Below are 54,982 nucleotides of genomic sequence, written 5' to 3'. Positions count from 1 at the left end.
CAGGCCGAGATCCTCGACGCCGTCTGAGTGCGGTGATCTGGGAAAATATCCGGCCGGCCGCGCGACTCAGGCGCGGGCGGCGGCGGCCGTGGGGGCCAGCACTTCCAGCGCCGGCGGACCGATGCGGCTCATTTCCGCGAGGGTCATGTTGTCGAGAATATCGGCGATGGCATCGCGCACCTGCGACATCGACCGGCGCACCTGGCAGGTTTCCGGGTTGGTGCAGTCCTCGCAGGCCTCGTAGGCGGTGCGGCTGGCGCAGCGGATCGGCGCGAGCGGCCCGTCCAGCACCCGGATCACCTGGCCGATGCGGATCTCCTCGGCCGGCTTCGACAGCGCATAGCCGCCGCCGGGGCCCTTCTTCGAGCGCAGGATCCCGGCCTTGCGCAGGTCGAGCAGGATCGCGTCGAGGAACTTCTTCGGGATGTTGTTGCGCTGGGCGATGTCGGTGATGAAGGCCGTCTCGCCAGGGGGCAGCTTTGCAAGGTCGACCAGCGCCTTAAGCCCGTACTTGCCCTTCTTGGTCAGCATCGCGTCCCGTCTTCCGCCGGACCGCCACCCGGAGTGGGGCCGGCGCGTACTGTCTGGATCGTCGCCCCGATCAATTATGGGGTACCCGGCTCACGGACGAAAGCCGGCCGCGCCAACAAAACGCAGAAAAAGCACCGTCGCGGCGACCACGACGGTGCTTTTGGTGCGCTGGGTCCCGCGGACTGACGCGTCAGCGCCGGTCGAGCCGGCGTACGAGCGCGTCGCCGCTCCACTGCACGAGCGTCACGACGGCGATCAGCACCACGACGACCTGCGCCATTACCGCATCGTCGAATCGCTGGTAGCCGAAGCGCATGGCGAGGTCGCCGAGCCCGCCGGCCCCGACCGCGCCCGCCATCGCGGACGAGTTGATCATCGAGACGATGGTGATGGTGAAGCTGCCGACGATGCCCGGCAGCGCCTCGGGCAAAAGCACGTGACGCAGGATCTGCGCCCGCGTCGCCCCCATCGCCCGCGCCGCCTCGATCAGCCCCGGATGCACCTCGCGCAGCGCCACTTCGGCGAGGCGGGCGAAGAACGGCGCGGCGGCGATGCTGAGCGGCACGATCGCCGCCCAGAGCCCGATCGTCGTGCCGACGATCAGCCGGGTGAGCGGGATCATCGCGACGAGCAGGATGATGAAGGGCGTCGAGCGGATCGCGTTGACGAGGCCGCCGAGCGGCCAGTTGATCCACTTCGCCGGGAAGATCCCGCCCGGCGCGGTCGCGACGAGGATGAGCCCGATCGGCAGGCCGGCCGCCAGCGCGATGGCGCCGGAGATCCCGACCATCACCGCCGTTTCCCACATCGCGATCCAGAAGAGGTCGAGCAAGTTACCGGACATGGCTGACGATCTCCGCATGGGGGACGACGGCGCGCAGCCGGGCGAACGCCGCCTCGGCCGCATTCGGCAGCGCGGTGGCCTCGATCACGCTGCGCGGCAGGGTGACGTAGAGCCGGCCGCTCGGCCGCCCCTGCAGCCGCTCCACGTTGCCGTGCACCAGCCGGGCGCCCGGCCCGAGCGCCGAGGCGATCGCAAAGAGGTCGGGGCCGCGGACGTCCTCGCCGGTGACGCCGATCGAGAACACGAGGTCGTCGCCGGCGGCAATCCCCGGCGGCAGCGCCGGCGCGCCGTGGTCGAGCAGCGAGCGGGTGACGCCATGCTGCGGATTGCCGAACACCCGCCAGATCGGCCCGATCTCGACGATCCGGCCGCCCTCGATCACCGCCACGCGGTCGGCGATGTCGCGGATCACCTCCATCTCGTGGGTGATCAGGATGATGGTGAGCCCGAGCTTGGCGTTGATGTCGCGCAGCAGCGCGAGGATCGAGCGCGTCGTCTCCGGATCGAGCGCCGAGGTGGCCTCGTCGGAGAGTAGCAGCTTGGGCTTCTGCACCAGCGCCCGGGCGATGCCGGCGCGTTGCTTCTGCCCGCCCGAAAGCCGGCCCGGATAGGCGCGCGCCTTGTCGGAAAGGCCGACGAGCTCCAGCGCCTCCGCCGCCCGGCGCCGCGCCTCGCGCCGGCCGATGCCGGCAAGCCGCAGCGGCAGCGCCACATTGTCTTCGACCGTCGACGAGGCGAGCAGGTTGAAGCCCTGGAAGATCATGCCGATGCGTCGGCGCAGCGCCGTGAGGTCGCCCTCGCCGAGCGCGGCGACATCGGCGCCCTCGACGCGCACCCGCCCCGCTGTCGGCCGCTCGAGGCCGTTGACGAGCCGGATCAGCGACGACTTGCCGGCGCCGCTGCGGCCGATGATGCCGAACACCTCGCCCTCGCGCACGTCGAAGCCGACGTCGGCGAGCGCGTGCACCTCCTGGCCGCCGCGCGGCCGGTAGACCTTGCCGACGCCCTCGAAGACGACCTGCACCGGACGGGTATCGGCTTCCTCGACAAAATGCGGCGGCGCATAGTTCACGGTCATGCCTTCGTCCTCGCGGAGCTGCGCGGCCGCGGCGCCGGTCGGGCCGCGGCCGGACGGGGTCACCAGGCCGGGACGATCAGGTCGCCGAACCGCGTCGTGATCGCCTCGCGCACGGCGGGCGACGACTGGTAGATCGCGACGAACTTCTTCACGTCGTCGATGCGCGGGCTGTCGGATTTCACCACCCACTGCAGCGCGAAGCGCTGCTGGATCGGGTCGAACAACAGCGCGCTGTCCGGGTCGAGGCCGTAGTCCTTCAGGAAGTGGGCGTAGCCCTGCGCGAGGTCGACGTCGGCGAGGGTGCGCGGCAGCTGCTGCGCGACGACTTCGACGATCTTCAGGTTCTTCGGGTTCTCGGTGATGTCCGCCACGGTCGCCTTGTAGTCGAGGCCCGGCGTCAGCTTGATCAGCCCGGCCTTTTCCAGGAGCACCAGTCCGCGGCCGCCGTTGACCGGGTCGTTGGCGATCGCCACCGTGCCGCCCTCAGGGATCTCGTCGAACGACTTGTGCTTCGAGGAGTAGAGACCGAGCTTCGACGACGTCCCGACGCCGAGCGACTGGAACGTGTAGCCGCGAGCGGCCGAGGCGTTCTCGAGGAACGGCACATGCTGGTAGTAGTTGACGTCGATATCGCCGTTCTGCAGCGCCTCGTTCGGGGCGATCCAGTCGGTGAACTCGATGACCTCCACCTCGAGCCCCTGCGCCTTCGCCTCCTCGACGGCGACCTTGATGGGGTCTGCCAGCGGACCGGGCGATGCGAGGCCGAGCTTGATCGGCTCGGCGGAGGCAGCCGGCACGGCGACGAAGGCCGAGGCGGCAAGAAGGGCGGCGGTCAGGCCGGCGAGCAGCTGGCGGCGAAGGATCACGGAGCGTCTCCTGTTGCGATGCAATATGATCCTAATGTCGTGAATTTTGACCAATTTAGTCAGCTATAAAGCGGCGAAGTTTGCCGTTCCGGAAGAAATTCGTTCCAAAGGACGGCTCGGCGCGAGAAGCGGCGTCCGACCCTCGCGCAACTCGGTCAGGTGTAGCCCCAGTGCGGCGTGATGGTGCCGTTCAGCGCATGGTTGCCGACCTCGCGCGCCTTGTAGGCGACCGGGTCGTGCAGCGAATGGGTGCGCACGTCGCGCCAGTAGCGATCGAAGCCGAACCGGCGCGCCGTGGCGCGGGCGCCCATCAGGTCGAACACCTTGGCGGTGACCTCGAGCACCGTGTGCGTGGTGTTGACCTTGGCGGCGAACACCTCGGCGGCGGCGAGATTTCGTTCGTCGAGCGTCAGTCCCTGCCCGCGCGCCAGCGCCGCGTCGACGGCGACGGCCGCCCGGTCGGCGAGCGCCGCGGCCGCGGCGAGGTTGGCGTGCAGCAGGCCGTAGTGCTCGAGAATGTAGGGATCCTGCCGGGCCTCGCTGACCCCCGACGTCGGCCACGCCCGCGTCGTCGACCGGATGTAGTCGCGCGCCGAGGCGAGCGCGCCCTCGGCGACGCCGATGTAGAAGTTGACGAAGGCGAGTTGCAGCATCGGCACGCGCATGTTGAGCCAGACCGGCTGCTGTTCGAGCGGCGGGAGCTCGGCGACGAGTTCGTCCGGCTCCACCCGCACATCATCGAACAGGATCGTGCCGCTCGCGGTCTGCCGCTGGCCGAGGTGATCCCAGTCGTCGAGGAAGCCGATCCCCGCGCGCCGGCGCGGCAGCGCGAACACGACCGGCGCGTCGCCGAGCTTCGACGACAGCGTCAGCCAGTCGGCGAAGCGCGCGCCGGTGGCGAAGGTCTTGCGCCCGGACGCGCGCCATCCGTCGCCGTCCGGCGTCAGCACCAGCCCGGGATCGAGCGGATTGGCCGCCCCGGCCCAGTGCCAGCCCTCCGCCACCGACCGCCGCCGCAGCCGCTCGCCGTTGCCGCCCCGGCCGAACGGCGCCTGGCCGTAGAACCCCGGCGATTGCGACATCACGTAGTGATAGCCGAGCAACTGCCCGATCGAGCCGCTGCCGCGGGCGACGATCCTGACCAATGGCAGCGTCTCGGACCAGGCGAGTCCCCCTCCCCCGATCTCGTGCGGCTCCGCCGCGGCGAGGAACCCCGCTTCGCGCAGCAGCGCGATCTCGTCCACGGGATCGCGGCCCGCGGCGTCGCCCTCGTTGGCACGGATGGCGACGGCGGCGGCGATGTCTTCGGCCTTGCGGAGCCAGTCTGCGGGCGGCATGGGCTATCTCGGACAGGTGGATAGATGCTCGGTCGACGCGGGGCGCCACGGCCTCTCGGCCGTGGTCGGGGCGACGCAGGTGACGCGCGACGTGTGCGCCGCGCCGGTCAGAGCCGCGGGCGGCCGGGGTTGCGGTAGCGCCGCGACGCCTCGGCGTAGCCGAGCGGCGGCTTGCCGGTCAGCCGGAACGCGCCGACCTCGTGCCGGCGCCAGCGCACCGGGTCGTGCACCGAATGCGTGCGCACGTCGCGCCAGTAGCGATCGTTGCCGAGGTCGCGCCGCGTCGCGCTGGAGCCGGCGTGTTCGACGAGCTTGGTCGCGGCGCTGAGCCCGACTTCGGCGGCGAATACCTTCGCCTCGAACACCGCCGCCGTCGCCTCGGCCCAGGCCGTCTCCGACGGCGAGCGGTCGGCGACGTCGAGCACCCGCCCGGCCCGCTCGATCAGCGCCTCGGCGGCGGCGAGCCGCATCGAGAGGTCGCCGACGTCGGCCAGCGTATGCGGATCGTCGGTCGCGGCGGCAAGGCCGGTTTCGTGCCAGGGCCGCGCCGAATGGCGCACGTAGTCGAGCAGTTCTTCATAGGCGCGCCGGCCAATGCCGGCGTCGATCGCCGCGTGCATGATGTGGGCGACCGGCAGCGACAGCGTATAGCCCGCGGCCGAATGGGTCGGCACCACGAGCTCCGGCTCGACCACGACATCGGTGAACCGCGAGGTGCCGCTCGCCGTGGTGCGCTGGCCGAAGCCGTTCCAGTCGTCGACGACCTCGACCCCGGCCCGGCCGCGCGGCACGAAGACATAGGCGCGGCGGTCGTCCTCGTCGAACACGGACGGCACCACCCAGTCGGCGAACAGCGCGCCGGTGGAGTAGTATTTTTCGCCGCTGAGGCGGTAGCGGCCGCCGTCGGGCACGATCCGCGTCGCCCAGCTTTTCGCCGTGCGGGTGCCCCGTTCGGCGAGCGCATTGCCGAAGCGGTCACCCGCCAGCACCCGCTCGAAGAAGAACGCCTGCTGCGCCGGGCTCGCCGACCATTTCAGAATCTCGACCAGGAAATGATGGTTCTGCGACAGCTGGCCGAGGCTGCCGTCGGCGGTGGCGATCAGGCCGATCACCCGACCGAGCGTCGCATAGGAGACGCCGGCGCCGCCGAAGGCCGTCGGCACCAGGATGCCCCAGAGCCCGCTTGCGGAGAAGGCGTCGATCTCGGCGATCGGCAGCGCCCGGTCGCGGTCGCGCGCGGCACTGCCCTCGCGAAACCGCTCGGCGAGCGCGGCGGCCACCTCGATCGCCTCGTCATCCGAGCGGATCAGCCGGGCCGGCGCGCGGGCGGCGGGCGCGGCCGCCAGGTCGTGCACGGCGGCGCTCATGCGACGCTCCGCGCGGCGGCGCCGTCCGCGACCCGGGCGGCATCCCTGAGCCGCGCGCCGTAGTGCGGCGCGGCAAGACGCGGATGGCCGAACAGCTTCTGGCGCAGCGGCCCGGGCGCATATTCCCGCTTGAACCGGCCACGCTCCTGCAGGATCGGCACGACGAGGTCGACGAAGTCCTCGAGACACTCCGGCGTCACCGTCCGCGGCAGGTTGAAGCCGTCGACGTCGGCATCGTCCACCCATGATTCGAGATGGTCGGCGACCTCCTCGGCCGAGCCGACGAACGGCGGCACCCGGCTGCCGAGCACGATGGAGTCGATGATCTTGCGAACGGTCCAGACCTGCGCCGACCGCGTGGTGATCGCCTCCACCGCGGAATTGTTGGCGTCGTTCTTGACGTAGGGGATCGGCTCGTCGAGATCGAATTTCGCAAAGTCGATGCCGGTCGAGCTCGAGAAATGCGCCAGCGCGCCTTCGATGCTGGCATGCGCCCGGTAGTCGGCGAGCTTCTCCTCCGCCTCCTTGCGGGTGCGGCCGACGACAAGGCTCTGGCTGACGATCACGCGGATGTCGTAGGGGTCGCGCCCCGCCCGCACCGCCTCCTCGCGGATCTCGCGCACGACGGAGCGGTTCGCCGCCGGCGTCGGACCGAAAGTGAACACGCATTCGGCGTGACGGGCGGCGAAGCGGCGTCCGCGCGTCGACGAGCCGGCCTGGAACAGCACCGGCGTGCGCTGCGGCGACGGCGCGCACATGTGGATCGCGTCGACCCGGTAGTGCTCGCCCTGATGCCGCACCGGCCGCACCTTGTCGGGATCGGCGAAGATGCGGCGCTCGCGGTCGACGAGCAGCGCATCGTCGTCCCAGCTCGTCTCCCACAGCTTGTAGGCGACGTCGAGAAACTCGTCGGCGATGTCGTAGCGGGTGTCGTGGTCGATCTGCGCATCGCGGCCGACGCCGCGGGCGGCGCTGTCGACGTAGCCGGTGACGATGTTCCAGCCGACCCGCCCGCCGGTCAGGTGGTCGAGCGTCGAAAGGCGCCGGGCGAGGATGTAGGGGTGCTCGTAGCTCGTCGAGACCGTGACACCGAAGCCGATGTTCTGCGTCGCGTAGGCCATCGTCGGCACGACCAGCAGCGGATCGTTGACCGGCACCTGCGCCCCGGTCAGCAGCGACGGCGCGGGGCTGCCCTTATAGACGTCGTAGACCCCCGCGATGTCGGCGATGAAGATGGCGTCGAACAGGCCGCGCTCGGCGACGCGGGCGAGGTTCACCCAGTAGTCGAGCGACCCGAATTCCGCCGAGCGATCGCGCGGGTGGCTCCAGAGGCCGTGATTGATGTGCCCGGCGCAGTTCATGTCAAAGGCGTTCAGGATCATCTGGCGGGGTTTTGACATCGGCGACGGGCCTCGACATGGCGGCGCTCGGTCGCAGCGACCGATGGGAGACGCGACCCTAGCCCCGGATGCTGCACCGCATCCAACAAACTCTATCTATTTAATTCCCCTGACGCGGAACGGCGTTCCCCCGAATGCGCCCGCGGCCCCGCCGGGGTCGCGGCGCGCGGCGACGCCGCGCGAGCTGTCCTGCTGGCGCGGCGAAGTCGATTGTCGGGACCGCAGGCAGCCGGTCGTTCAATTCGCGTAGCGACGGGCGAGGTTGTCGGCGACCCCGGCCGCCTGGGCCCGGATCTCCGGCACGGCGGTGATTTCCCAGAACGTGCCGGCGGTGAGCGGTCCGACCGCGTAGAGGCCGCGCAGGCGCCGGCCGTCGGCCGCGATCACCGCGCTGTCGCGGTCGACCGCAATGCCGAGCCCGGTCGGATCGGGCGTCACCACCCCCCGCGCCGCAAGGTCGACGAGCAGCGGGCTCGACTGCAGCGACGGACAGCGGTCCGGGCCACAGCAGTTGACGACGACGTCGGCCGTGAGCGTCTCGAGGCCGTGGGTGCCGCGGGGGCGGAACGAGACGCGCGCCCGGCCGCCGGCGTCGGTGATGCTCTCCAGCCAGCCGGCGCGGATATGCACCCGCCCGGTGCGGCGCAGCGCTTCCACCTCGGCGTTGACCGCCGGCGCGACCCGGTGGCGATGCGCGTTCCAGTAGGGCAGCAGGTGGCGCATGAACTGGCGTCGCTGCGCCGGGGCGAGCCCGTCCCACAGCCGCTGCGTCGAGGGGCGCAGCCCGTCCATCAGCGCGCGCCAGTCGTCGATGCGGCCGGCGGCCCGCCGCAGTTCGCTGAGCGCGGCCGCGAGACCGTCGCGCGCCGGGTCGAGGTCGAGCGCAACCGCCGGCGGGCGCGGCTCGCGATGCGGATGCGGCAGCAGGCCACGGCGGGACATGGCGTGGATCGGCCCGCGGTGACCGCGCCCGACCAGCGAGACCAGCTGGTCGATCATGGTGAGGCCGGTGCCGACGAACAGCACCGTTGCGTCCGGCTCGATCGCGCCGATCCAGTCGGCCTTCCAGGGATCGGCAACCAGCCGGTCGGCAACGGCCGGGTCGACGGCCCCGGCCGGCAGCGGCAGGCCGGCGGGAGCACCGCCGACGCACAGCACCGCCGACTGGCCGGCGACGACGTCGCCGTTGGAGAGGCGGAAGGGATAGCCACCTTCGTCGGTGGCGGCAAAGCCCGTCGCCTCGGCATCGAAGAAGGACACCGCCGAGCGGTTGCCGGTGCGGCGGATCGCGCTCGCGAGGCTGTCGCGGACGTAGTCACCGTAGATGCGGCGCGGCACGAAGTCGTGCGGACCGTACCCGGCCGCCTTCTGGCGCAGCCAGCGCACGAAATGGTCGGGATCGGTGCTGAACAGGCTCATCCGTCCGGCCGGGACGTTGAGGAGGTGGCGATCGTCGGTCGTGCCGTAGGCGACACCGCGGCCGCGGCGCCCCTTGGGCGCGACGACGCCGATCGTGGTGGACGGGGGCAGGCGGTCGACCAGCTCGGCGATGACGGCAGAGGCCGAAAGGCCACCGCCGATGACGGCGATATCGGTGCGGGTGAGGGTCGCCATGATCATGTCCTCCTCTCGTGTCCCGGCGGCTGCCGGATGTTCTCCGTTCGTACGCTTACTCCGTAAAGTCCACTAGCTTTATGGGGATTAGGATGGCCTTCGATGTTTCCGCGGTCAACGACAAACTGATTGCTTCACGCGGCCGTGTTTGATGGCGGCGGTTGCGACGCGAGAGGACCGAAACGCGAACAGGGGGATGCGATGGCAGACCGTCCGGTCGGTGCTTGGGCCGGGACAGAATGAAGCGCGATCAAGCTTGGTCGACCGAGTGGGCACCACGTGCAATGTCAGAAAAAACGGCCCGGGACCCTGATATCGCCCCCTCGCCCCCTGCCCCCGGCGCAATCGGGCGGGCGAAAACGCTCCGGGAAGACCCTGCGCAGGAATGAAATTCCAGCCGGGCCACAATAAAGACCATAGCTTTGGTAGACTGATTGCGCCGGAGGTGTGACCTTTGCGTCGTCCGCATCGTCCCGATGCCGCGCCTGACCGGAGCCCGTCCATGTCCTTCGCCCGCCGCCTGTTCCTGAAACTCGCCGCCGCCACCGCACTTGGCGTCGGCGTGATCGCCGCGGGCGGCCCGGCCTTCGCCGATAACCCGTCCGAGATCCGCATCGACTGGGCGACCTACAACCCGGTGTCGCTGGTGCTGAAGCAGCAGGGCATTCTCGAGAAGGCGCTCGAGGCCGACGGGATCGCGGTGCGCTGGGTGCAGTCGGCCGGCTCCAACAAGGCGCTGGAGTTCCTGAACTCGGGCTCCATCGACTTCGGCTCCACCGCCGGCGCCGCGGCGCTGATCGGCCGCATCAACGGCAATCCGGTGAAGTCGATCTACGTCTACTCGCGCCCCGAGTGGACCGCCCTCGTCACGGGCAAGGACAGCCCGATCGCCAGCGTCGCCGATCTCGCCGGCAAGTCGATCGCCGTCACCCGCGGCACCGATCCGCACATCTTCCTCGTCCGCGCGCTCGCCGAGACGGGGCTGTCCGAAAAGGACGTCACCCTCGTCCTGCTGCAGCACGCCGACGGCAAGCTCGCGCTGCTGCGCGGCGACGTCGACGCCTGGGCCGGGCTCGACCCGCTGATGGCCTCGGCGGAAGTCGAGGACGGCGCGAAGCTGTTCTACCGCAAGCCCGAGGCGAACAGCTGGGGCGTGCTCAACACCAGCGAAGCCTTCGCCGAGGCGCACCCGGACCTCGTCGAGCGCGTCATCGCCGCCTACGAGGAGGCTCGCGCCTGGGCGATCGCCAACCCGGACGGCCTGAAGCAGCTTCTCGTCGAGGCGACCAAGCTGCCCGACGTGGTGATCGAGAAGCAGCTCGAGCGCACCGAGCTCACCCACTCGACGATCGGCGCGGCGCAGAAGGAGACCATCCTCGCCGCCGGTCTCGCGCTGCAGGACGCCGGCGTCGTCAAGCCGGAGGTCGACGTCGCCGCCACGGTCGATGCGCTGATCGACACGCGCTTCCCCGCGGCCAGCCAGTGACGCAAGGCGAGGCGCCGGTGACCACGCTCGATCATCCGGACGAAACCGGCCTCGCCGGCGCGGCATCGCGTGATGCCGGCGCCCGCGGGCTGCCCGGCTGGCTGTCCGGCGTCGGCGTCGGCCTCGTCCTGCCCGTCGCGCTCGCGGCGGGCTGGGAACTCGCCGTCGCCTCGGGCCTCGCGGGCGGACGGCTGATGCCGCCCCCCTCGCGCATCTTCGCGACCCTCGTCGACCTCTCCGGCTCGGGCGAACTCGCCCGCCACATCACGGCGACCGTCTGGCGCGTGCTGGTCGGCTTTGCCATCGGCGTCGTCGCCGGCACCGCCGCCGGCGCCCTCGCCGGCTATTCGGCGATCGTGCGCCGCCTCGTCGACCCGACGCTGCAGGGCCTGCGCGCGATTCCCTCGATCGCCTGGGTGCCGCTGTTCATCCTCTGGCTCGGCATTTTCGAGGAATCGAAGATCGCGCTGATCGCGGTCGGCGTGTTCTTTCCGGTCTACCTCGGCGTGATGGCGGCGATCGCCTCGGTCGACCGCAAGATCGTCGAGGTCGGCCGCGTCTTCCGCCTCTCCGGCCCGGCGCTGGTGCGCCGCATCCTGCTGCCGGCGATCCTGCCGTCCTACGTCGTCGCCCTGCGCTCCGGCCTCGGCCTCGGCTGGATGTTCGTCGTCGCCGCCGAATTCATGGGCGCCTCCGAGGGCCTCGGCTATCTCCTCGTCGACGGCCAGCAGCTCGGCAAGCCCGACCAGATCGTCGCCGCCATCCTCGTCTTCGCCGTGCTCGGCAAGCTGACCGACGCGCTGCTCGCCGCCGCGACAGCCCCGTTCCTGCGCTGGCAGGACACCGTGGAGACCGCGCGATGAGCGCCGCCGCCGTCACCATCGCCGCCCTCGGCAAGACCTATCCGAACGGCACCCGTGCGCTCGACGCCGTGTCGCTGACGCTGGCGCCCGGCGAGATCGTCGCCGTCGTCGGCGGCTCGGGCTGCGGCAAGAGCACCTTGCTGCGCGTCCTCGCCGGGCTCGACCGCGCCAGCGACGGCCGCGTCAGCGTCGGCGGGACGCCCGTCGAGGGCCCGCACCCGGCCGTCGGCATCGTCTTCCAGGAGCCGCGGCTGCTGCCCTGGCTCAACGTCGCCGACAACGTCGGCTTCGGCCTCGTCACCCTGCCCCCCGCCGAGCGCCGCGCGCGCGTCGCCGAAACGCTCTCCCGCGTCGGCCTCGTCGGCTACGGCCGGCGCTGGCCGCGCGAGCTCTCCGGCGGCCAGGCGCAGCGCGTCGCGATCGCCCGGGCGCTGGTGACGCGGCCGTCGGTGCTCCTCCTCGACGAGCCGTTCTCCGCCCTCGACGCCTTCACCCGCGCCGACCTGCAGGACCACCTGCTCGACCTCTGGGCCGAGAGCCGGCCGACGCTGCTGCTCGTCACCCACGACATCGAGGAGGCGCTGGTGCTCGCCGACCGCGTCGTGGTGCTGAAGCCGCGGCCGGGGCGGATCGCCGCCTTGCACGACGTCGCGGTGCCGCGCCCGCGCGACCGCGTCTCGCCCGAGTTCGAAGTCGAGAAGCGGGCGCTGCTCGCGACCCTCGGCCGCTCCCTCGCCCGCACGCCGGGGGAGGAAGCCTTTCCGGCCGCCGCAATCTGACGGCGGCCGGCGTTCCGCGACCAGGACCCGAAACCAACCGGCTGCCGACGCGCAGCACACTGGAAGGAGCTCGCCGATGCGGACCATCTCGACCTTCATCGCCGGCCTGATCGCCGCCGTCCTGCCGAACGCGGCAGTGGCCGCCCCCGACGACCGCCGCGCCGCCGCCGACACCGCCCGCGACGAGCTCGGCCGCAACGAGTCCGGCGTGCCGACGGAAGTCTGGATGCGCTGCTGGTGGCTCGGTATCTGACACCGCCGCCGAGTGCCCTCCATCGCGCGGGACGTCGCGTACCTGTTGCTCGAGTATGACGCCCCCGCGTGGTCACCGCCGCGCGGGGGCGTCAACAGGTCTGCCACGACCGATCCCGGCTGAAGGCGGGGCTGTGGCTGCGCAGACAAGCCGACGCCGCCTCAGAAGCCGAACCGCCGGCGCAGCGCCAGCGTCGCGGCCGCGCCTGCGGTGACGAAGACGAGGAAGACCCAGCCCGAAACCGCGCCGGCATGGATGCCGGACAGCAGCACGCCGACCGTGCAGCCGAGGCCGATCATCGCGCCCCAGCCCATCAGCACGCCGCCGCCGAGCGCCCGGACGATCTCCGCCCCGCTCGGCCGGCGCGGGCGAAACTGCCCGGCGGCGAGCGCCGCGGCGAAGCTGCCGGCGACCAGCGCCGCGACGAAGGCGCCGTTCGGCGACAGCAGCGCCGTCTTCACCACCGTGGCGCAGCCGCGCAGGGCGTCCAGCCCGTGCAGCGTCTCGGGCAGCAGCCCGGCACCGGCGCCCGCCGTCCGGGCGAGGCTGCCGAGCTCGGCCGTGACGCCGAGCGGCGCGACGCGCAGGAAGTAAAGCCCCGACAGCACGCCCACCGCCGCGCCGCCGAGCGCCGCCGGCCAGCGCTCGAGCAGCGCCTGCCGGGCGACGGATCCGAGCGACAGCGGCGCGGCCGCCCTCCCCGCGGGCGACCGGCCGAGCTTGATGACGACGGCCGCGAGGATCGCCAGCACCACGAGCGCACCGACGAGCGCGCCGCCATAGCCGACGAGATGCGGCAGCCACAGCACGCGGCCCTCGCTGATCAGCGCGAGATAGAGCGGATTCCAGGTGGCGAAGCCGAGCCCGAAGCCCGCGAGTGCGCCGAGCAGCGCAAAGGGCGACGCGAGCGAGCCTTCGCCGATTCGGTAGAGATGCGCCGAGAGGCACGAGCCCGACAGCGCCATGCCGATGCCGAACACGGCGGCGGCCAGCGCCAGCGCCGGGCTGACCGGGCCGATGTGCGCATTGGGCGGCAGCGCCCCCGGCCGCACCACCGGCACCCAGGCCGAGATCACCACCTGGTAGACCAGCAGGCCGACGGCGAGCGCGGTCAGGATCGCGAGCACGCCGCGCGGATCGCGTCGGTCCTGGAAGTCGCGCCAGTGGCAGAGGAAGCAGAAGCGCGAGCGCTGCAGCACGATGCCGAACACCGCGCCGAGCAGCACCGAGAAGCCGATCGCCCGGCCCTCGCCGGTCGGCTCCGCAAAAAAGGCGGGCGCGGCGAAGGTGGCCGCGAGCACGGCCGCGGCCGCGACGAGACGCAGCGGCGACAACGACGAAACCGGCGGCGCTTCCGCACCGCCGGCCACCGCCACGGATCCGGAGGCGACGGGCGCCTCCGGCCGGGAAAGCTCGATCGTCACTTGCCGGTCCACACCGTTCCGGCGAGGTTCGCGACCGGGACGCCGACCGAATTGCCGTACTCGGTCCACGAGCCGTCGTAGTTGCGCACCTCGTAGCCGAGCAGGCGCTTCAGGGCGAACCAGGTATGGCTGGAGCGCTCGCCGATGCGGCAGTAGACGATGACCGGCTTCGAGCCGTCGACGCCGACGTCGGCATAGAGCTGGCGCAGTTCGTCGACCGACTTGAAGCGCCCATCCTCGGCAACCGCCTTGCCCCACGGCACGTTCACCGCGCCCGGGACGTGGCCGGCGCGCACTGCGAGTTCCTTGACGCCTTCGGGTGCGAACACCTTGCCGGTGAATTCGTCGTTGGAGCGGATGTCGATCAGCGCGTGGTCGCTCGACTTCTCGGCGACGGCGACGACGTCGGCGAGGCGGGCGCGCAGCGCCGTGTTGCGCTCCGGCAGGTCGATCGCGCTCGCGGTATAGGCCGGCACCGCGGTGTCGACCGGCAGGCCCTGCGCCTCCCAGTACTTGCGGCCGCCATCGAGCAGCTTCACGCGGTCGCCGAAGCCGTAGACGTCGAACACCCAGGCGCCCCACGCCGCGAACCAGTTGTTGTTGTCGCCATAGAGCACGACGGTGGTGTCGTCCTCGACGCCCGCCGCGCGCAGCGTCGCCTCGAAGGCCTCGCGCGTGGCGATGTCACGGCTCACCGGATCGACGAGTTCGGTGTGCCAGTCGAGATCGACGGCGCCGGGAATGTGGCCGCGCTCGTAGACGCCGGTATCGACGCTGACCTCGAACACGCGCACCTTCGGGTTCTCGAGGTTTTCCGACAGCCACTCGGCCGTCACCAGCGGCCCCTCGACCGCCGCAGCCGGCAGCGCGAACCCGATCAGGGCCACGGCGCCGACCACCAGTTTCCGTAACAGCATCTTGAGCCTCCCATTTCCATGTGGATGCCCATGATTGGCTGGCCGCGCGGACGACTGAAGGCTGCAGAGGCTAAAATCGAGTTATTCGATAGAATATTTTTTGTCGGACGTGCGACCCTGGAGCGAGCTTCAGGCGAGTTCATCCTGCTGCATTTCCGTGGCAGAACCGGCCTTGAAGGCAGCGCCGCGCACCGAGATCGTCAAGATCGGCTGCCCGATCGAAGAGTTCGTCGACCGTCGTCGAATCTGAGAACACCGCGGCCATTCGCGCCCACGAGCAGCGTCTTGCCAAGCTGGAGCTTGAGAAGCTCGTCACCGCCGAAAGACTGGCAACCGACGCGGCTATCTGCCGACCCTTCGACGAAATGTTCGAACTCGCCCTGAGCTTTCCATCAACCCCTTCGAAAATCTGGGATCCGAGCGTCTCGAAAACAAACGAACGGTGCTGAAACACGCCTTCGCCGACAGGCGGGCATATCGCCGCGGAACCGGATTTCGAACCGCGGAAATAACCAGACCATTCAATACTTTAGGAGACGATACTAAACTGGAGAGAGGAATGGCGCACCCGACAGGATTCGAACCTGTGACCTCTGCCTTCGGAGGGCAGCACTCTATCCAGCTGAGCTACGGGTGCAGAGCCGTCGGTCGCAGTGAGGCTGCGGCCGGAGTGGGTTTCGTATAGCCCATTCGCGGCGCGGCGCAAAGGGGGATGCGCGGGGTGGGTGCGCGGGGACCCGGAGGGTTTGCATACTCTCGGTCGATCGACGTCACGGCGGTGCGTCGGCGTGCGAACAGCCGCCGGCTTCGGGGGGAAATGGCGGGGCGGCTCGGCCGCTCGTCCGAGTCCCCTTCCCCTTACGCCACCGCGTCGCCGCGTTCGCGCAGGCGGGCGGCGTCGCGGGCCGGGGGGATGCCGAACAGGCGGGCGTATTCGCGGCTGAACTGCGAGGCGCTCTCGTAGCCGACGGCATAGGCCGCGCGGGCCGCTTCCTCGTTGGCGATCAGTAGCGTGCGCGCGTGCTGCAGGCGCAGCGTCTTTTGGTAGCGCAGCGGGCTCAGCGCCGTCACGGCCTTGAAATGGCGGTGGAACGAGGCCGGGCTCATCCCGGCGCGGCGGGCGAGGTCCTCGACGCGCAGCGGCTGGTCGAAGTCGGCGCGGATCTCGCCGATCGCCCGGCGGATCCGCGACAGCCGGCTGTCGGCGCGGGCGAACTGGCGCAGCACGCCGCCCTGCGGTCCGCGCAGCAGGCGGTAGAGCAGCTCCTGCTCGGCGAGCGGCGCCAGCGCGGCGATATCCTCCGGCGTCTCGAACAGCCGCACGATGCGGAGCCAGACCTCGAGCAGGTCGCGCGTGATCGGGCTGACGCCGAAGCCGGGCGTTTCCGGCTCGGGCGCGGCGGGGGCTTCCGGAATCAACGCCGACAGCCGCGCGGGATCGATGCTGAGGGCGAGCACGAGATAGGGCCGCTCGGGCGACGCCTCGATGACGCAGCTCGTCACCGGCAGGTCGACCGAAGCGACGAAGTAGCTCGCCTGGTCGTAGTGCAGCGTGCGGTCGCCGATGGTGACGCGCTTTCGGCCCTGCAGCACGAAGCAGTGCATCGGCTCGTAGAGGCCCGGCTGCGGCGGCGTCGGGCCGTGCTGCCGGCCGATGGCGACGCGCGGCACCGCCGTCTCGAAGATCGGCGCCCCGGTGTGGCGCAGCACGCGCGTTCGGATGTCGGCAAGGAGATCGTCCATGCCCCTGATGTCGTGCCTGCCGGCGACGATGGCAAGCCGGCCCGGCGGCCGATCGGCCCGCGCCGGCGCCTCACTGAGAGGAATAGGCAAGGCTTTGCGAGGATCGGGCGCCCGCGGCGAGGCGGCCGCCCCCAGATCAGGGCCGCGGCGGGAACGCCTTTTCCGCCGCAGAAGATGGAGATCCCTGATGACCGCATCCTTCGGCGCAACATCCACCACCGACGACGTGCTGGCCGGCGTCGACCTCTCGGGCCGGCGCGTCCTCGTCACCGGCGTTTCGGCCGGCCTCGGCGTCGAGACGGCGCGAGCGCTGGCCGCCCGCGGCGCCCGGGTCGTCGGCGCCGCCCGCGACCTCGGCAAGGCGCACCGCGCGACCGAGGTCGTCCGCCGCGACGCGGCGAACGGCGGCGCGCTCGAGCTCGTCGAGCTCGACCTCGCCTCGCTCGCCAGCGTCCGCGCCTGCGCCGACGCGCTCAATACGGCCGGCGAGACGTTCGACCTCGTCATCGCCAACGCCGGCGTCATGGCCTGCCCGAAGGGCACGACGGCGGACGGCTTCGAGACCCAGTTCGGAACCAATCATCTCGGCCACTTCGCCCTGGTCAACCGCATCGCCGGGCTGATGACGCCCAGGGCGCGGCTGGTGAACCTCGCCTCGGCCGGGCACCGCTTCGCCGACGTCGACCTCGACGACCCGAACTTCGAGCGCACGCCCTACGAGGAGTTCATCGCCTACGGCCGCTCGAAGACCGCCAACGTGCTGTTCGCGGTCGAGTTCGACCGCCGCCATGCCTCGCGCGGCGTGCGCGCCGTGGCCGTCCACCCGGGCGGCATCCACACCGAACTCGCCCGGCACATGGACCCCGCGGAACTCGACCGCCTGATCGCGACGCTCGAGGCCGCGCCGCCGGCAGGATCGGCACCGTTCTTCATGAAGACCATCCCGCAGGGCGCCGCGACGACGGTCTGGGCGGGCGTTGTCGCCGACGCCGATGCGGTCGGCGGGCGCTACTGCGAGGATTGCCACCTCGCCGAGATCACCGAGGGCGACGCCCTGCGCGACGGCGTGCGCGCCTATGCGCTCGATCCGGACAACGCCCGGGCCTTGTGGGCAAAGAGCGAGGAGATGATCGGCGAGCGTTTCTGAGCGAAAACGGGCCCGGGCGGCCGGGCCGGGCCCCGGTGGCGGGGTGGGCCGCCACGCGCGGCGCGGGTGGCGGTTCACCTGCCCGGCCGGGCCAGGTTGCGGCGCCATCGCCGGCGCTGGCATCGCGCGTTGAGTTTCCCGCGACGGCTGCGTATGGTGCGACGGCATCAACACCTGTCTTCGACGAATCGGCCTGAAGTATTAGATTCCCACTATATTCGAATGTTCTCGGACGCCTTGAGTGGAAGGCACGGTATCGCTGCCCTGCCCGGCGTATCCGCGACCGAGCCTGCAGCAAGACCGGCTCGGCGGCGCGCTCGATGCACCCGGGTTGTTGACGTGCGTTCAGGGAACAAGGCGAGATGCTCGACCCGAAGTCTGCTGCGGACGACCTTGGGCCGGATCGCGGCGATGAACTCCTCGCAGAGGCCGCAGCTGCACCGGCTGAGGGCCGCAACCTGGACTGCATTCGCCTGCTCGATGAAACGGCGCCCGGCGATGCGCCGCCGCAGCGCACGCGGCTGCGGATCGAGGCGACAGCGGCGGAAAACGCCGGCCTGCCACAGCGGGCGGTTGCAACCTGGGACGCATTGGCGGCGCTGGACGCGCTGGCGCCAGAGGACCGGGTGACCGTCGCCCGCGCGCGGATCAAGGCCGGCGCGGTGGCGCGCGGCTTTGCCGAGTTCGCCGCGCTGCTGCGCGATCCCGGTGCCGGCTTTCGTGCCGCCACCGTAGCGGCGCCGCTGCACGAGAAGCTCCGGAACTACGCCGCCGCGCTGGAGGTTTGGCAGCAGGCGTACAAGTTCCACCCGGGCTTCGTCGCGAAGTTCGACCGGATCCTGAAGGAGCGGCAGCACGCGATGGCCTCGCAGCAATACACCCACTACAAGACCCTCACCGAACGGCTGGACGAGCGCCTGCCGGACGACGATAGCCTCGTCTTCGCCGGCAGCGATACGCTGGTCGGCGCCGGCATCTGCAACGCGCCGGCGGCCTGGCAGAACTTCGCCTGACGCCGGCGACATGGAGAAGAAACCTCGGATGAGCGAGCAGACGACAGACGAGACGCCCGCGGCACCGGCCAAGCAGAAGAAGCCGATCGTCTGGCTGCACTGGGCGACCGACGCCCTGATCGGCCGCAACTGGGGCGACAAGCTCAATCCGGCATTGGTGCGCTTCCTGTCCGGCCGCAAGGTGCGCCACGGCAACGACCTGCCGACCGACCGGGAAGACCGCACCGTCTATTCCGTCATCGGCAGCCACATCGCGCGCTCCGAGGCGCACTGGGTCGTCTGGGGCACCGGCTTCATCAGCCTCGACCAGAAGATGCGCGCCACGCCGAAACAGATCTGCGCCGTGCGCGGCCCGCTGACCCGGAAGAAGCTCAACGGCATGGGCATCGCCTGCCCGCAGACCTACGGCGACGCGGCGCTGCTCTACCCGGCGATGCACGCCGCCCCGCGCGACATCAAGTACGACCTCGGCATCATCCAGCACATCCGCGAGGCCGGCGAGATCCCCCTGCCCCCGATGGACGACGGCATCAGCGTCAAGGTGATCGACATCACCGGCGGCCTCACCGAGGTGATCGACGAAATCGTCAGCTGCCGCCGCATCGTGTCGAGTTCGCTGCACGGCCAGATCGCGTCGCACGCCTATGGCGTTCCCGCCTCCTGGGTCAGCTTCTCCGACCGGCCGAAGGGCGACGGCTTCAAGTTCCGCGACTACTGGGCGACCGCCGGCAACGCCGAGGTGCAGCCGACCCCCGTGACGGCCGAGACGACGATGCGCGACCTCGCCGCGCTGCGCACGCCGGTGACGGAGGTGCTCGACCTCGACGCCCTGATCGACTGCTGCCCGTTCATGGACGACGACCGCAAGCACAAGGTCAGCCGCCTCGTGCGCAAGAACTTCAGGATGCACGACCTGCTCGGCGAATAGGCCCGGCAACCCGGTCGGCCCGCGCCTGCGCTGGCTCGCCCGGAAAGGCGAGTCCCTGCCCGACGAAGGTCTTCCCGTCTCCCGTCTCCCGAAAGAGCCTCTATGTCCAGCTGATGTTCCGGTCGCTCGGCGGCCGCTGTGAGCCGGTCTTCCGCGAGGAAGCCGGGCGCCGGCCGTGGTGCCGCGCGAGATAGGCCATCGGGCTGAGCCAGATCGCCGAATCGCCGGGATTGCGGATGTCGGGGAGGTCGACGATCGCGAACGGTCCGTCCGGCACCTCGTCGCGGAGGCACTCGTGGATCAGGCCCTGCAGCCGCGCGATCAGGTCGGCGGGGGTCTCCGTCGTCGGAATCTGCGCTGAGCTTGCCACGGGCGTCCTGCCTGCCCGCCGATCCGCGCGGGTTCCGATGGCAAAACCGCCACGATCCAAGGACGTTCCCGCTTGCTCCACCGGACCTGCGCTGCGGTCAGTCCGCCTTGCGGTAGCGGCGAGCGACGTAGATCACGCTGCCGTCGCCGAGCCCCTTGTACAGCATCGACCCTCGCGCCCCGGAAAACTCGGTCACGAAGCGCCGCATCAGCCGCAGGTTGCCGAGGCGGATGCGCTTGCGGGCCTCGACGACATTGAGGGCGGTCACCACGCCCTTCGAGAGGTTCTGCTCGGAGACCAAATCGAGACCCGGCGCGGCGAGCTCCTGATCGAGGGTGAACGCACTCGCCTGGCCGCGCATGTCGGCGAAGGTGAACCAGCCGCCCGGCGCCAGCACCCGCGCCACCTCGCGGGCGAACGCGGGCACATCGGCGTAGCAGTGCGACGATTCGATGTTGACGACGACGTCGAACGCCCCGTCGGCGAACGGCATCCGTTCGGCGTCGCCGACTTCGAACGACAGCCCGGGCGTCTCCGCGTTGAGCCGGCGGGCGCGCATCACGGTCTCGGGCGAGTAATCGAGGCCGACGATCGACGCCGGCCCATGATAGCGGGCGATGTAGCGCGCGCCGCCGCCACGCCCCGAGCCGACTTCCAGCACCCGCGCCCCGGCGATCGGCAGCCCGGCGACGGCCTGCTCGTAGAGGCCGATGAAGGCCCGCTCGGGCTCGTCCTCGGCCCGGAGCGGAAACGGCGCCCCCTCCGGCACGAAGCCGAAGTTCATGAAGCGCCATTCGTCGTCACGCCAGCGGCGCGACAGCATGTTGTAGAGAATGCGCCACGCCCATTTTCGCGTCCGCGGGAAGGCGCCGCGCTCGATCGCGTCGAGAACGCGGGCAAAAACCGGGCTGCTCATGACTGGACGCCCGCTTCAGGTCGCAAGACCGGCCGGATTGCCGTCCGGGGCCGGCCCCGACCCACCCCCGGGGGCGGCCCGGCCACCCGGCATGTCGGCGGCGAGCCAGGCCCGGCCCTTGCGGATCAGCTCGTCGTCGTCCGCGTTGCGCGGGTCGAAGCCCGGCAGGTAGTAGCGCAGGAACTGCAGCATGCAGAGCCGCCAGAAGCCGGGGCTGACGGTGACGATCCAGAAAAAGCGCAGCCAGAACCGCACACCGGTCTTCACGCCGTCGGCACGGGCATAGATCGGCACGTTGCGCAGGAAGATGATCAGGAACGGGATGATGGTGCCGTTCATCGCCGTGACGCGCGTGATGTAGCGTTCCCAGCGCGAGTGATCCTTCATCGCCTCGTTGAAGACGTCGATCGCCACCGCCTTGTGCTCGAGCTCCTCGAGCGCATGCCACATCCAGAGCCGACGATAGGCCGGGGCGGCGTCGGCGAGCAGGTCCGGATGGCGCAGCGTCATCGAGGAGAAGGTCGCGGTCAGGTGCTCAATCGCGCAGGTGATCGCCAGCCGGTGCACCGGCTTCGTCACCTTGCCGAGGATGAAGCGGACCGGCTTCTCCATCTCGTCGACGTCATAGCCGAGCCCGGCCATCGCCTTGTTGTACTCTTCGTGCTCGCGGGTGTGGAACGCCTCCTGCACGGCGTAGCCGTTGATTTCCTTGGCGAGTTCCCGGTCCTGCAGCTTCGAGGCATAATGCTTCAGCGAGCGGATGAAGAAGCGTTCGCCCTCGGGCAGGAAGATCGACAGCCCGTCGACCAGCACCGTCTTGATGAGGTCGCCGCCAAACCAGTGCCGCCGGGCGTTGCCGGCGATGTCGAAATGCAGGTCACGCGGGATGATGTCGTCGGAACCGTGCAGGTGGCTGTGACCATGCCCCTGGCCGCTGCCGCTGGGGGTCGCTCCAGAACCGGACCTGTGCTGCTCGGACATTCGTGCACTCCACCGATCGAACCGGCCAAGCCCCGGCGTTGTCGAGATCCTGACCAAGCTCCCGCGGATGTAGCACACCTTCGGCCGCATGGGAAAACCGCCGGCAGCGAACCAGCCCGAGCCATGCGCGCTGCGCAGAGCCGATGACCGGCGGTGCGTACGCAAATCGGCCGGTCGCGGCACAAAGTACCGAGACCGGCCGACAAGCCGTCATATCGATCCGACACCGGGTCGTGACCGATCTATGGGACGCGCCACCTCAGCGGGTGGCGCTGCCCGTCAGATGAGCACCGGGCGCGCCCAGTAGTCGTCGACCGAACCACGCCACGTGTCCGTCGCCTCATCGCGTGCATAGCGCGGGGCGCCGTCGAGGCGATTGCGGTCGATATCGACCACGTAGCCGCCGACCGAGGTGTCGTAGGACAGCTGGTTCCACGGCAGCGGGAAGTAATCCTCGCCGATGCCGAGGAAACCGCCGAACGAGATCACCGCATAGGCGGCCTGTCCGGACACCTTGTCGACCATGAAGTTGTGGACTTCACCGATGCGCTCGCCGGCGCGATCGTAGACGCTGGTACCTTCGACCTTGTTCGAAGCGATCAGGTCGTAGGTTTCCTTGCGAGCGACGGTGCCGTCAGCGGTGGTGTGCATGGACGTTCCCATGTTCTACATCCTCCGTAAGAGTTCAGAGCCTCCCAGCTCTGTGGGATAAACAGCTCCCCTCCCCCGGATGTTCCATCGATCGGTCGCTTCACGGTTGGCAATCGGACCCGTCGAATCGAATTGCGCCCGCCGTTGGGGGGGCCGTCGCCGGATCGGGCAGACGCTGGTGCCGGGGATATCGGGCAAGGCCCCGCCGCCGCTGCCGTGACGGGGAATCAGGCACGGCGCGTCGTCGCGGAACCATCGGTCCCGGGCACGCATCCTTGATCTCGATCGGGAAAAGAGCCTCGGAACGTGCCGAGCGCGACCGCGCATCGACACGTTTCCGAAGAACACCAATAGCGATGCTATTGAGAAAGAATGGCGGGAGTGACGGGGCTCGAACCCGCGACCTCCGGCGTGACAGGCCGGCACTCTAACCGACTGAGCTACACCCCCGCTCACCGCCGGCGGCTCGTCACCGCCGGGGTGGCGCTTGAGTATGACAGGTGAGCCGCCTAGTCAAGCGCCGTTTTTCACCCTTCGGCCGCATCGCGAAAAGGCGGGCGTTGCCCCGCTTTGCCCAAGCCGGCGGCGCCATCTGCAGCCTCTTTCGGCAGCGCCGACAGGGCATAGGCCGTCTCTCGCCCCCGAGCGCAGTCGGCGGTCCACAAAAAATCATTCGTGAAAATAAAGAGTTGGAGCCCCCGGCCCGGAGTTCTACCGGGCCGCGAACACCCATTGGCACGCATATTGAAGATGAACCCTTGCATACAAGGCTGATGGGCAGGTGGGCAACGTGGTCGTGGACATCGAACAGGCGGTGATCGAGGCGATCCTCGGCGGGCGCATGCGTCCGGGCACGCGGCTCGGCGAATCCGACCTCGCCGAGCTGTTCGACGTCTCGCGCACCCGGGTGCGCGAGGCGATGATGCGGCTCGAAACCCGCGGCATCGTGCAGGTGCTGCCGCGCCGCGGCTGGTTCGTGGTCGAGCCCTCCGCCGACGAAGCCCGCGCCGCCTTCCACGCCCGCCGCGTCATCGAGACCGGCCTGCTGCACATGGTCAGCGCCATGCCGGCATCGGCGCTGGCGGGCCTGCGGCGGCACGTCGAGATCGAGCGCGCGGCGATCGCCGGCGGCGACATCGGCTCCAGCGCCTGCCTGCTCGGCGACTTTCACATCCATCTCGCCGAGGTCTGCGGCAACCCGCTGCTGACCGAGATCCTGCGCGACCTGACCGCCCGCACGGTGCTGGTCTCGATGCTCTATCAGTCGCGCGACGATGCGGCGGCCTCCAACGACGACCACGTCGCGATTCTCGACGCGCTGGAGGCGCAGGACTTCCCGCGCGCCGCCGCGCTGATGGCCGAGCACATCGACCACGTCGAGGCCGGCCTCGACCTCACCCTGCAGCCGGACCGGCTCGCCGGCCTGCGGGAACTCTTCATCACCGACGCCGCCGGCCCCGCCGGCGCGCCGCCGCACGGGGCAACCGACGTTGCCGCCGCGCTCCGCCCCCATCCGCCCGCGGCGACCCCGCCGGGCGCGATCCTCTCCCAGCAACCGAAGGACGACTGACCCATGACCCTCGTTCGCCGTTCCCTGCTCGCGCTCGCCGCCTGCGCCTTCGCCGCCGGCCTCGCCGGCACCGCGCCGGCCAGCGCCGACGCCCTCGCCGACATCACCGCCCGCGGCACGCTGCGCGTCGCCGTCCCGCAGGATTTCCCGCCGTTCGGCAGCGTCGGCATCGACATGGCGCCGCAGGGCTACGACATCGACGTGGCGAACCTGATCGGCGAGAAGCTCGGCGTCGCGGTGGAGCTGGTGCCGGTAACCAGCGCCAACCGCATCCCGTACCTGCAGACCAACAAGGTCGACCTCGTCATCTCCAGCCTCGGCAAGAACGCCGAGCGCGAGCTGGTGATCGACTTCTCCACCGCCTACGCACCGTTCTTCAACGGCATCTTCGCACCCGACGACGTCGAGGTCGCGGATATCGCCGGGCTGTCGGGCAAGACCGTCGGCGTCACCCGCGGCGCCGTCGAGGATCTGGAGCTCACCAAGGTCGCGCCGGCCGACGCCGACATCAAGCGCTACGAGGACAACAACGGCACCATCTCGGCCTTCCTGTCGGGCCAGGTCGACGTTGTCGCCACCGGCAACGTGGTCGCGGCCGCGATCCTCGCCCGCAACCCGCCGAAGCGCCCCGAGCTGAAGTTCCTGATCAAGAACTCGCCCTGCTACATCGGCCTCAACAAGAACGAGCCGGCGCTGCTCGCCAAGGTCGACGAGATCATCGCCGCCGCCAAGGCCGACGGCAGCCTCAACGCCATCGCCCAGAAGTGGCTCGCCGCCGACCTGCCCACCGACCTCTGATCGACCTCAGACCGGCCGCCGGCCGCTGCGGCGGCCGGCGGTTCCCTCCCCCCGTTCCGACGCCCCGTCCCGCAGCACGTCACGCCAAGGACCGCGCATGACCTACGTCTTCGATTTCAGCTGGCTCGGCGAGTACATGCCTGTCCTACTCAAGGGCATCGGCATCACGCTGCAGCTCATCGCCGTCGGCGCCGTGCTCGGCATCAGCCTCGGCATCGCCTGCGCCTGGGCGCGCGCGCTCGGCCCGAAATGGCTCGGCGGCATCGTCGCGGTCTATGTCGAGCTGATCCGCAACACCCCGTTCCTGATCCAGCTCTTCTTCATCTTCTTCGGCCTGCCCTCGCTCGGCCTGCAGCTAGGCGAGCTGACGGCGGCCAACATCGCCATGGTGGTCAACCTCGGCGCCTATAGCTGCGAGATCGTCCGCGCCGGCATCCAGGCGACGCCGCGCGGCCAGTTCGAGGCCGGCGCCAGCCTCGCCATGTCGCCGTTCGAGACCTTCTGGCATGTCGTGCTGGTGCCGGCGCTGCAGCGGATCTGGCCGGCACTGTCCTCCCAAGTCGTCATCGTCATGCTCGGCTCGGCCGTCGTGTCGCAGATCGCCGCCGAGGACCTCACCTTCGCCGCCAACTTCATCCAGTCGCGCAACTTCCGCGCCTTCGAAACCTACATCGTCTCGACGCTGATCTATCTCGCCCTCGCCATCCTGCTGCGTCAGCTGCTGCGCGGCGTCGGCTGGACGCTGTTCCCGAAACGCGCAACCCGGTGAGGCCGACGCCATGATGGAATTTTCCACCTGGGACATCCTGCGCAACCTGCTGCTCGCCGCGCGCTGGACCGTCCTGCTCTCGCTGGTCTCGTTCATCGGCGGCGGCCTCGTCGGGCTGCTAATCCTCTTTATGCGCATCGGCAAGCTGAAGGCCGGCCGCATCTTCGCCCGCGGCTACATCGAGCTGTTCCAGGGCACGCCGCTGCTGATGCAGCTGTTCCTCGCCTTCTTCGGCCTCGGCCTCTTCGGCATCAACGTGCCGGCCTGGCTCGCCGCCGGTCTGGCGCTGATCCTGTGGACCGCCTCGTTCCTCGCCGAGATCTGGCGCGGCTGCGTCGAGGCGGTCGCCAAGGGCCAGTGGGAAGCCTCCTCCAGCCTCGGCATGGGCTACGTGCAACAGATGCGCTGGGTGATCCTGCCGCAGGCGCTGAAGGTCGCCGTGCCGCCCACCGTCGGCTTCTCGGTGCAGGTCGTGAAGGGCACCGCCCTCACCTCGATCATCGGCTTCGTCGAACTGTCGAAGGCCGGCACCATGGTCACCAACGCCACCTTCCTGCCGTTCACCGTCTACGGCTTCGTCGCCCTCATCTATTTCGCGCTGTGCTGGCCCCTCTCGAAGAGCAGCCAGATCCTCGAAAGGAAGCTCAATGTCGCTCATCGCAATCACTGAGGTGAAGAAGCGCTTCGGAGACAACGAGGTGCTGAAGGGGATCAACATCGACGTCGATCCCGGCGAGGTCATCGCGATCATCGGCAAGTCCGGCTCGGGCAAGTCGACGCTGCTCCGCTGCATCAATGGCCTCGAATCCATCGACGACGGCTCGATCCTCGTCGCTGGCGCCCAGCTCCTGCCCGACGAACTGCACCTCAAGGCACTGCGGCTCAAGGTCGGCATGATCTTCCAGCAGTTCAACCTGTTCCCGCACCTCTCCGCCGGGCGCAACGTGATGCTGTCGCAGATGGTGGTGAAGAAGACGCCGAAGGCCGAAGCCGAGGTGATGGCGCGCAAGATGCTCGACCGCGTCGGCCTGCTGCACAAGTTCGACGCCTATCCCGACCAGCTCTCCGGCGGCCAGCAGCAGCGCGTCGCCATCGCCCGCGCGCTCGCCATGCAGCCGATCGCCCTGCTCTGCGACGAGATCACCTCGGCGCTCGACCCCGAGCTCGTCAACGAGGTGCTGGCCGTGGTGAAGGAACTCGCCGCCGAGGGCATGACGCTGATGATGGTGACGCACGAAATGCGCTTCGCCCGCGACGTCTGCTCCCGCGTCGTCTTCATGCACCAGGGCCGCGTGCACGAGATCGGCCCGCCGGGCGAGGTGTTCGGCAACCCGAAGACGCCGGAGCTGAAGCAGTTCCTGGGGGTGCACTGAGGCGGCGGGGGCCTTCCCTGCCGGCCGGCCGCGGGCGAGCAGACGCCAAGCGTCCGCGAGTGTCTGGTGGGCGGTGAGGGATTCGAACCCCCGACCCTCTGGGTGTAAACCAGATGCTCTAACCAGCTGAGCTAACCGCCCCCGCGTGCCGTGTCGAATGCACGCTTCGATTTACGGCGCGGCACGGCGAATGGCAAGTTCGGGCTGCGGACGCCGCAGGCCGGCTTCCGCCCGTCTCGCCCCCGGCACCCCCGACAACGAAAAAAGGGCCGGCTGCGCCCCGCGCAGCCGGCCCCTTTACGGCCAGATGGATCGATCAGGTCGATCTCAGCTGTTGACCGAGTCCTTGAGGCCCTTGCCAGCGCGGAACTTCGGCTGCTTGGAGGCGGGGATCTTGATCGTCGCGCCGGTCTGCGGGTTGCGGCCCTCGCCGGCGGCGCGCTGCGTCACCACGAAATTGCCGAAGCCGACGATGCGCACTTCGTCGCCCGACTTCAGCGTGTCGGTGATCACGTCAAACACCGCATCGACCGCCTGACCGGCCTGTGCCTTGGTCAGCGCCGACTTCTCGGCGACCTGGGCGATCAATTCGTTCTTGTTCATCCTGAGTGTCCTTCAAGAAACGTTATGGGCACCGGCAGACCCCCCGCCAACCGGCGCCTCGGGGACGGACACTCATCAGAATTGACCTCGAATGCAAGAGGCAAAATCTGGATTTTTCCCGGATTTCCGCTGTTTCGAACGAAAATCGGCCCCGATGCGGTGCACCGGGGCCGATGTGTTTCGTCTCGCTGAACGATGCGGCCGCATCGTTGGGCACGGCCGCCGATGCGTCAGTGCGCCGTGATGGCGGAGGCGTCGTCGTCGGCGACCACCGCCTTGGCGGGCGTCACCGGCTCCGTCCAGGTGATCGCCTCGGGCATCCGCAGCAGGGCGTGCCGCAGCACTTCCTCCATCCGCGACACCGGCACGATCTCGAGCCCGCTCTTCACGTTCTCGGGGATGTCGGCGAGGTCCTTGGCGTTCTCCTCGGGGATCAGCACCTTCTTGATGCCGCCGCGGTGGGCCGCGAGCAGCTTCTCCTTCAGCCCGCCGATCGGCAGCACCCGGCCGCGCAGCGTGATCTCGCCGGTCATGGCGATATCCTTGCTGATCGGGATGCCGGTCATCACCGAGACGATCGTCGTCACCATCGCGATGCCCGCCGACGGCCCGTCCTTCGGGGTCGCCCCTTCCGGCACGTGGACGTGGATGTCACGCCGGTCGAACAGCGGCGGCTCGATGCCGAAGTCGACCGCGCGGCTGCGGACATAGGATGCCGCCGCCGAGATAGACTCCTTCATCACGTCGCGCAGGTTGCCCGTCACCGTCATGCGGCCCTTGCCGGGCATCATGACGCCTTCGATCGTCAGCAGTTCGCCGCCGACCTCGGTCCAGGCGAGACCCGTCGCCACGCCCACCTGGTCCTCGCCCTCGGCTTCGCCGTAGCGGAACCGCGGCACGCCGAGATACTCCTCGACGTTGTCGGCGGTGATCGTGATCGACTTCTTCTCGCTGGTCAGCAGCTCCTTGATGACCTTGCGGGCCAGTGATGCCGTCTCGCGCTTCAGGTTACGCACGCCCGCTTCACGGGTGTAGCGGCGGATCAGGGTCCGGATCGCCGAATCCTCGACGGTCAGTTCCCCGGCGCGCAGGCCGTGGTCCTTCACCGCCTCGGGCATCAGGTGCGTCTTGGCGATCTCGACCTTCTCGTCCTCGGTGTAACCGGCGATCCGGATGATCTCCATCCGGTCCATCAGCGGCGCCGGGATGTTGAGCGTGTTGGCCGTGGTCACGAACATCACGTCCGAAAGGTCGTATTCGACCTCCAGGTAGTGGTCCATGAACGTGCCGTTCTGCTCCGGATCCAGCACCTCGAGGAGCGCCGAGGACGGGTCGCCGCGGAAGTCCATGCCCATCTTGTCGATCTCGTCGAGCAGGAAGAGCGGGTTGGACTTCTTCGCCTTCTTCATCGACTGGATGACCTTGCCGGGCATCGAGCCGATGTAGGTGCGCCGGTGACCGCGGATCTCGGCCTCGTCGCGCACGCCGCCGAGCGACATGCGGACGTATTCACGCCCCGTCGCCTTGGCGATGGATTTCGCGAGCGAGGTCTTGCCGACGCCGGGCGGGCCGACGAGGCAGATGATCGGACCCTTCAGCTTGTTCGCACGGCTCTGCACCGCGAGATACTCGACGATCCGCTCCTTGACCTTCTCGAGGCCGTAGTGATCGGCGGCTAGCACCTGCTCGGCGAACTCGAGGTTGATCTTGCTGCGCGAGCGGTTCTTCCACGGGATGCCGAGCAGCCAGTCGAGGTAGTTGCGCACCACCGTCGCCTCGGCCGACATCGGGCTCATCTGGCGCAGCTTCTTCAGCTCGCCATTGGCCTTGTCGCGGGCTTCCTTCGACAGCTTGGTCTTGCGGATACGCTCCTCGAGTTCGGCGAGCTCGTCCTTGCCGTCCTCGGAATCGCCGAGCTCCTTCTGGATCGCCTTCATCTGCTCGTTGAGGTAGTACTCGCGCTGCGTCTTCTCCATCTGCCGCTTGACGCGGCTGCGGATGCGCTTTTCCACCTGCAGCACGGAGATCTCGCTCTCCATGAAGCCGAGCACGCGCTCGAGCCGCTCGGAGACGGACACCGTGGCGAGGATTTCCTGCTTCTCGCTGATCTTGATGGCGAGATGCGAGGCGATCGTGTCGGCGAGCTTGGACTGGTCGTCGATCTGCGTGATCGTGCCCAGCACCTCGGGCGAGACCTTCTTGTTCAGCTTCACGTAGTTGTCGAACTCGGACAGCACCGAGCGGCCGAGCGCTTCGATCTCGACGGGGTCGGAGACCTCCTCGTCGAGGCGGCGCGCTTCGGCTTCGAAGAACTCCTCGCGGTCGAGGTAGCGCACGACTTCGGCGCGCGAGCCGCCTTCGACCAGCACCTTCACGGTGCCGTCGGGCAGCTTCAAGAGTTGCAGGACGGTGGCGAGCGTGCCGACCCCATAGATCGCCGTGGGCGCGGGGTCGTCTTCCGCCGCGTTCATCTGGGTGGCGAGCAGGATCTGCTTGTCCGCACCCATCACTTCCTCGAGCGCGCGGATCGACTTCTCGCGGCCGACGAACAGCGGCACGACCATGTGCGGGAAGACGACGATGTCGCGGAGCGGGAGGACGGGATAGACGTCCTTCTCAAGACCGGAAACGGCGGATTTGTCGGTCATCGTGACAGGTTCCTTTCCTGGCCCGCCGCATGGGAGATCCGGCGACTGGTCCCCGACCGGGAGGGAGGATCACGGTCGAAGCCCAGAGCCGACATGCGACGGCCGACGCGGGAGCAACCGCGGGTTCGCGGACAGCGAACACCGGTGCTGCGCCGGCACTGACGGGATACGCACCGCGTACGCGTCCGACTGGCTCGGACTCTTCGCTGAGGCTGGCGCCGGACGCCCGATGGGCACGTCCCTCGCCACCTTTGTCGCTCTCCCGCGGTGCACGGCCCGCTTCTGAACCAAGTGTGCAGCAGGAAAGGACTTTTCAAGACCAGAGCCGGGGCGCCAGGCGCCCGCGGCCCCGCTTCACCAACTTCTGATCACCCGAATCCCGGCCGGCGATGCCGACAGGGACGCCCGGTTGATCAGGCCGTCGCTTCCGTCTCGCCGACGCGGTCGGCGTAAATGTAGAGCGGACGGGCCTTGCCATCGACCACTTCGGCGCTGATCGCGACTTCGCGCACGCCGTCGAGGCCGGGCAGCTCGTACATCGTGTCGAGCAGGATCGCTTCCATAATCGAGCGCAGGCCGCGCGCACCGGTCTTGCGCTCGATGGCGCGGCGGGCGATCGCCTTCAGCGCATCGTCGTGGAAGGTGAGCTCGACGTCTTCCATCTCGAACAGGCGGGCGTACTGCTTGACCAGCGCGTTCTTCGGCTCCGACAGGATCGTCACCAGCGCCGCCTCGTCGAGATCCTCCAGCGTCGCCAGCACCGGCAGGCGGCCGACGAACTCAGGGATCAGGCCAAACTTCAGCAGATCCTCGGGCTCGACCTTGGCGAAGATCTCGCCAGTGCGCCGGTCTTCCGGCGCGCTCACCGTGGCGCTGAAGCCGATCGAGGTCGACCGGCCGCGCTGCGAGATGATCTTTTCCAGGCCGGCGAAGGCGCCGCCGCAGATGAACAGGATGTTGGTGGTGTCGACCTGCAGGAATTCCTGCTGCGGATGCTTGCGCCCGCCCTGCGGCGGCACGGAGGCGACGGTGCCTTCCATGATCTTCAGCAGCGCCTGCTGCACGCCCTCGCCCGACACGTCGCGCGTGATCGACGGGTTGTCGGACTTGCGGCTGATCTTGTCGACCTCGTCGATGTAGACGATGCCACGCTGCGCCCGCTCGACGTTGTAGTCGGCCGACTGCAGCAGCTTCAGGATGATGTTCTCGACGTCCTCGCCGACATAGCCGGCCTCGGTCAGCGTCGTCGCGTCGGCCATGGTGAACGGCACGTCGATGATGCGGGCAAGCGTCTGCGCGAGCAGCGTCTTGCCGCAGCCGGTCGGGCCGATCAGCATGATGTTCGACTTCGCCAGCTCCACGTCGTTGTTCTTCGCGGCGTGGTTCAGGCGCTTGTAGTGATTGTGCACCGCGACCGAGAGAACCTTCTTGGCCTGCTGCTGCCCGATCACGTAGTCGTCCAGCACCTTGCGAATGTCGGACGGCGTCGGAACGCCGTCGCGCGACTTCACGAGGTTGGACTTCGACTCTTCACGGATGATGTCCATGCAGAGCTCGACGCATTCGTCGCAGATGAACACGGTGGGTCCGGCAATGAGCTTGCGGACTTCGTGCTGGCTCTTGCCGCAGAACGAACAATAGAGCGTGTTCTTCGACTCGCCGCCGCTGACTTTGGTCATCCAATCAGTTCCTGCTCGGTTGTCGGGCGGTCACCGCCCGGCCGCCTCCCTGGGCACGGATGACGACGGAGATATCCGCCGACAGTCAGCTAAGCACCCTGAGGAGACGATTCCAACCCTATACGCCATGCAAATCACCTTGGGGGGTGATGTGAGCATGCTGCGGGCATAGGGATCAACATATACTTAACAGCCCGTTTTCCATGTTCGCCGGAACCGGACCGCGGCTTTCGCCGCGACCTTTCCCGCGCCGCCCCGGCGGGGCGGCCCCGAAGGACCGCCGGGCAGGCCTCGCGGCCCACGCCCTTCGCCGACGTCCGGGCCCTCGGGCCGGGCAAGTTCGGCCCGCCGTTGCGGCACCCGCAGCAGAGGCCCGGGCCGCCGAAACTCAGGCGGCCGCGCCTTCGAGGGCGAGACGGTTCTCGATCACCTGGTCGATCAGGCCGAACGTCTTCGCCTGCTCCGCTGTCATGAAGTTGTCGCGTTCGAGCGCCGATTCAATCGCGTCGAGCGCAAGGCCGGTATGCTTCACGTAGATGTCGTTCAGCCGGCGCTTCAGCTTCAGGATTTCCTGGGCGTGCAGCATGATGTCGCTGGCCTGGCCGCGGAAGCCGCCCGAGGGCTGATGCACCATGATGCGCGCGTTCGGCAGGGCGAAGCGCATGCCCTTGTCGCCGGCGGCGAGCAGCAGCGAGCCCATCGAGGCCGCCTGGCCGATGCAGAGCGTCGAGATCTGCGGCCGGATGAACTGCATCGTGTCGTAGATCGCGAGGCCGGAGGTGACGATGCCACCCGGCGAATTGATGTAGACGGCGATTTCCTTGTTCGGATTCTCCGCCTCGAGGAACAAGAGCTGCGCGCAAACCAGCGTCGCCACCGTGTCCTCGATCGGACCGGTGATGAAGATGATGCGCTCTTTCAGCAGCCGCGAGAAGATGTCGTAGGCCCGCTCGCCGCGGTTCGTCTGCTCGACGACCATCGGAACCAGCGTGCTCATGTAGGTTTCGACCGGATCCTGCATTCTGTCCTCGAAGTATCTTCGCCGCCCGTCCCGCCCGGAGCGTCAGTCGCTCCGCACGGGGGTCCGGTCTGGCGGTCTTCCTGAATCGCCGGATCGTTACATTTCCGACCCGGCATGGCTATCCCAGAGCCCTAAATATTGCGTGCAGGCGCCCGGCGAAAGGGGGAACCCGCGTCGCTGGTCGCAACGCGCTGTTGCGCCGCTGCAATAGGCAGCACAGTTTTTCGGCAGCGCCCCTTTCCGGATCGGTCCGTCGTGCTACCTTCACAGATACGGCGGGCGCGACAGGCTCGCGCTGCGTCGGCCGGTATCGCACTCTCCCCCGCAACTCGGGCCGGTGCGCCGGATCCTCGGGTGTCGGGCCGCGAGGCGGACCCGGCCCCTCAGCAGGAGGGGTACGATGGCGTCGCTGTACTCTCGTCTCTCGGTGTCCGCCTTCGGGCAGCCGTTTCACCGTGCCGCCCGTCAGGCGGCCGGTGCCCTGATCGCCGGCACGATCGTCGCGGGCATGCTGCTTGCGTCCCCGGCCGCGGCGGACGAGGCCGCGGCCCCGGACGCCGGCGACTTCACGGCGATCCAGGCGGTGATCGGCGAGCAGATCGCCGCCTTCAAGGCCGACGACAGCGCCCGCGCCTACTCCTTCGCGGCCCCGCAGCTGCAGCAGGTGCTCGGCAATGCCGACACGTTCATGAGCATGGTGAAGCAGGGCTACCAGCCGGTGTATCGCCCGAAGGCCGTGACCTTCGGCCAGCTCCGCGACACGGCGAAGGGGCTGGTGCAGGAGGTCTTCCTCGTCGGCCCCGACGGCGCCGACTGGACCGCGCTCTACATGGTCGAACGCCAGCCGGACGGCACCTGGCGGATCGCCGGCTGCAAGCTCGCGAAGCAGGAGCGGGTCGCGGCGTGAAATTTTTGGGCGGGGCTGCGCGCTTTGCCGCGCGGCCTCCCCCCTCCCTGTCCCTCCCCCGCTTCGCAGGAGAGGGGACGATGGGCGATGGGGCTTTCGCGAAACGACGGTCACGCCGGACCGAAGTGCTGGTGAGGCGAACGCTCTAACCTCCTGCGTCCCCTCTCCTGCAAAGCGGGGGAGGGACAGGGAGGGGGGCCGCCCCACGACGGGCGCTGACAACAGGCCCGCCCCAGCAGGCTCCTGCCTTACTGCCAGCTCATCGGCGCCGTGCGCTGCGGGATCGAGCTCGTCGGCACGTCGACCTGCGAATCCTTCAGGAACTTCATGAACTCGCGCTGGTTGCCGTCGAAGGTGTTGCGGTCGACGTTGCCCTTGATGCCCGGCACGCGGCCGGTCGCCGTGTACTGCCAGAACGTCCAGTCGCGATCGCCGTAGCGGATCACCGGGTGCCCGGCGACGCTGCGCACCCAGATCGGGTAGTCGGTGAAGGCCCCGACCAGCCGGTCGCGGTGGAAGTCGACGGTGACGTAGATCACCGGCCGCTTGCCGTAGTAGCGCTCGACGATGTTGAGGAACGTCCGCATTTCCTGATGGATTTCCGCCCGGGTCGGAATGCGCTTGCAGTTCTTGGAGTCGTGGTACCACTCCATGTCCAGCACCGGCGGCAGCGCCTGCGGATCATAGGGCACGTTCTGGATGAACCAGGCCGCCTGCTCTTCCGGCGTGCGGCAGAAATAATAGAAATGATAGGCACCGCGGCGGACGCCGGCGGCCTGCGCCGCGTACCAGTTCTGGGTGAACTTGCTGTCGGAGTGGTCGCCGCCTTCGGTCGCCTTGATCCAGGCGAACTGGATGTTCGCCTGCTTCACCGTGTTCCAGTCGATCTCGCCCTGGTACTTGGAGACGTCGATGCCCTGCACCGGATAGTCCTCCGGCCCCGGCGGCTCGAATTCGCCGAACAGCGCGCAGCCCGCCACCGTCAGCGCCGCGGCGATGGCCGCGATCCGGGACGCGGCGCGCAGCGCGCCGCGCACGAAGCCACCCTCCAGGGTTGCAGCCATTCCGGCCCGTCGCCGCGGCGAGGCCGTGCGCGTGCTGGTCTTGCGCGCTGGTGTCCGGTGGGCGGTCAGCCGATCAGAAGCCATGTTGCGAGTCCCAGGAAAGCGAAGAAACCGACGACATCCGTCACGGTCGTCACGAAGACGCTCGACGCAACGGCCGGATCGACCCTGAGCCGGTTGAGCGTCAGCGGGATCAGGATCCCTGCCAGACCTGCCACAACAAGGTTAACAATAAGTGCCGCTCCCATCACCAGGCCCAATCCGAGATTGCGGAACCAGAGCCCGGAGATCGTTCCGATCAGGATCGCGAGCAGCACGCCGTTGACGAGGCCGACCACCGCCTCGCGCCGGATCGTGCGCAGCGCGTTGCGCTTGTCGATGTCGCCGGTGGCGAGCGCGCGCACCGCCACGGTCATCGACTGCGCGCCGGCGTTGCCGCCCATCGAGGCGACGATCGGCATCAGCGCGGCGAGCGCCACCATCTCGCCGATGGAGTACTCGAAGGACGAAATCACCGCCGCGGCGGCAAAGGCGGTGAAGATGTTGAAGAACAGCCAGACGAAGCGGCCGCGCACCGTCTCGAGCACGCTGTCGGAGATCTCCTCGTCGCCGACGCCGGCGAGCGCGCGCAGATCCTCCTCCGCCTCCTGCTGGATGACGTCGACGATGTCGTCGATGGTGATCACGCCGACGAGGCGGTCCGCCTCGTCGATGACGGCGGCGGAGAGCAGGTTGTAGCGCTCGAAGATCCGCGCCACGACCTCCTGGTCCTCGGTCGCTTTGACGAGGTGCCGCGCCTCGTTCATCACCTCGCCGATGCGCACGTGCCGCTGCGTGCGCAGCATCCGGTCGAGCGACACGGTGCCGAGCAGCCGGTAGCGCGGGTCGATCACGAAGATCTCGTAGAAATCGTCCGGCAGGTCCTTTTCGTTGCGCAGGTAGTCGATCGTCTGGCCGACGGTCCAGAACGGCGCGACCGCGATGAAATCCGTCTGCATCCGCCGTCCGGCGGATTCCTCCGGATAGTCGAGGCTGCGCTGCAGCGCCGTGCGTTCGGGCAGCGGCAACTGCGATAGGATCTCGAACTTCTGCGCCTCGTCGAGATCCTCGAGGATGTAGACCGCGTCGTCCGATTCGAGCTCGCGCAGGCCGTCCGCCACGACATTGCTCGGCAGGGCTTCGAGAATCTCGATGCGGACGGATTGGTCGACCTCGGTCAGCGCCGTGAAATCGAAGCGCGCGCCGAGCAGCAAAACGAACAGCGATCGATCGCCCGGCGGCAGCGCCATCAGCACGTCGGCGAGATCCACCTCGTGCAGGTTGCCGGCCAGCGCCGTCGCCGTCGCCGCATCGGCGGCCTCGATCGCGGTGACGATCGCGGCCACGAAGGCGGGCGACAACTCGCCGGTTTCGTCCCGCAGCGGCGGAATGGCGCCGGGAACGTCGTCTCGCGGCGCGTCGGGCGTCTCGTCGGCCATGCGCTTCCTCGGGGCGGTCGGGAATCGGGGGGAGACCACCGCGGTGCGGTGGGCAGGCGTCAAGCTCTAGACCGCCCGGCCGGGCTGCTCAAAGGAAAACCGCGGCAGCGGCGCAGCGTTCCGGCCGCGCCCGGCCGGACCTTGCCCGGGCGGCACCGGCGAACGCCGGGTGACATTCGCCCGCGCCGGTTGTTAGCTAGGGTCAAAGACCGGATGGACCAGACCCGATGCGCGCAGGGACATATCGTCCGCAAAGGACCCGAAGCGACGCCGGCCGCGGCGGCCGGGCGGGACCGGGCGGCCCCCAGGCCACCCTCCCCGCCCTTCGCCGCGGCCTCGGCGACCGCTTTCTCGTCCTCGTCGGCATGATGGGCTCGGGCAAGAGCAGCGTCGGCCGGCGGCTCGGCCGCGCCCTCGATCTCGGCTTCGTCGACACCGACGCCGAGATCGAGAAGGCGGCGCGCATGACGGTGCGCGAGATCTTCGAAACCTATGGCGAGCCGCATTTCCGGGCGCTGGAGGAACGGGTGGTGGCGCGGGTGATGGCGGGCCCGCCGAGCGTGATCGCGCTGGGCGGCGGCGCCTGGCTCAGCGACGCGACGCGCCGCCTCGTCCGCGAGCGCGGCCTCTCCGTCTGGCTCGACGTCGATATCGAGACCCTGGTGGCGCGTGTCGGGCGACGGACCTCGCGCCCGCTCGCCGACGGCGACGCCCGCGGCAAGCTCGCCGCCCTCGACGCCGTCCGGCGCAGCGTCTACGCCGAGGCCGACGTCTCCGTCCGCGCCGGCGACCTGCCGCAGGAGGCGATGCTCGCCCGCGTCACGGCGGCGCTCGCCACGCACCTCGGCGGCCCGGCCGGCCGGACACCGCCCGCCTGACCGCGCCGCGGCCGGTCAGGCGCCGGCGATCAGCGCCTCGAGCGCGAGGTCGTAGGACATCGGGCCGAAGCCGACGATGACGCCGCGCGCAACCGGGCTGAGGTACGAGTGGTGCCGGAAGTCCTCGCGGGCGTGGACGTTGGAGAGGTGCACCTCGATCACCTTGGCCTTGGAGCCGGCGATCGCGTCGCGCAGCGCGATCGAGGTGTGCGTATAGGCGCCGGCGTTGAAGATCACCGCGACGCCGTCGCGCCCCGATTCCTGCAGCGCGGTGACGAGGTCACCCTCGTGATTCGACTGTAGGAACCGCAGCCGGGCGCGGTCGCCGGCGCGGGCGATCAGGTCGGCTTCGATGTCGGCGAGCGTTTTCGCGCCATAGACGCCGGGCTCGCGCGTGCCGAGCAGGTTCAGGTTGGGGCCGTTGAGAACGAGGATGTCGAGCATGATCCGGTCCTGGTGCGAGAACGTCCGTCCCTAACGAAAAAGGCGCCGGTCGAACCGGCGCCTCTTTCAAGGTCTCCTCCCCCGGCAAACCGGAAGGGAGATGGTGCGGTCGAGAAGACTCGAACTTCCACGGGTTGCCCCACAGCGACCTCAACGCTGCGCGTCTACCAATTCCGCCACGACCGCAAATCGTGGCCGGTGTCGCCACCGGCGCGAGCGATGTAACAAAAGCCCGGAGCCGGCACAAGGGTCTTTGTGCGGCCGCCTCCCCCGCTTCCCCGCGGATCGCGACCGGCCGCCACCCCACGCCGCCCGGCGCAATCGGCGCCGGTTCAGACCGCCTTTTCCTTCTCGATCTGCACGAACTGCAGCGGCAGCGCCGTCGTGTACTTGATCTGCTCCATCGCGAAGGACGACGACACGTCGGCGATGTCGATCTTGGTGATCAGGCGCTTGTAGAAGGCGTCGTAGGCCTCGATGTCGGGCACCACGACGCGCAGCAGGTAATCGACCTGGCCGCTCATCCGGTAGAACTCGATCACCTCGGGAAAATCGCGGATCACCTCGGCGAACCGCCGCAGCCATTCCTCGGAATGCTGGCTGGTGGTGATCGAGACGAAGACGGTCACCTTGGCGTTGACGAGCTTCGGATCGAGCACCGCAACCCGGCGCTGGATCACGCCGTCTTCCTCCAGCTTCTGGATCCGCCGCCAGCACGGCGTGGTCGACAAGCCGACCCGGCGGCCGATTTCGGCCACGGGAATGGTGGCGTCCTCCTGCAGGATGGACAGGATCTTGCGGTCGAGACGATCGATCATGCTGTTGGTCCGTGACTTGCGCAGGCGCCGTCGTCCCGGCGGGACCAAAGGCGCCTCAGTAGAATGAATTTACCCAAATCACGACCAAGAGCAACATAACCCGGAAAAAAATTCTACCGAATCTCCCGATTCAGCCGACGAGGGCGGCGACGCGTCCGCGAAGCTCCGGCACCACCTCGGCCTCGAACCACGGATTGCGGCGCAGCCAGGCCGTGTTGCGCCACGAGGGATGCGGCAGCGGCAGCACCGCCGGGCGCGCCGGCCGGTCGAGAATCGCCCGCCAGTTCGCGACCGTCGCCCCGAGCGTCGGTCCGGCATCGGGGCCGAGGTGCCAGCGCTGGGCGTGGAGGCCGATCGCCAGCACCAGCTCGAGTTGCGGCATCGCCGCCATCAGGCGGAAGCGCCAGTGCGGCGCGCATTCCCGCCGCGGCGGCAGGTCGCCGCCGTGCGCGTCCTGGCCGGGAAAGCAGAACCCCATCGCGGCGATCGCCACGCGGCGCGAATCGTAAAAGACCTCGCGCTCGATCCCCAGCCAGTCGCGCAGACGATCGCCGGAGGCGTCGGTGAACGAGAGGCCGCTGGCGTGCACCCGGGTGCCCGGCGCCTGCCCGGCGACCAGCAGCCGCGCCGTCGCCGACAGCGTCGCCACGGGGCGCGGCGCATGCGGCAGCGGCCGCCCCAGCGGCTGCTCGGCGCAGAGCCGGCAGGCAGCGATCTCGCGGCCGAGCGCATGCGGATCCTCGCCCCCGGCGGGCGCCGCCGCCGCGGTCGGAGCCGGGTGAAAAAATTCTGCTTTAACCATCTCGTTGAGCCGGAAGTTAACGAAGCCATCCTAGCATCGCCCCTCGGAGGCGTCCTATCCGGGGGGGCGCAGGCCCCTTCGCGCGGGAAATCCTAGGGACCATGACGGAAGCAACGGTCGGGCAGACGACGGAGAGAACCGAGCGCAATCGCCAGAAGGCGATCAAGCGCCGCGAGGTCGCGCAGGCGGTCCGCGACGTGCGTGAGCGGCTGTCGTCCAGCACCGGCACCCGCCCCGCCTTCGACTACGAACTCGCCCTCGGCTACGCCCGCAATCGGCTGTCCGGCTGGCTCGCGATCACCCTGCTGATCGCGACGCTCACCGCCGTCGCCAGCAACTGGTTCGCGATCGAGCACGTCGTCGGCTGGGGCGCCGTGGTCTTCGCCATCCACATCGTGCACGGCATCAGCTGCCGCCGATTCGCCGCGCTGCAGAGCGCCGAGGCGATCCACAAGCCGTGGACCCGGCAGTTCCATCTCGGCGAGGCGATGTTCGGCCTCGCGTTTGCCGCGCTGTTCGTGCTGCCGTCGGCCGATCCGACGGCAACCGTGTTCAAGTTCGGCGCGCTCCTCGTCATGGTCGCCATCCAGGCGATGGTCACCAGCAACCTGCCGCGGGCGGTGATCGTCGGCACGCTGCCGATGACGGTGATCGGCGCGGTCATGTTCGCCATGGAGGGCAGCCTGCTCGGCGGCGTCCTCGCCGGCTTCGTCGTCGTCGCCGAAGCCTTCTTCATCACGCTGGCGCAGCGGCTGCATTCCGCCGCCCTCGCCATGCTGGAATACCGGGTCGAGAAGGACGCGCTGATCGCCGAACTCGAGCAGGCGAAGGCCGTCTCGGACGAATCGCGCCGCCGCGCCGAAGAGGCGAACCTCGCCAAATCGCGCTTCCTCGCCACGATGAGCCACGAGCTGCGCACGCCGCTCAACGCGATCCTCGGTTTCTCCGAGATCATCAAGGGCGAGGTGTTCGGGCCGATCGGCAACGCCAACTACAAGGAATACATCGCCGACATCCACGGCTCCGGCGAGCACCTCCTCAACCTCATCAACGAGATCCTCGACCTCTCGCGCATCGAGGCCGGCCGCTACAAGCTGAACGAGGAAGCCGTCACCCTCGGCCACGTCGTCGAGGAATGCCACCATCTGGTGAAGCTGAAGGCGCGCAACAAGGGCATCAAGATCCACGAGCAGTTCGAGGCCGACCTGCCCAAGCTCTGGGCCGACGAGCGCGCCGTGCGCCAGGTGGTGCTGAACCTGCTCTCGAACGCGGTGAAGTTCACCCCGACCGGCGGCGAGATCTGGATCAAGATGGGCTGGACCGCCGGCGGCGGCCAGTATGTCTCGGTGCGCGACAACGGCCCGGGCATCCCCGAGGAGGAGATCCCGATCGTGCTCTCCGCCTTCGGCCAGGGCTCGATCGCGATCAAGTCCGCCGAGCAGGGCACCGGCCTCGGCCTGCCGATCGTGCAGGCGCTGGTGCAGATGCACGACGGCCAGTTCGCCCTGAAGTCGCGCCTGCGCGAGGGCACCACGGTCACCGTCACCTTCCCGAGCGCGCGCGTCATGGAAGTGATGCCGCCGATCGAGGACGAGCGCCAGCGCCGCAGGGCCTGAGCGTCTGACGCGGGCACTGCGGCCACACCGGCCGGGCGCCGCGCGTCGCCCCCCTCCCCTGCCGACATGCCTTTGCCTCAGGCGCCCTTTTCGGCGACGCCGGCCTGCGTGAACGTCGCCATGCCGGCGTGGATCGCGGCCGCACCCTTCACGACGGCCGCCGCCATCGCGGCGCCCGAGCCCTCGCCGAGCCGCATGCCGAGGTCGAGCACCGGCCGCTTGCCGAGGCGCCGCACCGCCTCGCGGTGGGCGTGCTCGGCGGAGATGTGGCCGATCAGGCAGTGGTCAAGCGCACCCGGCGCCATCGCGTGCAGGATCGTCGCCGCCGCCGTCGCGACGAAGCCGTCGATGATCACCGGCACCTGCTCGAATCGCGCGGCGAGGATCGCACCCGCCATCGCCGCGATCTCGCGCCCGCCGATGCGCCGCAGCACCTCCAGCGGATCCTTCCGGGCGTCGCCGATGCGGGCGACGGCAGCCGCCACGGCGGCGCGCTTGCGGGCGAGGCCCTCGTCGTCGACGCCGGTGCCGCGGCCGACCCAGTCCTCAGCCGTGCCGCCGTAGAGCGCGTGGTAGATCGCCGCCGCCACCGTGGTGTTGCCGATCCCCATCTCGCCGATGACGAGCAGGTCCATGCCGCCGGCCACCGCCTCCATGCCGAACGCCATCGTCGCCGCGCAGCCGGCCTCGTCGAAGGCGTCGGCTTCCGTGATGTCCGGGGTCGGCAGGTGCAGCGCGAGGTCGAACACCTTGAGGCCGAAATCGAAGGCGACGCAGATCTGGTTGATCGCCGCGCCCCCGGCCGTGAAATTCTCCACCATCTGCTGCGTCACCGAGGCCGGAAAGGCCGAGACGCCCTTGGCGGTGATGCCGTGGTTGCCGGCGAACACCGCGACCAGCGGCCGGTCGACCCGCGGCGGCGCCTTGCCCTGCCAGGCGGCGAGCCACTCGACGTAGCCTTCGAGCTCGCCGAGCGACCCCGCCGGCTTGGTCAGCTGGCGGTCACGGTGCCGCACCTTGCCGACCGCCACCTCGTCCGGACCCGGCAGCCGGGCGAGCAGGCTGCGGAAATCGTCGAAGGGCAGTCCGGTCAGCGAAGTGCTCATCAGGTCGGTCTCCGGTCGGCCGCGGCGGATGACGGCAAAGAGGCGCCGTTCTATATACGATGCGGCGCTGCGGCAGAAGCCGCGCGCGCCGTTGCCGGGAGAGCCGCTTGCTGCGCACGATCGCCGATCTCGCCGCCGTGCTGCGGTTCTTCTCGCGCCTGCCGGTGCCGCGGCTCGGCCGCTGCGACGATCCGGCCGCCCTGCCCGACTTCTCCCGCGCCGCCCCGGTGGTGCCGCTCGCCGGCGTCGTGATCGTGGCGCCGGCCGCCCTGCTGGTCGTGATTCTCGGATCGACCGACCTGCCGACCCTCGCCGTGGCGGTGCACGCGCTGGCGCTCACCGCGCTTCTCACCGGCGCTTTTCACGAGGACGGCCTCGCCGACATCGCCGACGGCTTCGGCGGCGGGTCCACCCCGGCGCGCCGGCTGGAGATCATGAAGGACAGCCGCGTCGGCGCCTTCGGGGCGCTGGCGCTGGTGTTCTCCGTCACCATGCGCACCGTGCTGCTCGCGGCCGTGCTCGCCGCCGGCGCGGTGGAGGCCGCGCTTGCGGTGCTGGCGGCCGGCGCCGTCAGCCGCGTCGCACCACTCTGGCTCTGGGCGCTGCTGCCGCCGGCGCGGGCGGGCGGGCTGGCGTCGTCGCTCGCCCGGCCGAAGCCGGGGCCTGTCGCCGTCGCCAGCCTCGTCGCCGCGGTCGTCGCGCTCGCCGCGATCCCGGCCGCGGGCGCCGATGGCGTCGTGATCGGGCTGATCCTCGCCGGCATCGCCACCGCGGCCCTCGGCCGGCTCGCCATCGCCAAGATCGGCGGGCAGACCGGGGACGTGCTCGGCGCCGCGCAGCAGGTCGCCGAGATCGCCTTTCTCGCCGGGCTCGTCCTGTGAGCCCGGCGGCCGGCGACCGCATCTCCCGTCGGACCTGGCAGCGGTGAAGGCGGAGGGCGCGCCCGGCGCCCGCCCGTTACCGCGGCGGCGGCGTCCCCTGGCGGGCGGCCGCGCTGGCACCGGTCATCCGGCAGCGCCAGTCGGCAAAGCTGGTCTTCCAGCAGAGGCCCTGGGCGGCCGCGACGTCGGACTCCGCACAGTTCAGGTCGGGATTGCCGTAGATCGCCGCGTCATGCCGCGTCTTGCAGACCGACCAGGTGAAGCTGCCCCGGATCGGATAGGTATCGGACCGCGCATCGGCGTCCTGCATGACGTACTTGTCGTACATCGCGACATAAGGCACCGGTCCACCGACCTCGACCCGCAGATTTTCCATCAGCGTCAGTTCGCCACCGTCGGACGCGATCTCGCCGGTACAGCGCACCAGCGCGGCGGCCTGTTCGGCCGTGGGCGGCTCACTTTGGGTCAGCGCCACGCAGGGCGTCGGATCGCGCGCGCCCCAGGCGAGGCCGGACCCTTCCGCCGCCGACGCCGAGGAAACAGCGCCGCATCCCACCAGAAACGCACAAATCGCGTATCCACCGAAAGCCCTCATGGCATATCCCCTCTAGACGGTCCGATCGGCCGCCTGTGACGTTTTGGTCCGGGGGCTTACTCCTGCCGCCGGACCACCGCATATCAAACCCGGGATGAGCGCTCCGCCAGTCTCTTTCGCATGCCTCCCTCATTTTTCGGATGAGGCCCCCGAACCCTCGAGCTCGAACGCAGGTTCCTCGTCCGACATGAATCACAGCGCCTCCACTCCCTGCATCAACATCTGCGAGATCGACCCGGTCTCGAAACTCTGCCGCGGCTGCCTGCGCAGCCTCGACGAGATCGGCGCCTGGGGTAGGCTGTCCGAACCCGTTCGCCGCCGTATCATGGCCGAGCTCCCCGCCCGTCGCCCCACCCTCTCAGGAGCCCGCTGATGCGCCGTCCCGCCCTGATCATCGGCATGGTGATCCTCGCCGCCGCCGCCACCATCCTCGTCGCCTCGCACGGCAGCGAGAGCGTGCTCGGCATGCACCCCGAGCAGTTCGCCTCGCTGGCGCAGCTCGGCGCGCTGCTCCTCGTCATCACTTCGGGCTTCCTGTTCAGCGCCCGCTCCGGCGGCGGCATGCTGCCGGCGGCGCTGCTCTGGGGCGGGCTCGCCGCGGCGCTGGTCATCGGCTATCAGCTGTTCGGCGGCCAGTGACGCGGAACCTTCCCCCGCCTGCCGAATTCGCGAAAAAACCGGATAGGAATTGAGCTCTTGGCCGACGACCCGATCGACCTCCTCGCCCGTCGCCTCGCCGACCTGATCGCCGTGCTCGAGCGCGGCCTGCCGCCGCCGGCGGGAAAGTCGGACTTCGGCGCCGCCGACGCCTTCGTCTGGCAGGCGGCGGGCCGGCGCCTGCAGCCGGTGGCGCGGGTCAACCGCGTCGAGATCGGCCTGCTGAAGGGCATCGACCGCAGCCGCGACATGCTGCTGGAGAACACGCAGCGCTTCGCCAGCGGCCTGCCGGCGAACAACGTGCTGCTCTGGGGCGCGCGCGGCATGGGCAAGTCGTCGCTGGTGAAGGCCGCGCAGGCGGAGGTCAACGCGCGCCGCACCGCGGCGGACGCCGAGGCCCGGCCGCTGAAGCTGATCGAGATCCACCGCGAGGATATCGAGACGCTGCCCGAGCTGATGGCGCTGCTGCGCCCGGCGCCGTGGCGCTTCATCGTCTTCTGCGACGATCTCTCCTTCGACCGAGACGATACCTCGTACAAGTCGCTCAAAGCAGTGCTGGAGGGCGGCATCGAGGGGCGGCCGGAAAACGTGCTGTTCTACGCGACGTCGAACCGGCGCCACCTGATCCCGCGCGACATGATGGAGAACGAGCGCTCGACCGCGATCAATCCGAGTGAGGCGGTGGAGGAGAAGGTCTCGCTGTCGGATCGCTTCGGCCTGTGGATCGGCTTCCACAACTGCTCGCAGGACGACTATCTCGCCATGGTCGGCGGCTACGCCGAACGCTTCGGGCTCGCCGTGGAGCCGGAGCAGCTCCGCGCCGAGGCGCTGGAGTGGGCGACGACGCGCGGGGCCCGCTCGGGCCGCGTCGCCTGGCAATACGTGCAGGATTTGGCGGGGCGCCTGGGGGTAACCCTCGCGGGCTAAGCGCCCCGCCGGGGATCCGACCGGCGGTTACTGCAGAGGGGACCACCCACCGGCCGAAATCGGGGTCGCCCGCCGCGCTGGCGGCCGGCGACCGATGTTCGAAGCCGGACGGCCTCAGCCGTTGAGGAACGGCAGCGGGTCGAGCGGCCGGTTGCCCTCGCGCAGCTCGAAGTGGAGCTGCGGCCGCGCGACGGAGCCGGTCGCGCCGACCTTGCCGATGGTCTGGCCGCGGCGGACCTGGTCGCCGCGCCGCACCAGGAGTTCGCTGGCGTGGGCATAGGCCGAGACCATGCCGTTCGAGTGCTTCACCAGCACGAGGTTGCCGTAGCCCTTCAGCTCGTTGCCCGAGTAGATCACGGTGCCGCCTTCGGCCGCCTTGATCGGCGTGCCTTCCGGCACTTCGAGGTTGATGCCGTCGTTGCGCTCGCCGTTCGGCTTCTTGCCGAAGTTCGAGATGATGCGACCGTTGACCGGCCAGCGGAACGACTTCGAGGCCGCGCTGGCGCTCTCGGTCGCCGCCGGAGCCGGGGCGGCCGCGCTGGGCGCCGGCGCCGGCGCGAGGGCCGCGCTCTGCTGCGGCTCGCTGCGGGTCGGCATCGGCGCGAGGCCGGTCTGCTGCGGCGCCTGGGCGGGGGCGGCGGGCGCATTGGCGGGCTGCTGCGTCTGGGCCTGCGCCGGGCGCACGGCCGGTTGCGGGCTCGGCACACGGCCGGGGGTCGCATCGGTCATCGTCGCGGGCGTCAGCGCCGCCACCTGCTGCGGCGCGGCGCCGCCCTGCGGCAGGCGCAGCTTCTGGCCGACGCGGATCGGATCGGAGGCCGAGATGCCGTTGAGCGCGGCGAGTTCGGTCGAGCGCATGCCGTAGCCGTTGGCGATGCGGCCGAGCGAGTCGCCCGGCTTCACCACGTAGACGCCGTCGGCGGCGGCCGCCGCCGTACCGGCCGGCAGCGTGCCGAGCGGGCGGGCCGGCGGCGCGGCGATGCCGGCCTGCTGGGTCGGCGCGGTCATGGTCGCCTGCGGCACGGGGGCATTGGCGACGCTCGGGCCGCCGAGGCTGTAGACGGGGATCACGATCTGCTGGCCCGGCTGCGCCTGGGCGGCCGAGGCAAGGCCATTGGCTTTGAGGATGGCGTCCACCGGAACGTTGTAGCGGGTGGAAAGGGTCGCGACGGTTTCGCCGGGCCGCATCGCCACGATCGAGCCGCCGGCGGCATTCCAGCCGGGACGGGTCGGCGTGCCGGCCGGGGCCGCCGCGACGGTGGCCGAGGGCGCGGGCGCCGTTGCGGGCGCCGGCTGCTGCCAGGTCTGTTCGCCAAAAGAGGGCGGACGCACCATCGGCGCGGTGTTGGCCGCCGCCACGGCGCCGGGCACCGGCGGCAGCTGGCCGGCCGAGACCGGGGTCCGCGGCGCGGCATCGGCCGGCGGCAGCGAACCCGTCACCGCCACGTCCGGCTGTCGGACGGTTGCCGCGCGGTTGTCCGTCGGCTCGAAGAACGTGCCGAACCGCGATACATCGCTGCTGCATCCGGCCGACACGCCGCCGACCAATGCCAGAACGGCCACCTGCGAGAGGTGGCGGAACCGGAGTTTCTTCGTCGTGTCACGCATTTTGGTGTCTCGCCAGACGAACTGAACCATCGAGGCAATTACACCGCGGTAACGTTTATAAAGGCTTAAGCTGGGGAAATTGATGTCGTTTTGCGGCTGCCGATCTCGGGTTCCCGGCCGCGGACGCGCCGCGGCCGGAGGCACGACGGCGGCGGTTTTCAGAGCGTGATCGTCTCGCCGACGGCGAGCACCCGCACCTTGCCGGCCTCCTCCCCCATCTCGGCGAGGAACTTGTCCGCCGTCTGGTCGACGATCGGGAACGAGCCGTAGTGGCAGGGAATCACGGTCTCGAAGTCGAAGAACCGCTTCACCGCCAGCGCGGCCGTGCGCGCGCCCATGGTGAAGCGATCGCCGATCGGCACCAGGCCGATGTCCGGCGCGTAGAGTTCGGAAATCAGCGCCATGTCGCCGAAGATGTCGGTGTCGCCCATGTGGTAGAGCACCTTCTCGCCCGGCGCGCGGATGATCACGCCGTTCGGGTTGCCGAGCACGTGCGAGACGCCGTTCTCGTCGAGATAGGCCGAGGCGTGCACCGCGTTGACCAGCGTCACCACGAACGGCCCGACGTCGACCGTGCCGCCCGTGCCCATCGGCTCGAACGACTGCAGGCCGCGGTGGGCGAGCCACATGCAGAGGTCGAAGTTGGCGATCACCTTGGCGCCAGTCGACTCCGCCAAGGCCAGCGTATCGCCGAGATGGTCGCCGTGGCCGTGCGTCAGCACGATGTGCGTGATGCCGGCCGATGCCTCGGCGACGTCGCCCGTGAAGCCCGGATTGCCGTTGAAGAACGGGTCGATCAGCAGCGAGGCGCCGGGAAGCTCGACGCGAAAGGCGGAGTGGCCGAACCAGGTAATCTGCATCGGGATTCTTTTCCTTCGAGCATGGCCGGGAGCGGAACCCGCACCCGCGACGCCTGTTACTTAAGGCACCGACGCATAGGCTTGAAGACGAATGCCGGCAAAGCGATCAGCAATTTCCCGCAGCCCCGTCGGATGCTACCATGCTGCGATGCAGCAGAGACGTCACCGGCGTCGCAGGAGAGGTGCCATGACCGTGTTTCCCTTCTGGCCGACGGAGATCAAGTTTCCCGGATCCGACTACAACCGGCAGACCATCGCGCCGCTCACCAATTGGGCGTCGCCGACCATCAACTACACCAGCTACCAGGGTGATCCGCGGATCGAGGAGCGGGTCGTCGCCGACGTCGCGAGCTTCGGCCGCCAGCTCGGCATCATCTCCGAGGCGGTGCTGGAACTCGCCGACGGCGACACCAGTGGCAAGGCGGTGGACCGGCTGCGCGAGATCGTCGCCCGCATCGACACCATCAAGCAGCAGAACAGCCGCGTGCTCGAGGAGCGCGCCGAGGAGGCCTTCGCGGCCTTCCTGCGCGCCGATCCCGCCGCCGCCGCGGAACTGCTCGAGATGATGCAGCAGAAGCTCAAGGACGCCGCGAAGCCCGAGGTTTGAGCCTCAAGGCCGCGTTATCCGCGTCCCAAACGAAAAAAGTCCGCAACGAAAAAGCGCCGGGCAATGCCGGCGCTTTTTGCTTTTCGGAGAGGGCCGCGTGCGCGCGATCAGTTGCGCGAGACGATGCAGTCGCCGCCGGCCGACTTCAGCTGCGAACAGACGCGGTTCGCCTCCTCGCTGGACGCCATCGGGCCGACCTTGACCCGGTAGTAGACACCCTTCGCACCGAGGTCCGCGCGCTGGATCTCGGTCGGGAACGATCCGATCACCGCGGAGAAACGCTGCTTGAGGCGCGTGGCCGTCGACTGGGCGGCACTTTCCGACGGCAGCGAGGCGAGCTGGACGCGGAAGCCGGGGCCGCCGGTGGCGGCGGCCGGCGCCGGGGCGGCGGGGGCCGGTTCGGGTGCCAGCGCCGCGGTCTGCTGCGGCGGCGCGCTGGCCGTCGCCGGATCGGGCATCAGCTCCATCGGGCCGCTGGCGGCCTCGCCCGGGCGCTCCGACGGACGCGGCACGGCAGCGGACGGCGCGGCGGGGGCGACGACCTCCGTCGGCGGCAGCGTCTCCGTGAGCGGCGCCAGGGCGGCGGTCTGCGTCGGCGCCTCGGCTTCGCTGCCCGGCAGCGCGGCGGTCTGGTCGACCTGGTCGGCGCCGTCGATCAGCGTCGGCATCGATGACATCAGCTGGCCTTCGTCGGCGAAGTCGTCGCCGGAGACAAAGCCGGTGTCGGCCGGGACGTCCGTCGGCGCCGCGAGCTGGGTGGCGCGGTCGGGCGAGGTGATGATGGTGCCGTCCGGCCGAACCAGCACGGTGCGCACTTTCTTCGGCCCGATGTCGACCGGCGCTTCCTCCTGCACGGTGCCGTCCGGCAGCACGACGCGCGCGACAGGGCTGTCGACACCGGGCAGCCCGGGAATGCTCTCCTCGCGCGGGATGATGCGCTCCTCGCTCTTGCCGATGGTGCCGGTCCGCGCGCTGAAGACGACGGCGCCTTCCCCGGCGCCCTCGTCCACCGGCTCGGCCGGGTCCGGCACGATCTTGAACGGGCCGTCCGGCGCGCGCACCAGCTGCGCTTCGCCGCCGCCGGCACCGCCGGTGAGGCCATAGGCGACGGCGCCGATGCCGCCGAGCAGCACGACGCCGAGCACCGCGGCGATCACGCCGATGCGGCGGGCGCCGCCGGGCGCCGCGGCCGTCTCGCGCTCGTCATGCGGCGGCAGCGTGCCATGCTCGACAAGCTGCGGGTCGACGCCGGTGGACGGGTCGCCGTAGCCGGCGAGCGCATCGTCGTAGGAGCCCGGATAGTCGCTGTCCCACGGATCGGCGAGCGACGAACGCGCCGGCGCCGCCGCCGGTGCCGCGGCGTAGGGCGCCGCGGCATAGGCCGGTTCATCGTCATAGGCGGGTTCGTCGTAGCCGGGCTCGGCATAGCCGGGCTGGCCTTCGGCGTACCCGGCGGGAACATAGGCCTGGCCGGTGACGGGATCGACGTAGACGTCGGCGTCGGCATCGGCGGCATAGGCCGCCTCGTCATAGACCGCGTCGCCGTGCGCGCCGTTGTCATAGGCCGGGTCGTAGCCGTGCGCTTCCTGCGAGCCGCGCAGCGCCGCGTCCGCATACCAGTGGTCGGCATGCGGATCGTTGGCGGGCTCGGCGGCGTACCACGCCGGCTCCGCCTGCGCTGCGGCCTCGCCGTCGCCGCGCATGTCGCGGTCGATCAGCCGGCCGAGTTCCTCGAGCGGATCGTCGTCCTGCCATTGCGGCGCCCCGTCCGGCGCATGCTCGGCGGGGGCGGGCGAGGTCTTGGTGCGGCGAATGTTGAACATCGGGTTTCGGCTCGTCCTCGGATCCAGGGTCCCCGCCGAAACACATCCCGCCAATGCCCCGCAGGGCATCGGCATCGGGGTTCAGCGCATTTCATCCGGAGCGTCGACGCCGAGTATAGCGAGGCCGGAAGCCAAGACAAAGGCGACGGCCCGGACGAGCGCGAGACGGGCTCGGGTCGACTCTGGGTCGTCAGGGTTAACAAAGCGTAAGTTCGGGCGTTCCTTGCCGCGGTTCCAGTGCGTGTGGAAGTCCGCCGCGAGGTCGTGGACATAGAAGGCGATGCGGTGCGGCTCGTGCGCCTCGGCGGCCGCGTCGACGATTCGCGGGAATTCCGCGAGGCGCTTCACCAGGCTGAGCTCGCTCTCGTCGGTCAGCTTGTCGAGAGGCGCCGTCGCCGGATCGAGATCGGCGATCGCCGGCACCTGCTCGCGCGCCTGCCGCAGCACCGACTGCACCCGGGCATAGGCGTACTGCACGTAGAAGACCGGGTTGTCCTTCGACTGCTCCTTGACCTTGACGAAGTCGAAGTCGAGCGGCGCGTCGTTCTTGCGCATCAGCATCATGAAGCGCACCGCGTCGCGGCCGACCTCGTCGACGACGTCGCGCAGCGTGACGAAGTCGCCCGCCCGCTTCGACATCTTGAACGGCTCGCCGTTGCGGTAGAGCTTCACCAGTTGGCAGAGCCGCACGATCACCTTGGCCGAGCCGCCCGAGATCGCCTTGCCGACCGCCTCGAGCCGCTTGACGTAGCCGCCGTGGTCGGCGCCGAGGATGAAGATCATCTGCTCGAAGCCGCGCAGGTACTTCGACCGGAAATAGGCGACGTCGGCGGCGAAATAGGTGTAGCTGCCGTCCGACTTCATCAGCGCGCGGTCGATCTCGTCGCCGAAGGCGCTCGCCCGGAACAGCGTCTGCTCGCGGTCTTCCCAGTCCTCGGGCACCTGCCCCTTCGGCGGCGGCAGGCTGCCCTCGTAGACGAGGTCGCGCGCGCGGAGTTCGTCCAGCATCCGGTCGATCTCGGAGGCGTTGCCGTCCCGCCGGTCGTGCAGCGAGCGCTCGGAGAAGAAAACGTCGTGCTTGACGCCGAGCAGCGCGAGATCGGAGCGGATCATCTCCATCATCATCGCGATGGTGACGTCCTTGACGATCGGCATCCAGCCGGCGTCGGGCATCGAAAGCAGCGCGTCGCCGTGCTCGGCGGCGAGCCGTTCGCCGACGGGCACCAGATAGTCGCCGGGATAGAGCCCCTCCGGCATCGCGCCGATCGCTTCGCCGAGCGCCTCGCGGTAGCGCATGAACGCCGAGTGGGCGAGCACGTCGATCTGGCCGCCGGCGTCATTGATGTAATACTCGCGCGTGACGTCGTAACCCGCTGCAACCAGAAGCGAAGCCAGCGCGTCGCCCACCACCGCGCCGCGGCAGTGGCCGACGTGCATCGGCCCGGTCGGGTTCGCCGAGACATATTCGACGTTGACCTTGCGCCCGCCACCGAGCGCCGAGCGGCCGAAGCCCGCGGGATCGGCGAGCAGCGTGCCGAGCAGGCCGATCCAGACCGACGGCACGAGGCGGAGGTTGATGAAGCCGGGCCCGGCGATCTCGACGCCGGCGACGTCCGGGTCGCCGGAGAGCGCCGCCGCGATCTTCTCCGCGAGCTCGCGCGGCTTCATGCCGAGCGGCTTGGCGAGCACCATCGCGGCGTTGGTGGCGAGGTCGCCGTGCGCCGCGTCGCGCGGCGGCTCGACGACGACGCGGGCGAGGTCGGCGTCGGCGATCTCGAGACCGAGGCCCGCGAGGGCCGCTTTGACGCGGTCGGCGAAGACCGTGAAGAGGTTCATCTGGATTTCCATCCGCAATGGGGGTCGCCCGGACGACGCGGAAACGGCCGGAAAGACGCGCGGCGGCGCATCTTCTTGGGAGTTGGCTGCGAGCTAGCGCAATTCCGGCGTATCGTCAAACCAGCGCCGGTGCTCGGCGACGGCGAAGCGGTCGGTCATGCCGGCGATATAGTCGCCGATCCGCCGCGCGATCTCGGTTTCGGACATCGTCGCCGGGTCGCAGTGCCAGTCGGCCGGCATCGCCTCGGGGTGCGCCATGTAGCGGGCGAACAGGTCGCGCACGATGCGGTCGGCGCGCGAGCGCACCCGGATCACGTCCGGATGGCGATAGACGCGGCGGAACAGGAAGCCCTTCAGCGCCTTGTCGACCGCGGCCATCCGGTCCGAGAAGCCGACGATCTGGCAGCCGGCGCCGCGGACCGCATCCGCCGACTGCGGCGCATAGGCCTCGAGCCGGGTCAGCGCGGTCGCGATCACGTCCTCCACCATCGCGGTGATCATCCGCCGGGTGAGTTCATGGATCAGCCGCGGCCGTTCCAGCCCCGGATAGCGCTCGCGGATCGCCTCGATCGTCTCGCCGAAGAACGGCAGCGCCTCGAGGTCGGCAAGGTCGAACAGCCCGGCGCGCAGGCCGTCGTCGACGTCGTGGGAATCATAGGCGATGTCGTCGGCGATCGCCGCCGCCTGCGCCTCGGCGCTCGGCCACGACCACAGCATCAGCTCCGGCGTGCCGGGATAGGCGGTCAGCGCCAGCGGCAGGCCGCCCAGCGCATAAGGGCCGATCGGCGCGCCGGTGTCGTCGGTCAGCGGGCCGTTGTGCTTCACGAGGCCCTCGAGCGTCTCCCACGAGAGGTTCAGCCCGTCGAACTCGGCGTAGCGGCGCTCGAGCTGCGTGACGATCCGGAGCGACTGCGCATTGTGGTCGAAGCCGCCCCAGGGCTCGAGGCAGGCGGACAGTGCATCCTCGCCGGTGTGGCCGAACGGCGTGTGGCCGAGGTCGTGCGCCAGCGCCAGCGCCTCGGCGAGATCCTCGTCGAGCCGCAGCGCGCGGGCGAGTGCGCGGGCGATCTGCGCCACCTCGATCGTGTGGGTCAGCCGCGTCCGGTAATGGTCGCCTTCGCTGGCGACGAAGACCTGCGTCTTGTCTTTCAGGCGCCGGAAGGCGGTGGCGTGGATGATGCGGTCGCGGTCGCGCTGATAGGGCGTGCGCGTCGGGCTCGCCGGCTCGGCATGGCGCCGGCCGCGCGTCGTCGCCGGATCGACCGCATAAGCGGCCCGCGGTTCCGCGCCGAAGCCTGGAGAGATTGTCACCCGCGCCTTGCCTCTTCACTCGCCCCGCATCCCGCGCCGGGCCGCCCTGCGACGCGCTGCGTTGATTGACGCCGGATGCAAGGGTACTTACCTATCTCGGATGCAGGATGACAAGTCTTGGCCCGCTGCGCGCGACTCGCGCCGGACCGACGACGCCGCTCCCCCCTGCCGAAGGTGCACGCCATGACCGAAGCAATCCTCGAAGCCGGCCTGATCTCGGTGACCGACCGCGCCGCCCGGCGCATCTCGCGCATCCTCGCGCGCGAACAGGACGCCAAGGCCCTGCGCGTCTCGGTCGAAGGCGGCGGCTGCTCCGGCTTCTCCTACAAGTTCGATCTCGTCGCCAGCGGCGAGGACGACGATCTGGTGATCGAGAAGAACGGCGTCCGGGTGCTGGTCGACCAGGTCTCGATCCCGTTTATGGCCGGTTCGGAAATCGATTTCGTCGACGACCTGATGGGCCAGTCGTTCCAGGTCCGCAACCCGAACGCCACCGCCTCCTGCGGCTGCGGCACCAGCTTCGCGGTGTAAGGGAGGCGGAGGCGAGGACATGATCGGAATCCGCAGCGTCATTCAGGTCGCCCTCGCGGCGGGCGACCTCGACGCGACGCTGGCCTTCTGGCGCGACAAGCTCGGCCTCGTCATTCACGCGCGCTTCGAACCGCCCGGCATCGCCTTCATCCTCGCCGGCGACATGCGCCTGTTCTTCGCGCCCGCCACCTCCCCCGCCGCCGTCTACTTCACCGTGCCCGACCTCGACGTCGCCGTGCTGCGGCTGACGGCCGCCGGCGTGGTGCTCGACGTCGCGCCGACGGTGGTGTTCGAGGACAGCGAGGGCATCCTCGGCCCGGCCGGCGAAGCCGAGCGCATGGCCTTCCTCTCCGATCCCGCCGGCAATACCATCGGCCTCGTCGCCCGCCGCCCGATTCCGGGCGCGGCGACGGGAGAGCCGAGCGCATGATCCGCGTCGCGACCTGGAACATCAACGGCGTCAAGGCACGCATCGACACCGCGCTCGAATGGCTGCGCCAGGACGGGCCGGAGATCGTCTGCCTGCAGGAGATCAAGTCGGTCGACGAGGGCTTCCCGCGCGAGCCCTTCGAGGCGATCGGCTACAACGTCGCGACGCACGGCCAGAAGGGCTTCAACGGCGTCGCGATCCTCTCCAAGCTGCCGCTTGAGGACGTCACGCCGCGCCTGCCCGGCGACGACGACGACGTGCAGGCCCGCTTCATCGAGGGCATCGTCTCGGTCCGCGGCGGCATTCTCCGCGTCGTCTCGCTCTATCTGCCGAACGGCAACCCGATCGGCACCGAGAAGTTCAGCTACAAGCTCGCCTGGATGAAGCGCTTCAACGCCCACGCCGCCGCCCGGCTGGCGCTGGAAGAGCCGCTGGTGCTCGCCGGCGACTACAACGTCATCCCCGAGCCGTGGGATTGCCACGACCCGAAGGTCTGGGCCGGCGACGCCCTGTTCCAGCCCGAAAGCCGCGCCGCCTTCCGCGAACTCGCCGCCCTCGGCTACACCGACGCCCTGCGCGCCTGCACCGACGCCGCGGGGGTCTATTCCTTCTGGGACTATCAGGCCGGCGCCTGGCAGAAGAACCACGGCATCCGCATCGACCACCTGATGCTCTCCCCCCAGGCTGCCGACCGGCTGACGGGCTGCGAAGTGGTGAAGCACGTCCGCGCCTGGGAAAAGCCGTCGGATCACGTGCCGGTGGTGGTGACGCTGGATCTCGAGGCGGCTTGATCGTCTTGGGTGTGCGTCGGGGCGAGGCTGCTACCCCTCATCC

General features: G+C 69.5%; 55 protein-coding genes and 4 tRNA genes (1 of these 59 cut by a window edge). 24 read left to right on the top strand and 35 right to left on the bottom strand.

Features of this window, described 5'->3' with window-relative positions:
• Window positions 1-27: the end of an ABC transporter ATP-binding protein gene (locus I5731_RS13920; protein WP_197312011.1), read on the top strand. Its footprint begins 744 nt before the window's first position; the window shows 27 of its 771 coding nt (coding positions 745-771); its start codon lies off the left edge, out of view; the stop codon is at window positions 25-27.
• Window positions 28-66: 39 nt separating this feature from the next.
• On the opposite strand, the gene I5731_RS13915 is transcribed toward I5731_RS13920, so the two are convergent.
• From I5731_RS13915 to I5731_RS13880, 8 genes are all read right to left on the bottom strand, one after another.
• Complete coding sequence (locus I5731_RS13915; RefSeq protein ID WP_197312010.1) at window positions 67-531, bottom strand: RrF2 family transcriptional regulator; 465 nt, start codon at window positions 529-531, stop codon at window positions 67-69.
• Between the two features lie 190 nt (window positions 532-721).
• Window positions 722-1,375 (bottom strand): methionine ABC transporter permease, encoded by a 654-nt coding sequence (locus I5731_RS13910; protein WP_197312009.1) that lies wholly within the window; start codon window positions 1,373-1,375, stop codon window positions 722-724.
• On the bottom strand, window positions 1,365-2,453 hold the full coding sequence (locus I5731_RS13905; protein ID WP_197312008.1) for a methionine ABC transporter ATP-binding protein: 1,089 nt from the start codon (window positions 2,451-2,453) through the stop codon (window positions 1,365-1,367). The genes I5731_RS13910 and I5731_RS13905 overlap by 11 nt, the downstream gene beginning before the upstream one ends.
• A gap of 59 nt (window positions 2,454-2,512) precedes the next feature.
• Window positions 2,513-3,319, bottom strand: a complete 807-nt coding sequence (locus tag I5731_RS13900; RefSeq protein WP_328838838.1) for a MetQ/NlpA family ABC transporter substrate-binding protein — start codon at window positions 3,317-3,319, stop codon at window positions 2,513-2,515.
• A gap of 155 nt (window positions 3,320-3,474) precedes the next feature.
• Entirely contained in the window at window positions 3,475-4,656 is a 1,182-nt protein-coding gene (locus I5731_RS13895; protein WP_197312007.1) for an acyl-CoA dehydrogenase family protein, read from the bottom strand.
• Window positions 4,657-4,763: 107 nt separating this feature from the next.
• Complete coding sequence (locus I5731_RS13890; RefSeq protein ID WP_197312006.1) at window positions 4,764-6,023, bottom strand: SfnB family sulfur acquisition oxidoreductase; 1,260 nt, start codon at window positions 6,021-6,023, stop codon at window positions 4,764-4,766.
• A complete protein-coding gene (locus I5731_RS13885; protein ID WP_197312005.1) occupies window positions 6,020-7,423 on the bottom strand; it encodes an LLM class flavin-dependent oxidoreductase in 1,404 nt (467 codons plus the stop codon). The genes I5731_RS13890 and I5731_RS13885 overlap by 4 nt, the downstream gene beginning before the upstream one ends.
• Window positions 7,424-7,660: 237 nt before the next feature.
• The gene (locus I5731_RS13880) at window positions 7,661-9,037 is read right to left on the bottom strand and encodes an FAD/NAD(P)-binding protein (protein ID WP_197312004.1); all 1,377 of its coding nucleotides are present in this window, start codon (window positions 9,035-9,037) and stop codon (window positions 7,661-7,663) included.
• Between the two features lie 502 nt (window positions 9,038-9,539).
• Between I5731_RS13880 and I5731_RS13875 the strand changes: the two genes are divergently transcribed.
• The 4 genes from I5731_RS13875 to I5731_RS13860 all read left to right on the top strand — a co-directional run bounded on the left by I5731_RS13875 (window position 9,540) and on the right by I5731_RS13860 (window position 12,418).
• Window positions 9,540-10,523, top strand: a complete 984-nt coding sequence (locus I5731_RS13875) for an aliphatic sulfonate ABC transporter substrate-binding protein (protein ID WP_197312003.1) — start codon at window positions 9,540-9,542, stop codon at window positions 10,521-10,523.
• Window positions 10,524-10,612: 89 nt separating this feature from the next.
• Entirely contained in the window at window positions 10,613-11,386 is a 774-nt protein-coding gene (locus tag I5731_RS13870; RefSeq protein ID WP_235981817.1) for an ABC transporter permease, read from the top strand.
• Entirely contained in the window at window positions 11,383-12,165 is a 783-nt protein-coding gene (locus tag I5731_RS13865) for an ABC transporter ATP-binding protein (RefSeq protein WP_197312002.1), read from the top strand. The genes I5731_RS13870 and I5731_RS13865 overlap by 4 nt, the downstream gene beginning before the upstream one ends.
• A gap of 76 nt (window positions 12,166-12,241) precedes the next feature.
• Complete coding sequence (locus I5731_RS13860; RefSeq protein ID WP_197312001.1) at window positions 12,242-12,418, top strand: hypothetical protein; 177 nt, start codon at window positions 12,242-12,244, stop codon at window positions 12,416-12,418.
• 161 nt (window positions 12,419-12,579) lie between these two features.
• Here the strand turns inward: I5731_RS13860 and I5731_RS13855 are convergent, their stop codons facing one another.
• From I5731_RS13855 to I5731_RS13840, 4 genes are all read right to left on the bottom strand, one after another.
• Complete coding sequence (locus tag I5731_RS13855; RefSeq protein ID WP_328838833.1) at window positions 12,580-13,842, bottom strand: YeeE/YedE family protein; 1,263 nt, start codon at window positions 13,840-13,842, stop codon at window positions 12,580-12,582.
• Entirely contained in the window at window positions 13,839-14,759 is a 921-nt protein-coding gene (locus I5731_RS13850) for a sulfurtransferase (protein WP_197312000.1), read from the bottom strand. Before I5731_RS13850 ends, I5731_RS13855 begins: the two co-directional genes overlap by 4 nt.
• 560 nt (window positions 14,760-15,319) lie before the next feature.
• Window positions 15,320-15,396, bottom strand: a tRNA-Arg gene (locus tag I5731_RS13845).
• A 221-nt stretch (window positions 15,397-15,617) separates the two neighbouring features.
• Window positions 15,618-16,502, bottom strand: a complete 885-nt coding sequence (locus I5731_RS13840; RefSeq protein ID WP_197311999.1) for an AraC family transcriptional regulator — start codon at window positions 16,500-16,502, stop codon at window positions 15,618-15,620.
• 187 nt (window positions 16,503-16,689) lie between these two features.
• Here I5731_RS13840 and I5731_RS13835 point away from each other — a divergent pair, with 187 nt between their 5' ends.
• The 3 genes from I5731_RS13835 to I5731_RS13825 all read left to right on the top strand — a co-directional run bounded on the left by I5731_RS13835 (window position 16,690) and on the right by I5731_RS13825 (window position 19,590).
• The gene (locus I5731_RS13835) at window positions 16,690-17,649 is read left to right on the top strand and encodes an SDR family NAD(P)-dependent oxidoreductase (protein WP_197311998.1); all 960 of its coding nucleotides are present in this window, start codon (window positions 16,690-16,692) and stop codon (window positions 17,647-17,649) included.
• Between the two features lie 362 nt (window positions 17,650-18,011).
• Window positions 18,012-18,662: a hypothetical protein gene (locus tag I5731_RS13830; protein WP_197311997.1), complete on the top strand. Its 651-nt coding sequence runs from the start codon at window positions 18,012-18,014 to the stop codon at window positions 18,660-18,662.
• A gap of 28 nt (window positions 18,663-18,690) precedes the next feature.
• A complete protein-coding gene (locus I5731_RS13825; protein ID WP_197311996.1) occupies window positions 18,691-19,590 on the top strand; it encodes a polysaccharide pyruvyl transferase family protein in 900 nt (299 codons plus the stop codon).
• Between the two features lie 100 nt (window positions 19,591-19,690).
• Here I5731_RS13825 and I5731_RS13820 read toward each other — a convergent pair whose 3' ends face one another.
• The 5 genes from I5731_RS13820 to I5731_RS13800 form a co-directional block, all read right to left on the bottom strand.
• Window positions 19,691-19,960: a hypothetical protein gene (locus tag I5731_RS13820; protein WP_197311995.1), complete on the bottom strand. Its 270-nt coding sequence runs from the start codon at window positions 19,958-19,960 to the stop codon at window positions 19,691-19,693.
• Between the two features lie 97 nt (window positions 19,961-20,057).
• Complete coding sequence (locus I5731_RS13815) at window positions 20,058-20,876, bottom strand: class I SAM-dependent methyltransferase (protein WP_197311994.1); 819 nt, start codon at window positions 20,874-20,876, stop codon at window positions 20,058-20,060.
• A 15-nt stretch (window positions 20,877-20,891) separates the two neighbouring features.
• Window positions 20,892-21,857, bottom strand: coding sequence for a metal-dependent hydrolase (locus I5731_RS13810; protein WP_197311993.1), 966 nt, complete (start codon window positions 21,855-21,857; stop codon window positions 20,892-20,894).
• Window positions 21,858-22,136: 279 nt separating this feature from the next.
• Window positions 22,137-22,508: a PRC-barrel domain-containing protein gene (locus I5731_RS13805; RefSeq protein ID WP_235981789.1), complete on the bottom strand. Its 372-nt coding sequence runs from the start codon at window positions 22,506-22,508 to the stop codon at window positions 22,137-22,139.
• A gap of 373 nt (window positions 22,509-22,881) precedes the next feature.
• Window positions 22,882-22,958 (bottom strand) — tRNA-Asp (locus I5731_RS13800).
• A gap of 391 nt (window positions 22,959-23,349) precedes the next feature.
• On the opposite strand from I5731_RS13800, the gene I5731_RS13795 reads away from it, so the two are divergent.
• From I5731_RS13795 to I5731_RS13775, 5 genes are all read left to right on the top strand, one after another.
• Entirely contained in the window at window positions 23,350-24,078 is a 729-nt protein-coding gene (locus tag I5731_RS13795; protein ID WP_197312208.1) for a GntR family transcriptional regulator, read from the top strand.
• Between the two features lie 3 nt (window positions 24,079-24,081).
• Window positions 24,082-24,876 (top strand): transporter substrate-binding domain-containing protein, encoded by a 795-nt coding sequence (locus I5731_RS13790; RefSeq protein ID WP_197311991.1) that lies wholly within the window; start codon window positions 24,082-24,084, stop codon window positions 24,874-24,876.
• Window positions 24,877-24,973: 97 nt separating this feature from the next.
• A complete protein-coding gene (locus I5731_RS13785) occupies window positions 24,974-25,645 on the top strand; it encodes an amino acid ABC transporter permease (protein ID WP_197311990.1) in 672 nt (223 codons plus the stop codon).
• Between the two features lie 10 nt (window positions 25,646-25,655).
• Entirely contained in the window at window positions 25,656-26,315 is a 660-nt protein-coding gene (locus tag I5731_RS13780; RefSeq protein ID WP_197311989.1) for an amino acid ABC transporter permease, read from the top strand.
• Complete coding sequence (locus I5731_RS13775; protein WP_197311988.1) at window positions 26,293-27,018, top strand: amino acid ABC transporter ATP-binding protein; 726 nt, start codon at window positions 26,293-26,295, stop codon at window positions 27,016-27,018. Before I5731_RS13780 ends, I5731_RS13775 begins: the two co-directional genes overlap by 23 nt.
• Window positions 27,019-27,082: 64 nt before the next feature.
• Here I5731_RS13775 and I5731_RS13770 read toward each other — a convergent pair.
• The 5 genes from I5731_RS13770 to I5731_RS13750 all read right to left on the bottom strand — a co-directional run bounded on the left by I5731_RS13770 (window position 27,083) and on the right by I5731_RS13750 (window position 32,969).
• Window positions 27,083-27,159, bottom strand: a tRNA-Val gene (locus I5731_RS13770).
• Between the two features lie 186 nt (window positions 27,160-27,345).
• Window positions 27,346-27,621, bottom strand: a complete 276-nt coding sequence (locus I5731_RS13765) for an HU family DNA-binding protein (protein ID WP_197311987.1) — start codon at window positions 27,619-27,621, stop codon at window positions 27,346-27,348.
• 230 nt (window positions 27,622-27,851) lie between these two features.
• On the bottom strand, window positions 27,852-30,269 hold the full coding sequence (gene lon / locus I5731_RS13760) for an endopeptidase La (RefSeq protein ID WP_197311986.1): 2,418 nt from the start codon (window positions 30,267-30,269) through the stop codon (window positions 27,852-27,854).
• Window positions 30,270-30,682: 413 nt separating this feature from the next.
• On the bottom strand, window positions 30,683-31,948 hold the full coding sequence (gene clpX, locus I5731_RS13755; protein ID WP_197311985.1) for an ATP-dependent Clp protease ATP-binding subunit ClpX: 1,266 nt from the start codon (window positions 31,946-31,948) through the stop codon (window positions 30,683-30,685).
• A gap of 388 nt (window positions 31,949-32,336) precedes the next feature.
• Window positions 32,337-32,969 carry an ATP-dependent Clp protease proteolytic subunit gene (locus tag I5731_RS13750; protein ID WP_197311984.1) on the bottom strand — a complete coding sequence of 211 codons (633 nt, stop codon included), beginning with the start codon at window positions 32,967-32,969 and terminating at the stop codon, window positions 32,337-32,339.
• Window positions 32,970-33,369: 400 nt separating this feature from the next.
• Here I5731_RS13750 and I5731_RS13745 point away from each other — a divergent pair, with 400 nt between their 5' ends.
• On the top strand, window positions 33,370-33,876 hold the full coding sequence (locus tag I5731_RS13745; RefSeq protein WP_235981788.1) for a DUF4864 domain-containing protein: 507 nt from the start codon (window positions 33,370-33,372) through the stop codon (window positions 33,874-33,876).
• A 248-nt stretch (window positions 33,877-34,124) separates the two neighbouring features.
• Here I5731_RS13745 and I5731_RS13740 read toward each other — a convergent pair whose 3' ends face one another.
• Window positions 34,125-34,940, bottom strand: a complete 816-nt coding sequence (locus I5731_RS13740) for a glycoside hydrolase family 25 protein (protein WP_197311983.1) — start codon at window positions 34,938-34,940, stop codon at window positions 34,125-34,127.
• 65 nt (window positions 34,941-35,005) lie between these two features.
• A complete protein-coding gene (gene mgtE / locus I5731_RS13735; protein ID WP_197311982.1) occupies window positions 35,006-36,418 on the bottom strand; it encodes a magnesium transporter in 1,413 nt (470 codons plus the stop codon).
• A gap of 227 nt (window positions 36,419-36,645) precedes the next feature.
• Here mgtE and I5731_RS13730 point away from each other — a divergent pair, with 227 nt between their 5' ends.
• Window positions 36,646-37,296 carry a shikimate kinase gene (locus tag I5731_RS13730; protein ID WP_197311981.1) on the top strand — a complete coding sequence of 217 codons (651 nt, stop codon included), beginning with the start codon at window positions 36,646-36,648 and terminating at the stop codon, window positions 37,294-37,296.
• Window positions 37,297-37,311: 15 nt separating this feature from the next.
• Here the strand turns inward: I5731_RS13730 and aroQ are convergent, their stop codons facing one another.
• From aroQ to I5731_RS13710, 4 genes are all read right to left on the bottom strand, one after another.
• Entirely contained in the window at window positions 37,312-37,740 is a 429-nt protein-coding gene (gene aroQ, locus I5731_RS13725) for a type II 3-dehydroquinate dehydratase (RefSeq protein ID WP_197311980.1), read from the bottom strand.
• Window positions 37,741-37,841: 101 nt separating this feature from the next.
• Window positions 37,842-37,926 (bottom strand) — tRNA-Leu (locus tag I5731_RS13720).
• A gap of 146 nt (window positions 37,927-38,072) precedes the next feature.
• The gene (locus tag I5731_RS13715; RefSeq protein WP_197312206.1) at window positions 38,073-38,555 is read right to left on the bottom strand and encodes an Lrp/AsnC family transcriptional regulator; all 483 of its coding nucleotides are present in this window, start codon (window positions 38,553-38,555) and stop codon (window positions 38,073-38,075) included.
• A 133-nt stretch (window positions 38,556-38,688) separates the two neighbouring features.
• A complete protein-coding gene (locus I5731_RS13710) occupies window positions 38,689-39,360 on the bottom strand; it encodes a uracil-DNA glycosylase family protein (protein ID WP_197311979.1) in 672 nt (223 codons plus the stop codon).
• A gap of 101 nt (window positions 39,361-39,461) precedes the next feature.
• On the opposite strand from I5731_RS13710, the gene I5731_RS13705 reads away from it, so the two are divergent.
• Window positions 39,462-40,976 (top strand): sensor histidine kinase, encoded by a 1,515-nt coding sequence (locus tag I5731_RS13705; RefSeq protein ID WP_197311978.1) that lies wholly within the window; start codon window positions 39,462-39,464, stop codon window positions 40,974-40,976.
• 77 nt (window positions 40,977-41,053) lie between these two features.
• Here I5731_RS13705 and cobT read toward each other — a convergent pair whose 3' ends face one another.
• Window positions 41,054-42,082: a nicotinate-nucleotide--dimethylbenzimidazole phosphoribosyltransferase gene (gene cobT / locus I5731_RS13700; protein ID WP_197311977.1), complete on the bottom strand. Its 1,029-nt coding sequence runs from the start codon at window positions 42,080-42,082 to the stop codon at window positions 41,054-41,056.
• A gap of 107 nt (window positions 42,083-42,189) precedes the next feature.
• Here cobT and I5731_RS13695 point away from each other — a divergent pair, with 107 nt between their 5' ends.
• Entirely contained in the window at window positions 42,190-42,963 is a 774-nt protein-coding gene (locus I5731_RS13695; protein ID WP_235981787.1) for an adenosylcobinamide-GDP ribazoletransferase, read from the top strand.
• A 76-nt stretch (window positions 42,964-43,039) separates the two neighbouring features.
• On the opposite strand, the gene I5731_RS13690 is transcribed toward I5731_RS13695, so the two are convergent.
• Entirely contained in the window at window positions 43,040-43,558 is a 519-nt protein-coding gene (locus I5731_RS13690) for a hypothetical protein (protein WP_197311975.1), read from the bottom strand.
• 187 nt (window positions 43,559-43,745) lie between these two features.
• Between I5731_RS13690 and I5731_RS13685 the strand changes: the two genes are divergently transcribed.
• Genes I5731_RS13685 through I5731_RS13675 form a run of 3 tightly spaced genes read left to right on the top strand, consistent with a single transcriptional unit; the run spans window position 43,746 to window position 45,142 of the window.
• Complete coding sequence (locus tag I5731_RS13685; RefSeq protein WP_197311974.1) at window positions 43,746-43,931, top strand: DUF1289 domain-containing protein; 186 nt, start codon at window positions 43,746-43,748, stop codon at window positions 43,929-43,931.
• On the top strand, window positions 43,931-44,197 hold the full coding sequence (locus tag I5731_RS13680; RefSeq protein WP_197311973.1) for a hypothetical protein: 267 nt from the start codon (window positions 43,931-43,933) through the stop codon (window positions 44,195-44,197). The genes I5731_RS13685 and I5731_RS13680 overlap by 1 nt, the downstream gene beginning before the upstream one ends.
• 57 nt (window positions 44,198-44,254) lie before the next feature.
• Window positions 44,255-45,142, top strand: a complete 888-nt coding sequence (locus I5731_RS13675; protein ID WP_197311972.1) for an ATP-binding protein — start codon at window positions 44,255-44,257, stop codon at window positions 45,140-45,142.
• A gap of 114 nt (window positions 45,143-45,256) precedes the next feature.
• On the opposite strand, the gene I5731_RS13670 is transcribed toward I5731_RS13675, so the two are convergent.
• Both I5731_RS13670 and I5731_RS13665 read right to left on the bottom strand, forming a co-directional pair.
• On the bottom strand, window positions 45,257-46,750 hold the full coding sequence (locus tag I5731_RS13670; protein ID WP_197311971.1) for a peptidoglycan DD-metalloendopeptidase family protein: 1,494 nt from the start codon (window positions 46,748-46,750) through the stop codon (window positions 45,257-45,259).
• A 158-nt stretch (window positions 46,751-46,908) separates the two neighbouring features.
• On the bottom strand, window positions 46,909-47,610 hold the full coding sequence (locus I5731_RS13665; RefSeq protein WP_197311970.1) for a metal-dependent hydrolase: 702 nt from the start codon (window positions 47,608-47,610) through the stop codon (window positions 46,909-46,911).
• Window positions 47,611-47,797: 187 nt separating this feature from the next.
• Here I5731_RS13665 and I5731_RS13660 point away from each other — a divergent pair, with 187 nt between their 5' ends.
• Window positions 47,798-48,217, top strand: a complete 420-nt coding sequence (locus I5731_RS13660; protein WP_197311969.1) for a hypothetical protein — start codon at window positions 47,798-47,800, stop codon at window positions 48,215-48,217.
• 107 nt (window positions 48,218-48,324) lie between these two features.
• On the opposite strand, the gene I5731_RS13655 is transcribed toward I5731_RS13660, so the two are convergent.
• From I5731_RS13655 to I5731_RS13645, 3 genes are all read right to left on the bottom strand, one after another.
• Window positions 48,325-50,040 (bottom strand): SPOR domain-containing protein, encoded by a 1,716-nt coding sequence (locus I5731_RS13655; RefSeq protein WP_197311968.1) that lies wholly within the window; start codon window positions 50,038-50,040, stop codon window positions 48,325-48,327.
• An 81-nt stretch (window positions 50,041-50,121) separates the two neighbouring features.
• The gene (argS, locus tag I5731_RS13650) at window positions 50,122-51,876 is read right to left on the bottom strand and encodes an arginine--tRNA ligase (protein WP_197311967.1); all 1,755 of its coding nucleotides are present in this window, start codon (window positions 51,874-51,876) and stop codon (window positions 50,122-50,124) included.
• Between the two features lie 93 nt (window positions 51,877-51,969).
• A complete protein-coding gene (locus tag I5731_RS13645; RefSeq protein ID WP_328838819.1) occupies window positions 51,970-53,187 on the bottom strand; it encodes a deoxyguanosinetriphosphate triphosphohydrolase in 1,218 nt (405 codons plus the stop codon).
• A 183-nt stretch (window positions 53,188-53,370) separates the two neighbouring features.
• On the opposite strand from I5731_RS13645, the gene erpA reads away from it, so the two are divergent.
• Genes erpA through xth form a run of 3 tightly spaced genes read left to right on the top strand, consistent with a single transcriptional unit; the run spans window position 53,371 to window position 54,939 of the window.
• Window positions 53,371-53,718 carry an iron-sulfur cluster insertion protein ErpA gene (erpA, locus tag I5731_RS13640; RefSeq protein WP_197311966.1) on the top strand — a complete coding sequence of 116 codons (348 nt, stop codon included), beginning with the start codon at window positions 53,371-53,373 and terminating at the stop codon, window positions 53,716-53,718.
• A 19-nt stretch (window positions 53,719-53,737) separates the two neighbouring features.
• Entirely contained in the window at window positions 53,738-54,148 is a 411-nt protein-coding gene (locus I5731_RS13635; protein ID WP_197311965.1) for a VOC family protein, read from the top strand.
• A complete protein-coding gene (gene xth, locus I5731_RS13630) occupies window positions 54,145-54,939 on the top strand; it encodes an exodeoxyribonuclease III (RefSeq protein WP_197311964.1) in 795 nt (264 codons plus the stop codon). Before I5731_RS13635 ends, xth begins: the two co-directional genes overlap by 4 nt.
• Window positions 54,940-54,982 lie beyond the last annotated feature (43 nt).

Origin of the sequence: Methylobrevis albus (assembly GCF_015904235.1) — a bacterium.
GTDB lineage: Bacteria > Pseudomonadota > Alphaproteobacteria > Rhizobiales > Pleomorphomonadaceae > Methylobrevis_A > Methylobrevis_A albus.
This window is presented reverse-complemented; position numbering and strand designations above follow the sequence as displayed.

Bases quoted from the DNA above. Each gene is read 5' to 3' on its own strand.
- I5731_RS13780 (WP_197311989.1), top strand. From the start codon at position 25,656: ATGATGGAATTTTCCACCTGGGACATCCTGCGCAACCTGCTGCTCGCC.
- lon (WP_197311986.1), bottom strand. From the start codon at position 30,269: ATGACCGACAAATCCGCCGTTTCCGGTCTTGAGAAGGACGTCTATCCC.
- erpA (WP_197311966.1), top strand. From the start codon at position 53,371: ATGACCGAAGCAATCCTCGAAGCCGGCCTGATCTCGGTGACCGACCGC.
- I5731_RS13805 (WP_235981789.1), bottom strand. From the start codon at position 22,508: ATGCACACCACCGCTGACGGCACCGTCGCTCGCAAGGAAACCTACGAC.
- I5731_RS13740 (WP_197311983.1), bottom strand. From the start codon at position 34,940: ATGGCTGCAACCCTGGAGGGTGGCTTCGTGCGCGGCGCGCTGCGCGCC.
- I5731_RS13795 (WP_197312208.1), top strand. From the start codon at position 23,350: ATGCGTCCGGGCACGCGGCTCGGCGAATCCGACCTCGCCGAGCTGTTC.
- I5731_RS13865 (WP_197312002.1), top strand. From the start codon at position 11,383: ATGAGCGCCGCCGCCGTCACCATCGCCGCCCTCGGCAAGACCTATCCG.
- I5731_RS13875 (WP_197312003.1), top strand. From the start codon at position 9,540: ATGTCCTTCGCCCGCCGCCTGTTCCTGAAACTCGCCGCCGCCACCGCA.
- I5731_RS13895 (WP_197312007.1), bottom strand. From the start codon at position 4,656: ATGCCGCCCGCAGACTGGCTCCGCAAGGCCGAAGACATCGCCGCCGCC.
- I5731_RS13680 (WP_197311973.1), top strand. From the start codon at position 43,931: ATGCGCCGTCCCGCCCTGATCATCGGCATGGTGATCCTCGCCGCCGCC.
- I5731_RS13655 (WP_197311968.1), bottom strand. From the start codon at position 50,040: ATGTTCAACATTCGCCGCACCAAGACCTCGCCCGCCCCCGCCGAGCAT.
- I5731_RS13635 (WP_197311965.1), top strand. From the start codon at position 53,738: ATGATCGGAATCCGCAGCGTCATTCAGGTCGCCCTCGCGGCGGGCGAC.
- clpX (WP_197311985.1), bottom strand. From the start codon at position 31,948: ATGACCAAAGTCAGCGGCGGCGAGTCGAAGAACACGCTCTATTGTTCG.
- cobT (WP_197311977.1), bottom strand. From the start codon at position 42,082: ATGAGCACTTCGCTGACCGGACTGCCCTTCGACGATTTCCGCAGCCTG.
- I5731_RS13685 (WP_197311974.1), top strand. From the start codon at position 43,746: ATGAATCACAGCGCCTCCACTCCCTGCATCAACATCTGCGAGATCGAC.
- I5731_RS13815 (WP_197311994.1), bottom strand. From the start codon at position 20,876: ATGAGCAGCCCGGTTTTTGCCCGCGTTCTCGACGCGATCGAGCGCGGC.
- I5731_RS13830 (WP_197311997.1), top strand. From the start codon at position 18,012: ATGCTCGACCCGAAGTCTGCTGCGGACGACCTTGGGCCGGATCGCGGC.
- mgtE (WP_197311982.1), bottom strand. From the start codon at position 36,418: ATGGCCGACGAGACGCCCGACGCGCCGCGAGACGACGTTCCCGGCGCC.
- I5731_RS13890 (WP_197312006.1), bottom strand. From the start codon at position 6,023: ATGAGCGCCGCCGTGCACGACCTGGCGGCCGCGCCCGCCGCCCGCGCG.
- I5731_RS13840 (WP_197311999.1), bottom strand. From the start codon at position 16,502: ATGGACGATCTCCTTGCCGACATCCGAACGCGCGTGCTGCGCCACACC.
- I5731_RS13850 (WP_197312000.1), bottom strand. From the start codon at position 14,759: ATGCTGTTACGGAAACTGGTGGTCGGCGCCGTGGCCCTGATCGGGTTC.
- I5731_RS13690 (WP_197311975.1), bottom strand. From the start codon at position 43,558: ATGAGGGCTTTCGGTGGATACGCGATTTGTGCGTTTCTGGTGGGATGC.
- I5731_RS13825 (WP_197311996.1), top strand. From the start codon at position 18,691: ATGAGCGAGCAGACGACAGACGAGACGCCCGCGGCACCGGCCAAGCAG.
- I5731_RS13670 (WP_197311971.1), bottom strand. From the start codon at position 46,750: ATGCGTGACACGACGAAGAAACTCCGGTTCCGCCACCTCTCGCAGGTG.
- I5731_RS13910 (WP_197312009.1), bottom strand. From the start codon at position 1,375: ATGTCCGGTAACTTGCTCGACCTCTTCTGGATCGCGATGTGGGAAACG.
- I5731_RS13905 (WP_197312008.1), bottom strand. From the start codon at position 2,453: ATGACCGTGAACTATGCGCCGCCGCATTTTGTCGAGGAAGCCGATACC.
- I5731_RS13880 (WP_197312004.1), bottom strand. From the start codon at position 9,037: ATGGCGACCCTCACCCGCACCGATATCGCCGTCATCGGCGGTGGCCTT.
- I5731_RS13915 (WP_197312010.1), bottom strand. From the start codon at position 531: ATGCTGACCAAGAAGGGCAAGTACGGGCTTAAGGCGCTGGTCGACCTT.
- I5731_RS13665 (WP_197311970.1), bottom strand. From the start codon at position 47,610: ATGCAGATTACCTGGTTCGGCCACTCCGCCTTTCGCGTCGAGCTTCCC.
- I5731_RS13785 (WP_197311990.1), top strand. From the start codon at position 24,974: ATGACCTACGTCTTCGATTTCAGCTGGCTCGGCGAGTACATGCCTGTC.
- I5731_RS13885 (WP_197312005.1), bottom strand. From the start codon at position 7,423: ATGTCAAAACCCCGCCAGATGATCCTGAACGCCTTTGACATGAACTGC.
- I5731_RS13705 (WP_197311978.1), top strand. From the start codon at position 39,462: ATGACGGAAGCAACGGTCGGGCAGACGACGGAGAGAACCGAGCGCAAT.
- I5731_RS13745 (WP_235981788.1), top strand. From the start codon at position 33,370: ATGGCGTCGCTGTACTCTCGTCTCTCGGTGTCCGCCTTCGGGCAGCCG.
- I5731_RS13860 (WP_197312001.1), top strand. From the start codon at position 12,242: ATGCGGACCATCTCGACCTTCATCGCCGGCCTGATCGCCGCCGTCCTG.
- I5731_RS13710 (WP_197311979.1), bottom strand. From the start codon at position 39,360: ATGGTTAAAGCAGAATTTTTTCACCCGGCTCCGACCGCGGCGGCGGCG.
- I5731_RS13765 (WP_197311987.1), bottom strand. From the start codon at position 27,621: ATGAACAAGAACGAATTGATCGCCCAGGTCGCCGAGAAGTCGGCGCTG.
- I5731_RS13775 (WP_197311988.1), top strand. From the start codon at position 26,293: ATGTCGCTCATCGCAATCACTGAGGTGAAGAAGCGCTTCGGAGACAAC.
- aroQ (WP_197311980.1), bottom strand. From the start codon at position 37,740: ATGCTCGACATCCTCGTTCTCAACGGCCCCAACCTGAACCTGCTCGGC.
- argS (WP_197311967.1), bottom strand. From the start codon at position 51,876: ATGAACCTCTTCACGGTCTTCGCCGACCGCGTCAAAGCGGCCCTCGCG.
- I5731_RS13790 (WP_197311991.1), top strand. From the start codon at position 24,082: ATGACCCTCGTTCGCCGTTCCCTGCTCGCGCTCGCCGCCTGCGCCTTC.
- xth (WP_197311964.1), top strand. From the start codon at position 54,145: ATGATCCGCGTCGCGACCTGGAACATCAACGGCGTCAAGGCACGCATC.
- I5731_RS13730 (WP_197311981.1), top strand. From the start codon at position 36,646: ATGCGCGCAGGGACATATCGTCCGCAAAGGACCCGAAGCGACGCCGGC.
- I5731_RS13835 (WP_197311998.1), top strand. From the start codon at position 16,690: ATGACCGCATCCTTCGGCGCAACATCCACCACCGACGACGTGCTGGCC.
- I5731_RS13750 (WP_197311984.1), bottom strand. From the start codon at position 32,969: ATGCAGGATCCGGTCGAAACCTACATGAGCACGCTGGTTCCGATGGTC.
- I5731_RS13660 (WP_197311969.1), top strand. From the start codon at position 47,798: ATGACCGTGTTTCCCTTCTGGCCGACGGAGATCAAGTTTCCCGGATCC.
- I5731_RS13810 (WP_197311993.1), bottom strand. From the start codon at position 21,857: ATGTCCGAGCAGCACAGGTCCGGTTCTGGAGCGACCCCCAGCGGCAGC.